Origin of the sequence: Serratia sp. CY76391, assembly GCF_052166695.1 — a bacterium.
Classification (GTDB): domain Bacteria; phylum Pseudomonadota; class Gammaproteobacteria; order Enterobacterales; family Enterobacteriaceae; genus Serratia; species Serratia nematodiphila.
Window position 1 is genome coordinate 219,625 of record NZ_JBJNOJ010000001.1, and the last position, 54,104, is coordinate 273,728.

Consider the following 54,104-nt stretch of genomic DNA (forward strand, 5'->3'; position numbering starts at 1 on the left):
TACTGGAACAGCTGGGGCTGGGGAAACGGCTCGATCACCTGCCGGCGCAGCTGTCCGGCGGCGAGCAGCAGCGCGTGGCGCTGGCGCGCGCCTTCAGCGGCCGGCCGCGGGTGCTGTTCGCCGATGAACCGACCGGCAACCTCGATCGTCAGACCGGCGATCGCATCGCCGACCTGCTGTTCTCTCTCAACCGCGATTTTGACACCACCCTGATCCTGGTGACCCATGACGAAACCCTGGCGGCGCGCTGCCAGCGGCGGCTGCGGCTGCGTGAAGGCAAGCTGTGGGAGGAAGCATGATCTGGCGCTGGTTCTGGCGCGAATGGCGCTCGCCGTCGCTGCTGATCGTGTGGCTGGCGCTGACGCTCTCCGTCGCCTGCGTGCTGGCGCTGGGCAGCATCAGCGATCGCATGGACAAAGGGCTCAGCCAGCAGAGCCGCGATTTTATCGCCGGCGATCGGGTGCTGCGCAGCGCGCATCCGGTGCCGGAAGGCTGGCTATTGGACGCGCAGCAGCAGGGGCTGACGGTGAGCCGTCAGCTGTCGTTCACCACCATGACCTATGCCGGCGATCGGCCGCAGCTGGCGGACGTGAAAGCCACCGATCTGGTCTATCCGCTGTACGGCAAGCTGGAAACGCGCCCGGCCAACATCAAGCCTGAACCGGGCAGCGTGCTGGTGGCGCCGCGCTTGCTGGCGCTGCTGAACGTGAAAGTCGGGGATTCGCTCGAGGTGGGCGACACCACGCTGCGCATCGCCGGTGAAATCATTCAGGAGCCGGACGCCGGCTTCAATCCGTTCCAGACCGCGCCGCGCATCATGATCAACCTGGCGGACGTCGATAAGACCGGCGCGGTGCAGCCGGGCAGTCGCCTGACCTATCGTTATATGTTCGCCGGTGCGGAGCCGGATATTCAGCGTTACGAGGAACGGCTGGCGCCGCAGTTGACGCCGGATCAGCGCTGGTTCGGGCTGCAGGAGTCCGGCAGCGCGCTCGGCAAGTCGCTGCAGCGATCCCAACAGTTCCTGCTGCTGTCGGCGCTGCTGACGCTGCTGTTGTCGATCGCCGCCGTGGCGGTGGCGATGAGCCACTATTGCCGCAGCCGTTACGATCTGATCGCGGTGCTGAAAACCCTCGGCGCCGGGCGTGGCGCGCTGCGTAAATTGATCGTCGGCCAGTGGCTGGCGGTGATGGCGCTGGCGGCGGCGTGCGGCGGGGCGATCGGGCTGGCGTTTGAAGCGCTGCTGATCCGCCTGCTGAAGCCGGTATTACCGGCTGCGTTGCCTGCCGCCGGCGCCTGGCCGTGGCTGTGGGCGCTCGGTGCGCTGGTGCTGATCTCGCTGCTGGTCGGGCTGCGGCCGTATCGCCAGCTGCTGGCCACCCAGCCGCTGCGGGTGCTGCGCCGCGACGTGACGGCCAACGTCTGGCCGCTGCGCTACTTCTTGCCGGTGACGGCGGCGATCGTGGTGGCGCTGTTGGTGGCGCTGATGGGGGCCAGCACGCTGCTGTGGGCGATCCTGGCTGGCATGGCGGTGCTGGCGCTGCTGCTGGGCGGCATTGGCTGGGGCAGCCTGCTGTTGCTGCGCCGCATCACGCTCAAGAGCCTGGCGCTGCGGCTGGCGGTCAACCGCCTGCTGCACCAGCCGTGGGTGACCATCAGCCAACTGGCGGCGTTTTCGCTATCGTTTATGCTGCTGGCGCTGCTGTTGGTGCTGCGCGGCGATCTGCTCGAACGCTGGCAGCAACAGCTGCCGCCGGACAGCCCGAACTATTTCCTGCTCAACATGACCGAGGCACAGCTGCCGCAGGTGAAAACCTTCCTGCAGCAGCACCAGATCAAGCCGGAAACCTATTATCCGATCGTCCGGGTGCGCCTGACCGAGATAAACCAGCAGCTGGCGACCGAGCGGGTGCATGAAGACGATCCGGGCGGCGAGGCGGTGAACCGCGAGCTGAACCTGACCTGGTTGGCCGATCTGCCGGATCACAATCCGCTGGTGGCGGGCAATTGGCCGCCGAAAACCGGTGAGGTTTCAATGGATGAAGGCATCGCCGGGCGGCTGAAGATCAAGCTGGGCGATACGCTGACCTTCAGCGGCGATACCCAGGCGTTCAGCGCCAAAGTCACCAGCCTGCGCCAGGTGGATTGGGAAAGCCTGAAGCCGAACTTTTACTTTATCTTCCCGCCGGGCGCATTGGACGGCCAGCCGCAGACCTGGCTCACCAGCTTCCGCTACGACGGTGACGGCCAGATGCTGACCCAGCTCAATCGTCAGTTCCCGACGCTCAGCCTGCTGGACATCGGCGCGATCCTGAAACAGGTCGGCGGCGTGCTGCAACAGGTCAGCCGCGCGCTGGAAGTCATGGTGGTGCTGGTAGTGCTGTGCGGCGGCCTGCTGCTGCTGGCGCAGGTGCAGGTCGGCATGCGTCAGCGGCGGCAGGAGTTGGTGGTGTACCGCACGCTGGGCGCCGGCAAGCGGCTGCTGCGCCGCACGCTGTGGTGCGAGTTTGCTCTGCTGGGGTTGGTGGCGGGCATCGCGGCGGCGGTGGGCGCCGAGGCGGCACTGTGGCTATTGCAGAGCCGGGTGTTTGACTTCCCGTGGACGCCGACGCCGGTGCTGTGGTGGGCGCTGCCGCTGGCCAGCGCGCTGCTGCTGTCGCTGTGCGGCGGCTGGCTGGGCGTGCGCCTGCTGCGCGGCAAGGCGCTGTTCCGCAGTTATGAGGGGTGATGTTGGCTTAGCTCGATGAAAAAGGGGTTAGCTTAAGGCTAACCCCTTTTGCTTTCGGCGGCGTGCGCTTTAGGCCAGCTTCTGCTGTGCCCAGGCCAGCCCGCTTTGGTACTCGCCCGGCAGCAGCGGCGCCAGCGCCTGCAGCGCCTGGCGCAGATCGGCGGCACTCGGGTCGTTCAGATTGAGGTGGCCGACCTTGCGGCCCGGGCGCACTTCTTTCTCATACCAGTGCAGATGCACCAGCGGCAGCGACAGCCACTGTTCGTTGACGGCGGTACCGATCAGGTTGACCATCACCGACGGTGTGCTCACCACCGGCTGCGGCAGCGGCAGGCCGAGGATGGCGCGCAGATGCAGTTCGAACTGACTGATGGACGCGCCGTTTTGCGTCCAGTGGCCGCTGTTGTGCACGCGCGGCGCCAGTTCGTTGATCAGCAGCCGATCGCCGACGATAAAGCACTCCATCGCCATCACGCCGACATAGTTCAGCTCGTTCAGGATCGCCGCCAGCATCTGCTCGGCCTGTTGCTGCAGCGCCGGGTTGGGCTGCGGCAGTGCCACGCTGGTGCGCAGGATGCCGTCTTCATGCAGGTTGTGGGTCAGCGGGTAGAATACCGAACGGCCGTCGTGGCCGCGCGCGCCCACCAGCGACACTTCACCGGAGAAATTGATGCCTTGCTCGACGATGCACTCGCCATAAGCGTCGGCCGGCAGCTCGTTTTCCTGCCCCGGGCGCAAGCGCCACTGGCCGCGGCCGTCATAACCGCCGACCCGGCGTTTGACGATCGCCAGCTCGCCCAGCGCAGCGAATACCTGCGGCCATTCGGCGGCGCTCGCCAGCAGCTGCCACGGCGCGGTCGCCAGGCCGAGCTGGTCGAGCAGCTGTTTTTGCGTCAGGCGATCCGCCAGACGCGGAAAGATGTCGCGGTTAACGAAGGCGCTGTGGGTCGCCAGCTCGCGCGTCAGCGCGGTTTCCGGCCAGCGTTCGATCTCGGCGGTAATGACGCTGTTCTGATACGGCACCGCCTCAGGTTCGGCATCGATGCCGACAGGGTAGACGGCGATGCCCAGCGGTTCGCCGGCCTGGCGCAGCATGCGCCCCAGCTGGCCGTTGCCCAGTACGCAAACCGGCTTCATGCGTCCTCCCGCGGATCGGGGTGGTTCAAAACGTCTTCAGTCTGCGCCTGACGCCAGTCCGCCAAACGCTGCGCCAGCGCGGCGTCGTGCAGCGCCAGGATCTGCATCGCCAGCAGCCCGGCGTTGGCGGCGCCGGCTTTGCCGATCGCCAGCGTGCCCACCGGAATGCCGCGCGGCATCTGCACGATGGAGTAGAGGCTGTCTACGCCGCTCAGCGCGGCGCTTTGCACCGGCACACCCAGCACCGGCACCAGCGTTTTCGCCGCCAGCATGCCCGGCAGATGCGCGGCACCGCCGGCACCGGCGATGATCACGTCAAAGCCGTTGGCGGCAGCCTGCTCGGCGAAGCTGAACAGCTTGTCCGGCGTGCGGTGAGCGGAAACGACTTCGACATGGAAGGGGACATCGAGCTGGGTCAGGACTTCGGCGGCGAACTGCATGGTGGCCCAGTCACTTTTCGATCCCATTACAATTGCGATTTTAGCCCCGGCATTGGCGGCTGAAGCGGCGTTGGCTCCCATGGGTGTAAGGCTCCTGTGATTTGTCTGGCGTCGGCTGAAGGCCGAATGAGGGCGTAGAGCATACCATGAGCGCACGGCGAGGAAAACGGTTGCGTCGCCGGTTTTCACCGGCGAAAGCGCGAATTTTCACTCGCGCGCCTGCGCGGAACTCAGAATGGGAATTGGATCAGCTCGACGGCGTCGGCGCTGACTTTGATCATCGATCCTTCGACGTGCCAGGCACCCAGCACCGCGCGATGGGCTTCGCCGTTGCTCAACGCCAGCCGATGCACCGCCGGGCGATGGGTATGGCCGTGGATCATCCAGTGCACGTCGTGGCGCAGCATCGTTTGCTCGACCGCCTGTGGGTTGACGTCCATGATGGCTTCCGACTTGTACTGGTTGGATTGCTGGCTGCGAGCGCGCATGTTGGCGGCGATCTTCAGTCGCCAGCGCAGCGGCAGCGCGAGGAACAATTTTTGAATCAGCGGGTTGTGCACTTTACGGCGGAATTGCTGATAGGCTTGATCGTCGGTGCACAGGGTGTCGCCGTGCAGGATCAGGATCCTGCGGCCGTACAGCTCTAGCACTTTTTCTTCCGGCAGCAGCTGCATACCGCTGGCGCGGGCGAAGCGCTTACCGAGCAGAAAATCGCGGTTGCCGTGGATGAAATAGCAGGGCACGCCGGCCTGTTGCAGCGCTTTCAGCGCCGCGGCGATCTCCGCGTGCAGCGGCTCGGGATCGTCGTCGCCGATCCAGGCTTCAAACAGGTCGCCGAGGATGTACAGCGCGTCGGCGTGCACCGCTTCGCGCCGTAAAAAACGCAGAAAACCGGCAGTGATTGCCGGTTCCTGTGCGCACAAGTGCAGATCTGCGATGAACAGCGTACTCATGCAGCCGCGATTACTCGCTGAAGGTCACGCTGTTGATGACGACGTCTTCTACCGGTACGTCCTGGTGCATGCCGCTGCGGCCGGTTTTCACGCCTTTGATCTTGTTGACCACGTCCATGCCTTCAACCACTTCAGCGAACACGCAGTAGCCCCAGCCCTGCACGTTTTCGCCGCGGAAGTTCAGGAAGTCGTTGTCGGCCACGTTGATGAAGAACTGTGCGGTGGCGGAGTGCGGATCGTTGGTGCGCGCCATTGCCAGGGTGCCGATGGTGTTTTTCAAACCGTTGTTGGCTTCGTTCTTGATGGTCGCGTTGGTCGCTTTCTGGTTCATGCCCGGCTCGAAACCGCCGCCCTGGATCATGAAGCCGTTGATCACACGGTGGAAGATGGTGTTGTCGTAGAAACCGGCGCGGCAGTAGTTCAGGAAGTTTTCAACGGTAACCGGCGCTTTGTCAGCAAAGGTCTTGATAACGATATCGCCGTGATTGGTGTGGAAAGTAACCATAGTTTTAATCCTAACAAGGTGAAGTGAGACGTCACGTAAAGCGAGTGAACATTCAGACCGCCCTTATAACATATCCGCCCCAGCGAGTCAGCAGCGGCTCAACCGCGCACTGTCTGTGGTAATTGCATTTGTGTTATATTATAACAATTGTGCCGGCCGGCGAATTTCGCCCATTTTATTCGCGTGAAGTCAGCAAAGCTTGGCCTTAACCTTGCAATAGATCAGGCTTCAGGTTTCAATACGCTACCGGGCGTAAAACCTGAAGCCCGGTTATCTTTTTTGTTATCACGCACACCACGGAATCTCCCGATGCTAAAGATTTTTAATACCCTGAGTCGTCAAAAAGAGGAATTCAAACCCATTCATGCCGGGAAAGTGGGCATGTACGTGTGCGGGGTAACCATCTATGACCTGTGTCACATCGGCCACGGTCGTACCTTTGTCGCTTTCGACGTGGTGGCGCGTTATCTGCGCTATCTCGGCTATTCGCTGAACTACGTGCGCAACGTCACCGACGTAGACGACAAAATCATTCGCCGCGCGGCGGAAAATCATGAGACCTGCGATCAACTGACCGAACGCATGCTGGCGGAAATGCATGCCGACTTCGACGCGTTGCTGATCGATCGCCCGGACAGCGAACCGCGCGCGACCCAGCACATCGCCGAGATCATCGAGATCACGCAGCGCCTTATCGATCGCGATCACGCCTATGTGGCCAGCAACGGCGACGTGATGTTCTCCATCGACAGCGATCCGCAGTACGGCCTGCTGTCGCGCCAGGATCTTGAGCAGCTGCAGGCCGGCGCGCGCGTGGAGATCGACGACGTGAAGCGCAACCCGATGGACTTCGTGCTGTGGAAAATGTCCAAGCCGGGCGAGCCGAGCTGGCAGTCTCCGTGGGGGCCGGGCCGTCCGGGCTGGCATATCGAATGCTCCGCCATGAACTGCAAACAGCTGGGCACCCACTTCGACATCCACGGCGGCGGTTCCGATCTGATGTTCCCGCACCACGAGAACGAGATCGCGCAGTCGAGCTGCGCCCACGACGGCCCGTACGTCAATTACTGGATGCACTCCGGCATGGTGATGATCGACAAAGAGAAGATGTCCAAATCGCTCGATAACTTCTTCACCATCCGCGACGTGCTCGGCCATTACGATGCGGAGACGGTGCGTTACTTCCTGATGTCCGGGCACTATCGCAGCCAGCTGAACTACAGCGAAGAGAACCTTAAGCAGGCGCGCACCGCGCTGGAGCGCCTCTATACCGCGCTGCGCGGCACCGACGCCGATGCCGCGCCGGCCGGCGGCGAAGCGTTCGAAGCCCGCTTCCGCGAAGCGATGGACGACGACTTCAACACTCCGGAGGCCTACTCGGCGCTGTTCGATCTGGCGCGCGAAGTTAACCGTCTGAAGAGTGAAGACATGGCGGCGGCCAACGGCATGGCGGCGGAGCTGCGCAAGCTGGCGAAAGTGCTCGGCCTGCTGCAGCAGGAGCCGGAGCAGTTCCTGCAAGGGGGCGCACAGGTTGACGACGGCGAAGTGGCGGAGATCGAAGCGCTGATCAAACAGCGTAACGAAGCACGTGCCGCCAAGGACTGGGCGCTGGCGGACGCCGCTCGCGATCGCTTGAACGAGATGAACATCGTGCTGGAAGACGGGCCGCAGGGCACCACCTGGCGCCGTAAGTAAGCCGGCCGAAGTGAAAACAAAAAAGGCGCTGAATTCAGCGCCTTTTTCTATGGCTGCAGGTTAGGGTTTAACCATGACCTTGCCGCCGTTGAACTCCACCACCTGATCGGCGACGATCTTGCAGCGCTTGCGGGTTTCGACCTTGCCGTCGACTTTCACCAGCCCTTCGGCGATGACTTCTTTGGCGGCGCCGCCGCTTTCACACCAGCCCTGGAACTTCAGCAGATCGCACAGTTCGACGTGGGGATGATTGTCCAGATTGAAAATTTCCATACTGCCTTACTTATTTAGGTTGAACGTCGTGATATTCCTCGCAGGCCTGCAAGGTATTTTGGATCAGTGTAGCCACGGTCATCGGGCCAACGCCACCCGGCACCGGGGTGATGTAGGCGGCGCGCTCGCTGGCGGCGTCGAAATCGACATCGCCCACCACTTTACCGCTTTCCAGACGGTTGATGCCGACGTCCACCACGATGGCGCCCGGTTTGATCCAGTCGCCCGGGATGAAGCCCGGTTTGCCGACCGCCACCACCAGCAAATCGGCGTTCTCGACGTGATGACGCAGATTCTTGGTGAAGCGGTGGGTGACGGTGGTGGTGCAGCCGGCCAGTAGCAGCTCCATGCTCATCGGGCGGCCGACGATGTTGGAGGCGCCGACCACCACGGCGTTCAGGCCGTAGGTATCGATGTTATAACGCTCCAGCAGGGTGACGATGCCGCGCGGCGTGCATGGGCGCAGCTTGGGTGCGCGCTGGCACAGGCGGCCGACGTTGTAGGGGTGGAAGCCGTCGACGTCTTTATCCGGATGGATGCGCTCCAGCACCTTGACGTTATCGATGCCGGCCGGCAACGGCAGCTGCACCAGAATGCCGTCGATTTCCTCATCGGCGTTCAGCTGGTCGATCAACGCCAGCAGTTCGGCCTCACTGGTGGCAGCGGGCAGATCGTAGGAGCGGGAAAGGAAGCCGACTTCATCGCAGGCGCGGCGCTTGCTGGCGACGTAAATTTGCGAAGCCGGGTTCTCGCCGACCAGCACAACCGCCAGCCCTGGGGCGCGTTTGCCGGCCGCCAGACGTTGTTTCACTTGCTCAGCCACTTCGTTTCTAACCTGCTGCGCAATCGTTTTACCATCAATAATCTTTGCTGACATCAGTGTGGAAATCCATCAATTAAGAAAAGCGGGGATGCCGCTATTCTGTCAGAAGCTGAGCGCGCTGTCAGGCGCAGAATCACCCTCGCCGCCGTTGGCGAGGCCGATTTACGCTTTTTTTATGCCGGCTTCAGGAACCTCTACGCCATTTTTACCGGCATTTGCATACGCTGGGGCCATACACAGGGCGAAAGAGGGCAGGAGCATGAGAGCGATAACCCGGCTTTATCCGTTGCATCACCAGCCTGGCGAGCAACCGGCGCAGCCTAAACATGTGGGGGAGACGGTGTTCGATTCTTCGCTGCATCCGGCGGACAGTGAGCAACTCACCGCGCTGCATCAGCTCGGCAAGCATGAGGCGGCGCCGTCGTGGCGGGCACGCCTGAATGCGCTGTGGCGGAAGTTATGCGTATGAAGGGCTGCGCCTGGGCAGGCTGCACGCTGTTGCTGGTTTGGGCATCGGGGAGCCAGGCTTCTTTAAACAGCACACGCCCTAACGTTGCATGGGTTGAAAACGTGGCGGCGACTTGCAACACACGGGTGATTGAGCATGCCGATTGGGGGGACATTGCCGCAGTGGTGATGTCTGCTCGCCTCTGCCAGCGGCGGGACAACGGGCGGCAAGGGCGTCAGCACGCGCCGATTTACGTAGGCGCCGGGCTGGCTCAGCGTAACGGCACCCGTTGACGAGAACCCTCGCCGTGCGGGCGCTGGCGGAAAAAACGCCATAAAGCACGGCCGCCGTCGTAACGTCATGAAAAGGCATTGACTCGCTAACCTCTGACCGTATAATCCCAACCCGCAGCCGCAGGTTGCCGCATCTCAATGCGCCCTTAGCTCAGTTGGATAGAGCAACGGCCTTCTAAGCCGTAGGTCATAGGTTCGAATCCTATAGGGCGTGCCATTAACACTTCTCCTGATGTCTACTACAGTCCATAAATTCCCCGTATTTCTGCAAGTTCTCGATTATTCCTATGTCTGCTCGCATTTATTGATAGCACTTCTTATTTTATTGTATTGGGATATTGTTATCAGGTATATGACGTACAGATGTCCTAAATAAGCGACGCGTAGAGAGGCCTAACTCTTATCTCAAGTATGACAAGAATAATGTCAGTATTTTACTTCGTGATTTTTCGACCTGACTCTACTTAGACACCCGATCATTTAGACGAGAGAAGGATTAACTCGGTACACGATATGAATGGGAAGAATTTTCCCATGATGATTAACTTGTTATATTATTTTTTGTCATTGTGCTTCATTTTTATTTTCCCGGGAGAGATGCCATAGCATTTTTTGAAGCTCCTAATAAAGGATTGTTGAGTCTTGAATCCTACAGCACAAGAAACAGCAAATACGGATAATTTTGTTGTAGAAAGCAAGTTATAAGATTTTTTTAATTTTCTTTCAAGAATATAGTCACCAAGGTTTTTTCCCGTATGTTTCTTGAATAACCTTTGAAAGTGCCAGTTTGAATAGCCTGATACCTTGGAAATGTCTGCAAGACTGATGCGATGTTCAAGGTTGTTTTCTATCCAACTCATGATCTCTGTGGTGATTTTTTTTTGAAAGCAAGTATTTTCTTTCATGATATGCCTGAGTCATATTTTCAATTGATTATGCGTTTTTTTAATTGATCTATTTTAAATCTAATTATTGCAATTGAGTTTGTTTTTTAAGGAAGTTGGATTAAAGGGCTTAGCATATGCTGCCCTTTGTGATGTTATCATGCTTAGCGCATTGTTTCTTTATGTGATAAAACAAGTGCGCAGGTTGAAAAAATAAATCCAACCGCCCAAAAAAGAGGCCCTAAGATCCCTGGCCAAATAGGCGTGTAACCAGGGGTTAGAATGTAAATAATAAAGCCAATATCAGTGGCGCTGACAACGGCTAAATTTATCCACCATCCTCTGATGTCATTGCGCCAATTCAATAAAATAGACGTCAAGGCAGCGCAAAGTGCAAAGCAAAATAAATTCCATGCATCTTGTTCTACTCGCCCACTTGCCATTCCTGGTGGCATGCTATCGCCTAATTTATAAACTCCCCAGGCAGCTTGAAAATGTAGAAGAGCCCAGATAAAATAAGCAACAGCCCCCCCTTTGGCGAACCAGGAAGATAAGTCTTTTTTCTGCATTGTCATGATACCTCAAGTTTGTTAATTATCGATCATCAACTGTTGGCGGCATTCCTATTTACCACTCACTGCTTTTTAAAACTCTGGCTGGGTAGTGTAATAAATATATTTTCTTTTGTTGCTAGTGTTTTAAATGTATTATATGAGTCTGGAAGTATGGCTAATTATTTCTGACAAAAATAATCCGATTGAAAAACGTCCTGTGTTCGCTGGTTGTTTTTGATGATGCAATGATGTGACTGAGGATATAGTTTTTAATCAGGTTATATCCTCAATCGTTATATCGCTCTCCCTGTATCAAATTTCCACAGTCGAACCACTGGGATCGGCTTTGATATGGTAGGTTCCACTCTCGCGAAAACTTCGTACTGTGGCGAAGGTATCTTCCATGAACTGTACGAAAGTTAACTTACCGCCCTTGGCGCGAGCCAAAATCGAGAGGGGGGAGGTGACAGTCTTACCCAAAACAGTAGAGCGATAAGTAAAATAACCGAAGACGGCAGCACCGTCGGCATTCTCAAAAGTGTCCTGTAATTCGAATGCCAGTGTAGACCAGTAGGCGTTCACATCCTTGAAGGTCTGGACCAAGCCTTCGGTTCCTGCTGTCGTCCCTGCCCAAGGCATGATGGCTTTTAGTTCCGGATGTTCATAATTGAGTGAAACATAGATGAAATTGTCCGCCGTAAATTGGCGGACATGCTCGAGATCCGCGGTTTTTTTCAGAAGGTCCAGCAGGAGAGCCAAAGGGCTGCTGAACGTGCCCGGTTTCGCGAGGCTAGCAGCCTGCGCTTCTTTTATGTTAGCGGTTTTCTTGTAGACGTTTGACATGGTCTCCCCTTATTCCGGGAACGGCACGCTGAAGTGTGCCGTTCCCTTCAATAATCAATCTTTTGCTAAGACAATTCTCTTGTCTTTTCCAATATGGTGCGCTGAATCGCCGAGTAGGGTTGGCAGGCCGGACAGTGTTGACACGACGGCCAGAGGATTCTTCAACCAGCAATTTGCCAACCGCATTTTAGCCTTTGAAATCTTTCTCTGGATTAAAGCCGTCCCAGTTCTCGAATACGTCCATGAAACCAGGAACGGTCTCTTGGCGAGCCCAGTCTCGCTGCAGCTCGCACCAGAGCTGTGTCTTGGAAATCAGTTTGCCACCCGCTTGTTCGACGCGGCGTAGAGCCAACTCATGAGCCGCTACTGAAGTTCCGCCGATGGCGTCGGCGACGACATAGACCTCGTACCCTTCCCTGAGTGCATCCAGAGCGGGGAAGGCCAGGCAGACTTCGGTCCAGAGTGCCGTCATGATCAACTTCCGCCGTCCAGTTGCCTGCACTGCCTGCTTGAATTCGACGTCTTCCCAGGCATTAACCGTCGTACGATCAATAACGGGGTCATTAGGGAGTAGCGCCATGATCTCTTTAATTGGCGGTTTGTTTAAGCCCGTCGCAATATTTACCGCCGAATGAATAATAGGTACGTTATAATTCTTCACAGCTTTAATGCTATGGGTGATGTTGAAAACCAATTCCTTTTGGTCCATCGAACGGATCGAACTCACCTGAATGGGTTGATAGTCGATCACGATGAACACGCAGTTCTCAGGGGTCAGGAGGTGGTCAGCCTTAGGATCACGGATAGATTCACTGGTCATTAGATAACTCTCTTTCACGTTACAGATTAGGTTAGACTCATCGCAATCGCGATAGGCCAAAGAAGGGATCTCAATATCGCCTTCAATGAAAGCAATCTTAATTGGGGTCATGTAATTGTGAGATATCATGCTAAGTCGATACAGCGGGCCCGACAATCCCAATTCCGGAGAACATATTGTTCTCATTTTTGGGCTGTGAGAGTAGAGCGTAACTTTAGTTGGGTGGGTTTAAGTCCTCGTCATTCACCTCGTCCTATCGCTGCACTTAAATAAGAGAACACAGTGTTCTTTTATTGAGGCTTTCTAATTTTTGTAGAGGAGGTAATGTTTGTCCTTTGTGGGGAGAAAGAACCGTCAGCACAAACGAACATTGTCATCTGCAGTAACGACAGTCATTCCATTGCAAAAAGCGAGTAGATCATGACCCATATCATTGGAATTTCAGGAAGTCTTCGCAGCGCTTCCTTTAACCATTCACTTCTTCAGGCTGCTGTGCAATTGGCACCCGAGAGCGTGACTCTGGATGTTCATCGAATCAATGGGATACCGCTTTATGATGCCGATGTTGAAGTTAAATCTGGCATTCCCGCTTCTGTTGTCGAATTGAAGGAGGCGATCGCGGTAGCCGATGGCGTGCTCCTTGCCACCCCTGAGTACAATAATGGTATTCCAGGGGTATTCAAAAACGCCATTGATTGGGTTTCGCGTCCAGACAGCGATATACGACGCGTTTTCGGCGGAAAACCTTTCGCCTTGATTGGAGCATCGCCGGGGGGATTTGGCACAATCCTATCTCAGGAAGCTTGGCTACCCGTGTTGCGAGCACTTGGAACCCGACCTTGGTTCGGCGGACGGCTTCTCGTTTCCCATGCCAACCAACAATTCGACGTCGATGGCAATCTGACCGACGAGTCGACGCGTCTTCGCTTGGAGGGATTCTTGAGTGGGTTCGTGGAGTTTATTCGTTCGAACGAGCCTTCCATCCGTTAGAGAGCATCGCGCTACCCTGGATCCAGCAGCGCCTGCGCATAATACATTTTTCGGCATCGTCTGACGTGGGGGGCGGAAAGCGTGCGTCTCGATGCCGTTCCTCAAGAGGAATAGCGGTCGCTAAGTGATGCCGTATCATTGTGATTGACATATTTGGAATTGAAAAGGTTGCGGAAGCATGGCCGATCGCTTTGAGGAACTGAAAACTTATATTGCTGTCGTTGAGGCGGGCGGTTTTGCGGCGGCTTCAAAGCGCCTGGCCTTGGCTAAATCTGCGATCAGTCGCCGCATACGAGATTTGGAAATTCGGCTTGGTGCCCCGCTGCTGAACCGGAGCACCCGACAGATCCATCTGACGGACACAGGGCTGAAGTTTTATGAGCAAGCCAAACGCATACTGACTGAGTTGAATGAGGCTGAAAATGCCGTTGGAGGGCGACATAACGATTTACAAGGGCGGTTGCGAATCGCCGCTCCCGTTTCGCTGACTGTACATTGCCTTAGCCGGGTGGTTGGTCAATTTATCGAGGCGAATCCGAATCTGGCACTGGAGTTTGATGCCGACGACAAGATGGTTGACATCATTCGTGATGGATTTGATCTTGCCATCAGGATTTCTAAATTGCGCGACTCTTCCTTGGTAGCCAGACGGATCACAACCATTCGCCATGTCTGTTGCGCGAGCCCGTCTTTGCTAGATCGGTACGGTCGTCCAAATAGAGTGGAAGACTTGGCGGCATTGCCGGGCATTCGCTATAGCAACGTTGAAGAAAGTTATTATTGGCGCTTTGCTGGCGGTCATACGCCAATGGTGAAATCGCGGCTCTGTTTTTCCAACGGTGATGCTGTTCGTGAGGCCGCCGTCGCGGGTTTGGGGATCGCTATGTTGCCCACTTTCATCGCGCATGAGGCGATCAGAAAAGGTGAGCTCGAAGTTGTATTACGTGAGCATATGCGTCCTCCCATTGGTATGTATGCGGTTTTTCCTTCATCACAAAACATGCCTGCGAAAATGCGCGCATTCATTGATTTTTTACTTGCTAATTTCAGTGATGAGCCTTTTTGGGATCGCGATATATTGACCAATGAGAGATGAATCGCTTTGAAAAGAAGGCGTTTACTTGAAAGTCGAATTACTCTAGCCGTTATGCTGCCGTCTCTCTGAATGAGCGCGAGGCTCTCGACCCGCCGCCAATTGAACCTTCGTTTAGTTTGTCGCGCTACAATAGGCGAAAATTTCCCCATGGAGCCTATCGTGCGCAAATCCAGATTCTTTCTCGTGACCTTGCTGTGCCTGTGCGCCGCCGCCGTGCTGTACGTGATGGCATATCGGGCGCTGGGGCATTACCTCAGTGACGGCGAGAAGGCCTACCCGGATATCAGCGTTGAAATTCGCTGAGGGCCGTGCGGCCTGAAGGGGACTGCGCCGACTTTTTCGCACTGATTTACCCGCCATTTACCCGCCGTCGGCAATGATGACGCAGCGTCTCCACACGGTGTGGTTCTCTTGGGCGGAATGCGGTTATGTCACTGCAGCAGGTTTCGAATGTCTCTTTAAGCAACAACGGCTTAAAGGGCATCGGTTACAAACATTATGCGTTGGCGATCGTGGCTTTTTCGGCGCTCGTACGGTCTATTTCCTTAACGGGCAGGTATTTTTGGTGCGATGAAGCCTCCAGCGTGCTGACCAGCCGTTACGATATGGGCGCGTTGCTCTATCACGCTTCCTTCGATGTTCACCCGCCGCTTTATTACCTGCTGCTGCATGGCTGGATGGCGCTGTTCGGCGACGGCATTCTGGCGGCCCGCTCGTTGAGCCTGGCGTTCGGCGTGGTGACGGTGGCACTGGCGATGCGCTTTATCCGTTGGCTGGCCAATGAACGGGCGGCGCTGATCGCGGGATGGCTGATGGCAATCATGCCGATGGCGGTGCGCTACAGCCAGGAGGCGCGCATGTATGCGCTGATGGGGCTGCTGGCGATCGCCGCCGCGATGGCGTTGGCGAAGTGGCTGAAAACGCCGGATAACCGCCGTTATCTGGCGTTGTATGCGCTGTTGATGACGCTGAGCTTTTATACCCATTACTTCACGATTTTCACGCTGATCGCGCATTGGCTGGTGGTGTTGGCGCTGTCGTGCCGCCGCGAAGGCGAGTGTTATATCAAGCAACCGGCATGGTGGCTGGCCAATGCGGCGATCGGGGTGGCCTACATTCCCTGGCTGCTGGTGTTGTTCAATCTGCTGGCGCATATCGCCGAGCTGAGGGTCGGCGGCGACGTCGGTTGGATCCCTCAGGTTTCCTGGAGCGATCTGCCGGCGATGTTCTGGCGTTTTCTCACCGGCCATGATGGCAGCAACTATCCCACGATCATTCTCTGGCTGTTGCCGGCGATGTTTGTCGCTTTATGTTCACTGCTGCTGTGGCGGCGCCAGATGCCGAGAAAATTCTCTCTGCTGCTGCTCTGCGGCATTCTGATCCCGGTAACGTTGGTATTCGCCATTTCCTGGCGCTCGCCGCTGTTTGTCGATCGCTATCTCTATTCCGCCGCGCTCGGCATTCCGCTGGTGTTGGGCGTGCTGATCGCCGGAACGAAAAACCGGGTGCGCGGGATCTCTTTGCTGCTGTTCTTCAGCCTGCTGTTCGGCTGCGGCGTACGTAACGACTACCCGGCCGAGAAAGATGAGTTCAAGGTGATGGTGCACTATATCAACAGCCACTATCAGCCTAACGATGCGGTGGTGGTCAGCAACATGTTCAACTACCTGAGCTATGTGTATTACAACAAGCAGGGCTACCGCGCCTTGCTGTATACCCCGGCCAGGCCCAATGGTATCTCGGGTAAGCCCAATGCCTATGGTTTCGGTACCTTTTTCCACGATCGGGCGGCGCAGACCTACGTCGATAAGCTCAGCGCCTTATCGAAGGGCCATCGCCGGGTCTGGCTGGTCAGCGGCGGCGATTTCAACCAGGACTTCGGCCGTTCGCCGCCAGGGTGGGTCAATACCGGCACCTTCAAGAGCGGCGGTTTTGAGTCGCGCCTGTTCGTGGTGCGTTGAGCAAAATGTCATATTTCCTATTCGGCGTTACATCTGGCTGAGCAAACTTACGCGGGGATGACAGTTCTATACATTGAGATTGATACTGTAGCTCTACCCGATGATGTTGTGTGTTATCCATTCCCTGTAGTGTATTACCCCATCCCTGTTAAGTTTATCCCGCCTTGTGCGGGATTTTTTTTATCTGTGCATGCCTGGCGGGGTAACGCGATTTTTTTGAATAACACCATCAGTTTTATTCGGTATTCAGTCGCTGTGCGCTTGATTAGATTGACCGTGAGAGGGGCGCCGTCGGCGCCTTTGTGCAATGAGTGGAGAATTTCTATGGCGAAGACAGTAGTGGTGTTTCATTCCGGCTACGGCCATACCGAGCGTTTGGCGAAAGTGGTGGCGGAAGGCGCCGGGGCGGAACTGATCGCTATCGATCAGAACGGCGATATCAGCGACGAAGCCTGGCAGACGCTGGATGAGGCGGACGCCATCATCTTTGGTTCGCCGACCTATATGGGCGGCCCATCCTGGCAGTTCAAGAAATTCGCCGACGCCAGCTCCAAAGCCTGGTTTGGCCGCAAGTGGCAGGATAAAGTGTTCGGCGGTTTTACCAACAGCGCCAGCCTGAACGGCGACAAGCAGGTGACGCTGATCGCGCTGCAGACGCTGGCTTCGCAACATGGCGGCCTGTGGGTCAGCCTGGGGCTGCTGCCGGCCAACACCAAATCGGCGCAGCGCACCGACGTCAATAACCTGGGCGGTTCGGTGGGGCTGCTGGTGCAGACCCCGGCGGATGCCGGCGTGGATGAGATGTTGTCGGGCGATCTGGCGACCGCCAAGCTCTATGGTCAACGCGTAGCGGGCTTTGCCGCCAAACTGGCGTAAGACCTATCGTGTAGATGGGACGGCGGTGCGGTTGAACGGATGCCGCGTTCATTTTCTCTGCACAATTGGCGTGTAACCTGCGAAATGTTATTAGCCTGCTTGGGCTAACACTGCATTTCGTACAAATATTCCCGGTTCCTAGGCCGGGTTTTTTGTTGCTAAGGTCTGCTTAAGCTTTCACCGCTATACTGCGCGTCAGCACGGTCATGCAATGCATGGCCGTGTCGTAACTGTCGATTTGCTGTTGTTCAAGCAAGCCCGCTTCATGCGGGCTTTTTTTGGGTTGTTATTGCACAGGCGGCCCAGTTGCAGGAAAATAATCGCACAGTGATTCAAACATCATTTAATGACCAATAACCACAAGTTTATTAATGTAATTAACGCTCTCGGCGGCCTATTACGCTATGCGCTATGCTGACAGCAGAGCGGGCATTATTTGCTGACGCTATGCGGGGAGTTATGCTGCGGCCGCATCAGGCTAAGAAAATTCTGTTAATTAAATGTTAATGTTTTTTATTATTGATTTGTCTGGCTTTTTTGGTTGAAATTCGGATTGACTATCCCTCACTGGCCGGGCGAGAGAGTATGCATATTATTATTCTGGTTATTAGCAAAATATGGGCGAGGCGATGAGCGCCAGAATAAATGCCAGGCATGGCCTGCCGCTAACGGTGCAGCTGATCAATCTTTTCATGCTGGCCTTTTTACTCTCCCTGGTGGGTATTCTTAGCCGGCCGATAGGTTCACTTTCTTTATTTTGGCCGGTCAACGCGATTCTGCTCGGGCTGCTGCTGCGTAAACCCGTTTACGCTACGCCGCTCGGCTGGCTCACCACTTATCTGGGCATGGTCGCCGCCGATCTCAGTACCGGCGAGGGCTGGTCCCTGGCGCTGTGGCTGAACGCCTGCAACATGTCGCTGATCGCCGTCGGTTACGGCATCATGCTGATGCTGCCGCAATCTCAACGGCGCATGGGCAAACCCCAGGCGATACTCTATATGTTCAGCGCCAGTCTGGCCGGATCGGCGGTGGCGTCGACGCTGTCGGTGCTGCGTAACGACAGCCTGTACAACAATACGGTGGTGGTCGCCTGGTTGGCCTGGTTCAGTGAGCAGTTCTCGACGACCTTGCTGTTGTTGCCGGTGCTGATGGCGGCGCCGCGGTTGAAACAGCTGTTTCGCATGCAGGTGCGTTGGCGCCTGAAAGGCTGCCTACCGCTATTGGCGCTACTGCTGTCGCTGGCGTTCAGCGTCTATATCGGCGGGCCGGGCGCCATCGCCTTCCCGATCCCGGCGCTGCTGTGGTGCGCAGTGCGCTACCAGTTGTTCCCCGTGACGCTGTTGACGTTGTTGACCGGCATGACCGAGATCAGCAACATTTCAGCCAACCTGGTGCTGTATGAAACGCCGAACAATCACAACGCCTTCCTCGACACCCTGATGTCTGCCCGCTTGGGCATCGCCATGCTGGTGATGGGGCCGCTGATCCTCGCCAGCTCTATCGCCGCCAATCGCAAGCTGATGCGGCGTCTGGAGCACAGCGCCAACCACGATTTCCTGACCGGGGTGCTGGCGCGCAACGCGATGACGCGCAAAGCGGGCGAGCTGCTGGAGCACAAGCACCGCTCGAAAGAGGCGGTGTCGCTACTGCTGATCGACATCGATCATTTCAAGCAGATCAACGATACACACGGCCACAGCGCCGGCGATCAGGTGTTGGCGTCGTTCGCGCACATCGTGCGGCGCGAGCTGCGGCACGATCAGCTGTTTGGCCGCCTGGGCGGGGAAGAGTTCGCCATCATGCTGCCGCGCGCGCTGGCGGCGCAGGGCGTGGCGCTGGGGGAGCATCTGCGCCGGTTGGTGGAGCAGGCGGAACTGCAGGCGGAAGGCAAACAGACGCTGAAAATCACCATCAGCGTCGGCGTCGCCAGCCTGGCGATGAACGAAGTGAAATCACTGGAGCAGCTGATGAATATGGCGGATATCGCGCTGTATCGCGCCAAATCGCAGGGGCGTAATCGGGTGGAGTCGTTCAACGTGGTGAACGGCAACAGCGTCGAGCATATTCTGTTCCGCTAACCGTTTTCAGCCTTGCCTGGGCTCGAAGCGGGTTTCGCAATTAGGGCAAATCAGTATCACGTCTTGCAGCATTGCCGCGCATTTTTGCCGGGTAACATAGCCGCATTTAGGGCAGACGATTTGGGTGGAGCGGTTGATAAAACCTTTGACGCTGCTGGAATCGGACATATCAATAGCCTGTGTCAGGTGAAAACTCACGCTAACACAGGCGACGACAAATTTCGTTGGTTATTTTCTGTACGCAGAGGCTTACAGGCTTTTCAACGCCTTGATGGTTTCATCCATGTCGATCTCGTGCTCGGAGAAGGTATGGGTGGTGTTCTGGAAGGTGGTGATGGTCAGCATGCGCAGCGTTTGCATGGCCTGCGCCTGGTCTTCGGACTGTGGGCGAATGCGGTTCATCAGCAGGCCGACCGACAGCACGGTGTTCTCTTTATCCACGTCGGCTTTGACCGGCACTTCCTTAGTGAAGGTATTGAAAGACTTGATGCTGGCGATCTTGATTCTTTCATTGGCGATGATGATGTATTTGCTGGGCGCCAACACTTTGACCGCATAAGCCGACGGGCCTTTGGTGTTGTTGGTCGGTTCGAAGGTCACCGCCGCGTTTTTCTTAATCAGCTCCGGATTCTGCACTTTAATCACGTGAAAATAACGATTTTCTCCGTTCTCGTCGGTAATAAAGCCGAAGCCTTTGTCTTCAAAAAAAGTCGTTATCTTGCCGTTCATCGCTATTCTCACAAAAGGGATCAATACAGCGCTTATGATAGCGCGGAATGCCTTGCAGCGACAGATTGCGCGGGCGGCATTTAGTCATGCGATAACGGCATTTAGCGGCTTTCCCCCCACATGCTATGTTCATGCTGATTTCATTCAATGCGAAAAAGGAATATCGATGGGTATCAAACGTCTCAATCACGCCGTGCTGTATGTCAGTGACGTGCGGCAGAGCGCCGACTTTTATCATCAGGTATTGGGCTTCAAGCTGAAGCCGTCCGACAGCCCCGACCGGGCGGTATTTACCCAGGCCGCCGATTCGGACAACGATCACGATTTGGCGCTGTTCAGCAAGAATCTGGGCCAGCAGCGCGCCGGGGTGTTTCGCGCCAACAACGAGCCGCCGGCAGAGCATGAGCCACCGGCCGGGCTGTACCATCTGGCCTGGGAAGTGGACAGCCTGGAAGAGCTGGAGCGCATTCGTCACCAGCTGGCCGAACGCGGCATTCTCGGGCTGGAAGAGGATCACGGCGTCCACAAAAGCATTTATGGCCACGATCCGGACGGGCTGCTGTTTGAGGTGACCTGGTTTATTCCGCCGGCGCTGCTGACCGAAGAGGATAAAAACCAGCCGGGGATCCGTCCGCTGGATTTCGCCGCCGAGAAGCGGCGTTTCGCCGGCCTGTAAGCGGATCGGGTGCGGGGCGCAGCGGCGCCCCGACGATTACAGCACTTTGTTGAGGAAGTTAACGGTGCGAGGGTGCTGCGGCTGAGCCAGCACCTGCCTGGCGTCGCCCTGTTCGACGATCTGCCCGTCGACCATAAACACCACCCGATCCGCCGCTTCGCGCGCAAAGCCGATTTCATGCGTGACGACCACCAGCGTGACGCCCAGATCCGCCAATCCCTTAATCACGTCCAGCACTTCACCGACCAGCTCGGGATCGAGCGCGGAGGTCGGCTCATCGAACAGGATCACCTTCGGGTTCAGCGCCAGCGCGCGCGCGATGGCGATGCGCTGCTGTTGGCCGCCGGAGAGGTGGCGCGGATAGGCATCCGCCTTGTGGCGCAGCCCGACGGTATCCAGCAGCTCATAGGCCACCGCTTTCGCCCGTTCGCGGGAGTGAATTTTGTGCACCACCGGCGCTTCGATGATGTTTTCCAGCACCGTCAGGTGCGGGAACAGGTTGAAGTTTTGGAACACGTAGCCGACGTTGATGCGCTGCCGGAGAATGGCCTTTTCCTTCAGCTCGTACAGTCGGTTGCCCTTGCGGCGGTAACCGACGTAGTCGCCGTCGATGCGGATAAAGCCCTCATCGACGCGTTCCAGGTGGTTGATCGCCCGCAGCAGCGTCGATTTGCCCGAGCCGGAAGGGCCGAGGATCACGGTCACGGTACCCGGCTGCAGCGTCAGGCTGACGTCGTCCAGCGCCTTGTGTTTACCGAAAAACTTGCTGACGTTGCTGATTTCGATCAGGCCGCGTGCCGGCACCGGGGTGAGGTTGCGTGCCGGCTGTTCGGGTAAGGCGTAATAATCAATGGCTTCAGACATGCGGATCTCCTAACGTTTTAGCCAGCCGGCCAGTTTCTGCCAGGGCGTCGGCGGCAGTTCGCGCACCGCGCCCCGGGCGAAATAGCGCTCGATGTAGTATTGGATCACCGACAGGGCGGTGGTGATGAACAGATACCAGACGGTGGCCACCATCAGCAGCGGTATCACCTGCTGGGTGCGGTTATAGATCACCTGGATGGTGTAAAACAGCTCCGGCAGCGCCAGCACGTACACGATTGAGGTGCCTTTCGCCAGGCTGATGATCTCGTTGAAACCGGTCGGAATAATGGATCGCAGTGCCTGCGGCAGAATGATGCGGAAGGTGCGGCGATAGCCCGGCAGGCCCAGCGCCGCCGCCGCCTCGTGCTGGCCGTAATCCACGCCCAGGATGCCGCCGCGGATGATCTCGGCGGTGTAGGCGGACTGCACCAGCGTCAGGCCCAGCACTGCCACGGCGAACTGGCCAAGGATATCGATGGTCGGGTAGCTGGCGAACACCACCGAGGTAAAGGGAATGCCCAGCGAGATGGCGTCGTACAGATAGGAAAAGTTATACAGGATGATCAGCACCAGGATCAGCGGCAGCGAGCGAAACAGCCAGATATAACCCCAGGCCAGCGACGCCAACAGGTAAGAGCGCGACAGCCGCGCCAGCGCCAGCAGGGTGCCGAACAGGATGCTGAACAACGTGCCGAGCAGCGTCAGCAGCAGGGTCTGCCCCAGACCCGACAGCACCGCCGGGGCGAAGAACCACTCGGCGAACACGCCCCATTCCCAGCGCGCGTTGCCCGCCACCGATTGCACGATGGCGGCCAGAATAAACAGCGAGAACAGGGCGCCGATCAGCCGCAGCGGATAGCGGGCGGGTACCACTTTCAAGACTTCTTGTTTGGACATGTCATGTCTCCTGACTACAGATAAAGGGGGTTTAGGCGATTTTCCTTTCCGACGCGCAACAACACGCGTCCTCTGCAATCAGGCTTTTGCGGAACGGCAGGCGGCCATCGTAGGGCGGGTGGCTGTAAACCTCGCTGTCAACGGTGGGATCGAACTGCGGCTGATAACCGTTGCTCAGGTACAGGCCCACCGCTTCGGGCTGGCGAAAGCCGGTGGTCAGATAGAGCCGGCGATACCCCTGCGCCAGCGCCAGCGTTTCCAACTGCTGCAATACCCGCTGCGCCAGGCCCTGGCGGCGCAGATCGCCCCGGGTCCAGATGCGCTTCAGCTCGGCGGTTTGCGCGTCATAGCGTTTGAAGGCGCCCATGGCGATCGGCGCACCGGCGCGCAGCAGCACGATGAAGGCCCCTTGCGGCGGTGCATACAGGTCCAGCGGTTCCGGTTCCTGGTCACCAAAATAGTCGCCGTAACGCTGGCGATATTCACCGAACAGCCCCTCGATCACCGGGGCGATCAGCGGGTCGGTCGGCAACGTCTGAATGAAGGTGTCTTGCGTCATTGCGCGCTCCTAATCGCCCAGGCCGGGCGGGTTGATTTCCGACTGCGCAAGGCGTTCGACGCTCTCGCCCCAGCGATTGAGCACCTGATCGTACTGTCCGCCGCGGATCGCGCCGTTCAGCGCTTCGTTCACCGCCTGCACCAGTCCGTTGCCTTTACGGGTGGTGACGGCGATGTGCGCCGCCTTGGGCCAACCGCCTTCCACCGTGCCAGCGAGCCGGGTGCGGCCGTTCAGCGCCGCTTTATAGGCGCCCAGCACGTTCGGCCCGAAATAGGCGTCGGCCCGGCCGGACTGGATCGCCAGCGTGGCGGCCGCATCGTCGGTCACGTAGATCGGCTGGAAGGGTTTGAGCCCCTGCTGCCGGTTCTGTTTGTCCCATGCCAGCAAGATGGCTTCCTGATTGGTGCCGGAGCCGACGATGATCTTTAATCCGGCGATATCGGCAGGCTGTTTGATCGTTGCGATCTTGCCGCCGGTTTTGACATAAAAGCCGAGCGAGTCGATGCGGTAGGTGGCGAAGTCGAAGCGGGTTTTGCGCTCTTTGGTCACGGTGACGTTGGTGATGGCCGCGTCATACTTGCCGGAAACCACCCCCAGCGGCCAGTCTTCCCACGACGTTTGCACTACGTTCAGCTCCAGGCCCAGGCTGTCGGCCACCAGCTGCGCGATATCCACTTCGCTGCCGATAAGCCGCCGGTTGTCGGCAGCGAACAGCGCCAGCGGCGGCGTGTTGAGCGCGGCGATTGCAACGGTGAATTGGCCCGGCTTCACGAAGTGGAAATCGGCCGGCAGTTTGGCGATCGCCTGCGGGTTTTTCGGCGCGTGGATCGGGGTTTCATTGGCCTGTAAATCGATGCCGGTGCCCGCCTGCGCGGCGCCGGTCAGGCTCAGCAAGGCCGCCACGAGAGCGGCGGTAACGGTTTTCTGCATAGCGGGTATCCCTGAAAACGATCTTATTATTGGGTGAATCTGTTCAACGGGTGCTTCAGGCCCAGGTGTTCGCGCAGCGTATCGCCGTGGTACGCCCGGCGGAACAGGCCACGTTGTTGCAGGATGGGCACCACCCGATCGACGAAGTGCCCGAAGGCGTTGGGCGTACCGCCGCTGATGATGAAGCCGTCGGCGGCTTCGCCGTCGAACCAGCGTTGCAGGCCGTCCGCCACCGCTTCCGGCGTGCCGCTGAACACCGGGCGTGGCGAGGCGGCTTCCAGCGCCACCTGGCGCAGCGTGAGGTTCCGCTCGCGGGCGTTGCGCTTGATGGCGTCGGTGGTGCTGCGGAAGCTGTTTTGCCCCAGATCGCCGATGTCCGGGAAGGGGGCGTCCAACGGATGGCGGGAAAAGTCGTAATGTTCGAAGTAGCGGCCAAGGTAGTTGAGGGCGTTCTCGATGCTGACCAGGCGAGCGGTCTCCTGGTACTGACGCTCGACGTCCGCATCGTTGTCGCCGACGATCACGCTGACGCCCTGGAAGATGCGCAGGTCGTCCGGTTCGCGCCCCTGTTCCACCAACTGCCGCTTCACGTCCTGGTAGAAATCCTGCGCCTGCTTCAGCGTGTCGTGATGGGTGAAGATCGCATCGGCGTGCTTGGCCGCCAGCCGTTTGCCGTCTTCGGAGGCGCCGGCCTGGAATAGGATCGGGCGGCCCTGCGGCGTACGGCCGATGTTCAACGGCCCCTGCACCGAGAAGAACTCCCCCTGGTGATTGAGGGTGTGCAGTTTCCCTGTGCGGAAAAATTCGCCGCTGGCCTTATTGCGCACGAAGGCATCGTCTTCCCAGGAGTCCCACAGTCCTTTGGCGACGTCGAGAAACTCGCCGGCGATGCGGTAACGCAGGCTGTGCTCCGGGTGTTCGGCGCGCGAGAAGTTTTTGGCCGAACCTTCCAGCGGCGACGTCACCACGTTCCAGCCCGCGCGGCCGTTGCTCAGGTGATCGAGGCTGGCGAACTGGCGGGCGACGGTGAACGGATCGCTGTAGGACGTGGAGAGCGTGCCCACCAGGCCGATTTTATCGGTGGCGGCGGACAGTGCGGCCAATAAGGTCAACGGCTCGAAACGGTTAAGAAAATGCGGAATGGACTTTTCGTTGATATATAAGCCATCGGCGACAAACACGAAATCGAATTTCCCCTGTTCGGCTTTTTTCGCCGAGGCGATATTAAATTCGAGGTTGATGCTGGCGTCGGCGGTGGCGTCCGGGTGGCGCCAGGCGGACATATTTCCCGATGCGCCATGCAGAATGGCGCCCAGCCGTAATTGCCGTTGATTATTCGCGTTGTCGCTCATCGTGATTATCCTGTCATGCGCCGCAAAGGCGCGCGGTGTCTGATGCGTCCACTATTGATGAGCGGCAACGGGATGTAAAACAACAAAACAGCATATTCAAATGTTGAAAACTGCAAATATCACGGCGAGCGAAAGTAATAATCCCCGACGCGGCATCTGCGGCGTCGGGGAAATAAGGCTTGCCGTTATTTAGGCGTTGCTGAGGGTTTTTTCCGGCGCAGGGGTTAATTGTTGCAGCGTGCGCTCCGCCAGCAGCGAAAAATAGTGGGCGGCAGGGAAGAGGGCGCGTTCATCGGGATTGAAACGCGGATGGTGCAGACCGAATTCGCTGGCAGAGCCGATGCTGACGAACGCGCCCGGCACGTGATGCAGATACAGCGCGAAATCTTCGCCGCCCATCTGCAGCTCCGCCTCTTCGACCCGGTAGCCGGCCTCGGCGGCGACGGTTTTGCTGAACGCCGCCCAATGGGCGTCGTTAATCACCGCCGGCGGTCCCGGCTGCCAGTGGAGTTCGGCCTGCGCGCCCAGCGCGGCGGCAACGCCGGCGATCACCTGGCGAATTTTGTCCGGCACCTGGCGACGCACCGCGTCGCTGTGGGTGCGCACCGTGCCTTCCAGCTCCACGGTTTGCGGCAGCACGTTCCAGGTATTGCCGCCTTTGATGCGCGTCACGCTCACCACCAGCGATTCCAGCGAGCTGAAGCTGCGGCTGGGCAGCGTCTGCAGCGCGCCGACGATCTGGCTGGCGGTGACGATGGTATCGACGCCCTGTTCCGGTTTGGCGGCGTGGGCGCCTTTGCCGGTGATGCGGATCTGGAAGCGATCGACGTTGGCGTAGAACGGCCCGGCGCGGGTGGCGAAGGTGCCGGTGGGCAGCTCCGGCGCGTTATGCAGGCCAAATACCGCAGCGACGTTATCCAGCGCGCCGGCGTCGATCAGGTGCCGGGCGCCGTTGAAGGTCTCTTCCGCCGGTTGGAAGAAGATGCGCACCGTGCCGGGCAGCTCGGCCTCACGCGCTTTGAGCAGGTGCGCGGCGCCGAGCATCACCGAAGTGTGAAAGTCGTGGCCGCAGGCGTGCATCACGCCGCTGTTTTGCGAGCTGAAGGGCACGTCGGCGATTTCGTCGATCGGCAGGGCGTCAATGTCGCCGCGCAGGGCGATGATCGGCCCCTTGCCGCTGCCGATCTCCGCCACGACGCCGGTTTTCAGCGCCAACGGCAGAATACGAATGCCCGCCTCTTGCAGCCAGCGGGTCAGGCGGGCGGTAGTGGCGAATTCGTGATTGGAAAGCTCCGGGTTTTGGTGCAGCTCACGCCGATAGGCGATGATCTTTTCTGCCAACTGGCTGGTCATAGGCTTGGCTCACAGTGGGAAATAAACCCTAACCCTAGTGCAGGGGCCGCCGAAGCAAAAAGACCATCTGGTTATATTTCATAGCGATTGCGTCTGCACGACGCGTCAACGATGGGGGGAAGGGGCAGGTTTAGGCGTTCGCGCGTTGTTCGCCGGCGCAGGGAGAGGATTGGCCTGGAACGGTAACGTATCGCAACCGGTGCAATGCATTTACATCGGGCAACACGGATTTTTTCACTCTTTATCGGATTTCTGTGATCGCGGTGGTGGACAAAATCCTGCCTGCTTGCTGTACTGTAATCGACACAGGTTTTGTGTCTTTCATTCACGTTAAAGGTAAGTTTGATGTCTAAGATTAAAGGTAGCGTTAAGTGGTTTAATGAATCCAAGGGCTTCGGTTTCATTACTCCGGAAGATGGTAGCAAGGACGTTTTCGTTCACTTCTCTGCCATCGTTAGCAACGGTTTCAAAACGCTTGCTGAAGGCCAGCGTGTAGAATTTGAAATCACGAACGGTGCCAAAGGCCCATCTGCCGCTAACGTTACTGCTATCTAAGCTGCGTAGCTGAATTTCTTAAAACCCGCTCATTGAGCGGGTTTTTTATTGGGCGCGTTATGCGTCGCTGCGGCGGGCCAACAGGCTGAACAGCAGGATGGCGATGGCGTAACAGCCGACGATGGTCAGCGCCATCGACAGGCCTGAGGTGCCGCCCAGCCCGGTGAGCGGCACGGCGCAGGCGCCGAGCGCGAACATGCACACGCCGATCAAGGCCGACGCGCTGCCGGCTTTGTCCCCCTGGCTTTGCATCGCCAGCGACGAGGCGGTCGGGCCGACGATGCCGATCACCGCCACCGAGAAGAACAGCGGCACCAGCAACACGACCAACGGCGCATGCAGCGCGGCGGCCAACAACAGCAACAGCGATGCGACGGCCGCCAGCGTTAACCCGCTTTTCAACACCCGGCGTTCCCCCCAACGTGAACTGAGACGGCTGGCCAGCTGCGCCGCAATGATCAGCCCGACGCCGTTAATGGCGAAGCACAGGCTGAACATCTGCGGGCTGAGGCCGTAGATCTGCTGCAAGACGAAAGGCGAAGCGCCGATATAGGCGAACATGCCGGCCATTACGAAGCCCTGCGTCAGGCACAGGCCCATGAAATAGCGCTGGGTCAGCAACCCGCCGAGCGACATCAGCATCGCCAGGATACCGCCCTGGCTGCGGCGCTCTACCGGCAGGGATTCGCGCAGCTTCAGCGCCGACAGGCTGAACAGCAGCACCGCGATGGCCGCAAGTACGCCGAAGATGCCGCGCCAGTTCATCACCTGCAGCATCACGCCGCCCAGCACCGGCGCGACGATCGGCGCCAGGCCGTTAACCAGCATCAGCAAGGCGAAGAAACGGGTCAGCTCATGGCCGGCGTACAGATCGCGGGCAATGGCGCGGGAAATCACCGCGCCACCGGCGCCGGCGATGCCCTGCAGCAGGCGGGCGATCAGCAACTGGTCGATGGTGGGCGCCAGCGCGCACCACAGCGAAGCGCCCAGCAGCAGGATCAGCGACAGCAGCAGCGGGCGCATACGGCCCAGCTTGTCGCTGTAAGGGCCGAAAATCAGCTGGCCGACGCCCAGGCCGAGCAGCCCGGCGGTCAGGCTGAGCTGCGCGGCGGCGGTGGAGGTATTCAGCTCGCCCGCCATTTCCGGCAGAGCGGGCAGATAGAGATCGGTGCACAGCGGCCCCAGCGCGGCCAGCAGGCCAAGCACGACGGCGTACACCAGACGTTGTCTGGCTAAGTGTTTGGTCATGGGAGATTAGAGTTTCCTGAACAGGTGAGAAATGGCCTGCTGATACAGATCGCGCAGCAGGGACGCATCGGCTTTTTGCGTGGTAAGGATCCGGTAACCGGTGCCTTCGCTCATGACGGCGATAAACTCCACCCGGGCGGCGATCTCTTCCGCGCTGAAATGGGGGTACAGCCGCTGCAGATTGTGGCACACGTGGCGAAACAGCCGCGCTTCCGCATCGCTGAGCATTTTGGCCACCACCGGGTTGCGCGTGGCCTCGGCGGTCACTTCCAGCATCAGCATGTGATCGGTTTCGCTCTCGCCCGGCTGCTGAAACAGCGTGCGCGCCGCCAGCACGCCGGCGATCAGGTTGATGTGATCGCCAAGGTTTTCCAGCCGCTGCATCTTGTTGGTGATGATGCGGTTGACGATCTCTTCGATGATCGCGTCTTTATTGGCGAAATAGCGATAGATTTGCCCGACGCTGAGCTGCGAGCCTTGGGCGATCTCCGCCATGCTGGCGGCGTGGAAGCCGTGGCGGCGAAAGCTGGTTTTCGCCGCTTCGACGATCTGATCGCGGCGAGCCTGCACCTTGGCCTGTTTACTGTCGTTGGGGGGGAGCATCTGCCCGATCCTTTGCTACGCGTGAGCCAGGTTCACATTTTTGGGTGTGAACGTTCATTCTCAATTGTAGTGTAACCGACCGGAAAGACGCAAGATGAACGCGTGCTGCGATAAAAGGCGTTTAAGCGAACAGGTAGGATTTGATAAAGGCGGCGACGATCAGCACGCACAGCGCAACGGCGATCGCTTCGGCGGCGGTTTTCGGCAGGCTAAACATAGCGATTTCTCATCCAGTCAGGAGTACTGGATGAGATTATGCGCATGCAAGATTAAGGAAACATTAAGGCCTTATCGCCCGTTGACCCACATCACCAGCATAAAGGCCAGCAGCGTCATCGCCAGCGAGCCGGCCAGGTTGAGCAGCATGTTGGCCAGCGCCCAGCCGAAGCGGCCATCCTGCATCAGGTATACCACCTCCAGCGAAAAGGTGGAGAAGGTGGTCAGGCCGCCGCAGAATCCGGTGGTGATCAGTAATTTCCAGGTGGGATCCAGATGCGTCATGCGGGTGAAAATCGCCATCGCCAGGCCGATGATAAAACCGCCGATCAGATTGACCATCAGCGTACCGAGCGGAATGTGGGCGTTCAGCGGATTCATTTTCATACTTACCGCCCAGCGCAAAACGCTGCCGACGCCGCCGCCGATAAATACGGCCAGTAAAGAGCTCAACATGGGGCAACTACCTTTCAATCAGAGAAATTCACGAGGCTCGGAAAGGGACAGGCGTAACGCTACGCGCCTCTCTCCGAGAGGTTACGTAGACATCATCAGCCTGTGAAGGCGGTTAGGGAGGAATGTCATCTCCAGCGTGCCGCACGGCCTTTTTCGCCGCACCCGGTGGATGTTACACCTAATGCCGCCTATTTTGTAGTATCGGCACTCTGCGAGGTAAAACGGATGGAAATCAGAACGGCGCGTCTGAGCGACCGGCACGCTATCGCTGAATTAATGACGGCGCTGGATTATCCCGGCACCGAGGCGTTTCTGACACAGCGGATGCAGCAACTTCTGGCGCACCCGGACGAGGCGTTGCTGGTGGCGGAGCAGGGCGAACAAGTGCTGGGCGTGTTGTCGTTGCATTTTCTGCCGCAGTTGGCGTTGGCCGGCGACATTGGCCGCATCAGCTATTTTTGCGTCGACGATCGGGCGCGCGGCGCGGGCGTAGGGCGGCTGTTGCTGGAGGCAGGTGAGGCGCTGGCGCGCCGTCGCGGCTGCGATCGGCTGGAAGTCCATTGCCACAGCCGCCGCGAGCGGGCGCATGCATTTTACCGGCGTGAAGGCTTTGTCGAAGCGCCGAAGTATTTTGCCAAGTTATTAAGTCAGTAAGTTACTCCCCTGGCGGCGCCGTTTCCAGCCGGTTGCGGCCATTCTGCTTCGCCCGATAGAGCGCGCTGTCGGCCGCTTTCAGCCAGTCCAGATAACCGCCCAACTCAGGGTGGTAGTTGGCGATGCCGGCGCTGATCTGCAGCCGCAGCTGCGGCGCCTCCTTGAAGCTAACCGCGTCCAGCCGCTGCTGGATGCGGCGCAGAACGATTTCCGCCTGTTCAGCACTGGTGTTCGGCAGCACTGCGCCAAACTCGTCGCCGCCGTAGCGCCCGACGATATCCACGTTGCGCATGCCGATCAGCAGCTCTTCCGCCAACGCCGCCAGGGCTTCATCTCCCAGCGGATGGCCGAAGGTGTCGTTGATGGTTTTGAAGCGATCGATATCCATCAGGATCAGCGTGGCGTTGTCCTGGTAGCGGCGGCAGCTGTCGAACTGGCGATGCAGCAGGTGCTCCCAGTGGCGGCGGTTATACAGGCCGGTCAGCCCATCGCGGGTGCTGATGCGCTGCAGCTCCTGTTTCTTTTCCGCCAACCGTTTGGCGGTGCGGTAGGTCACCAGCCCGAGCAGTGTCGGATAAAGGTAGATCATCGGCAGGCACAGATAGATTTGCAACGCCGTGCTGTGCGGGTGAAACGGGAAGCCGAGCAGCGCGGTGGTGAGCATCGCCGTGGCCAGTTGAATGGCCAATCCTTTCACAAACAGCGTTTTGCCGGCTGAAGCGATGTTATTCATGCTCATCATCGACAGGATGACGATGGCGGGCAGCGCGTTGAACGCCATCATCGCCGCCCAGAAACCGCCGAAGGCGGAGTCGATCAAGAGGTTGCGGATCTCGGCTTTGAACGGATCTTTGGCGCGGCAGGCCAGGCGATAGGCGAGATGCGGCCAAAGAAAGCCGTGAAAGGCCAGCAATAGCCAGACCGCCGTGGGCGGAGCCAAGGGGTAGAGCGCGGCGCAAACGCAGATAAAGCCGAGCCCCAGACCGGCGACGCGGGGCAGATAGGTGCGTTTGGCGAAGCTGAGGCCGGATTTTCGGGCATCGAAAATGGGTGGAGCAATATACATCCGGCATCTCCCTGATAGGCATCACGGCAGAGTAGCATGCGGGTGATAAACTAAGAATAGTCTGGGATTCACGCCGCAGGGGCGCGCGGCATTCCTGCGACCGATCTCACTCTGTTACATGTTGCGGTTGTGCGAGCTGAAGGAAAGTCGCTAAATATTCGCAGGCAAGGTCAGTTTTTCTCGCTGTTCACGCAGCGCTCTATGATAAGAAGGTGAGTATGGAAGGTATCAGCATTACCAAACTTCTGGTGATTGCGGTGTTGGTGATTTTACTGTTCGGCACCAGCAAACTGCGCACGCTCGGCGCCGATCTTGGCGCGGCGCTGAAAGGCTTTAAAAAAGCCGTAGGCGACGACAGTACGCCGCCGGCCGCCGGCAACAATGCCGCCGAAAGCCAGTCCGCGCAGCAGAGCGTCGAGAAGAAAGACGTTTAATCCCGTCTGATGGCGCACAATAAAAAACGGATGCCTTGCGGACATCCGTTTTTTGGCGTTTTCGCCGTCTTTAGCGTAACAAACTATTACGCGTTATTTCACTTCCATCCCTTTGGCCTGCAGATCGGCGTGGTAAGACGAACGCACGAACGGGCCACAGGCGGCATGGGTGAAGCCCATCGCCATCGCTTCTTCTTTCATCTCGTCAAACTCGGCTGGGCTGACGTAGCGCTGCACCGGCAGGTGGTGACGGCTCGGCTGCAGGTATTGGCCCAGCGTCAGCATGGTCACGCCGTGGCGACGCAGATCGCGCATCACTTCAATGATTTCCGCGTTGGTTTCGCCCAGGCCAACCATCAGGCCGGATTTGGTCGGGATATCCGGGTGCGCTTCTTTAAAGCGCTCCAGCAGCTTCAACGACCACTCGTAGTTGGCGCCCGGGCGCACCTGGCGGTAGACGCGCGGCACGTTTTCCAGGTTGTGGTTGAACACGTCCGGCGGCGTGGCGGTGAGGATCTCCAGCGCGCGATCCATACGGCCGCGGAAGTCCGGCACCAGCGTTTCAATTTTGATGTTCGGGCTCTTGGCGCGGATGGCCGCGATGCAGTCGGCAAAGTGCTGAGCGCCGCCGTCGCGCAGATCGTCGCGGTCAACCGAGGTGATCACTACATAACGCAGCGCCATGTCGGCGATGGTTTGCGCCAGCTTTTCCGGCTCGTTGGCGTCCGGCGCGATCGGGCGGCCGTGGGCCACGTCGCAGAACGGGCAGCGACGGGTGCAGATGGCGCCGAGGATCATAAAGGTGGCGGTACCGTGGTTGAAACACTCGGACAGGTTAGGGCACGAGGCTTCCTCACAGACGGAGTGCAGGCCGTTTTTACGCATGGCGGCTTTGATGCCCTGAATGCGCGTAGAGTCGGCAGGCAGTTTGATCTTCATCCACTCGGGTTTACGCAACAGCTCCTGCCGTTCGGTGACCACCGTTTTGACCGGGATCAGCGCCATTTTGTCAGCATCGCGGTATTTGACGCCGCGTTCCATCTGAATTGGTTTACTCATAATCGTGCAGGTTCCAGTTACGAAGCTCGACCGTCTGGTAGCCGAGTAAATGAACAAATTCCTGTACCAGGATTGGGTGTATGTCTTCAATGCCAACGCCGGGCGCCAGCGCGCTGACCTGCGTCATCTGCATGCCGGCGTAACCGCAAGGGTTGATGCGTTGGAAGGGGCTGAGATCCATCGCCACATTCAGGGCCAGGCCGTGGAATGAGCTGCCTTTGCGGATCCGCAAACCCAACGAACAGATTTTCTGCTCCCCCACGTACACGCCGGGCGCATCCGGACGGGCGCGCGATGCGAGGCGGAAGTGGGCGAGGGTGTTGATAACCGTATCTTCTATCGCCGTGACCAATTGGCGTACGCCGACCTTATTGCGCTTCAGATCGACCATCACGTACATCACCTGCTGGCCCGGCCCGTGGTAGGTCACCTGGCCGCCGCGATCGCTCTGGACAACCGGGATATCGCCGGGCATCAGCACGTGTTCGGCTTTGCCGGCCTGGCCCTGGGTGAATACCGGGTGATGCTGCACCAGCCACAGCTCGTCCGGCGTAGTCTCGGTACGACTGTCGGTGAAGTTATGCATGGCTTGGGATACAGGCGCGTAGGGCTGCAACCCCAGCTGACGCAAAATGATCTTGTCTGGTTGCAAAAGAGTCATCGTCAGGTTACAGAAGTGGTAAAGCCATTATACCGGGCGCTCCGGCTGGCGGCCAGCCTTTCGCTGACCAAAAATGCGCAACCCGGGAAGACGCTGCGCCATCCCGGGTTGATAAGCAGGGTTTTATGCTGGAATTACAGCACCATGCGAACAATTTCAATGTTGCCCAACTCCTCGTACAGGGTTTCGACCTGCTCGATGTGAGTGGCGTTGATGGTGATGGAGACCGAGTGGTAGTTGCCTTTGCTGCTTGGCTTAACCTGCGGGTTGTAATCGCCCGGCGCATGGCGCTGCACCACTTCAACTACCTGGTCAACCAGCTCAGGCTGCGCCAGGCCCATCACCTTGTAGGTAAACGAGCAAGGGAATTCGAGCAGTTCGTTCAGTTTAGTTTTTTGCATGTGCGTGCGCTCCAGAGTGCTAGCTAATCTATAAATTATAACTCCCGCCGGGGCGGGAGTTAATGTTATTCAGTATATGGGGGCAATTTCGCCCGTTTCAACCGTTAACCGAACCAGTGGTGGAACATCAGTTTGATATAGTCCACGATGCGGCTGAAGAAACCACCTTCTTTCACTTCGTTCATCACCACCAGCGGACGCTGGTCGATGGTTTTGCCGTCCAGCTGGAAGTTGATGCTGCCCACCACCTGGTTTTTCGCCAGCGGCGCGTGAATTTCCGGCGTGTTCAGCACATAGCTGGCCTTCAGATCTTTCATGCGGCCGCGCGGGATGGTCAGGTAGACGTCTTTATCCACGCCCAGCTCAACGCGATCGGCATCGCCGAACCAGACCGGCTCGGAGGCGAACTCTTTACCGACTTTCAGCGGCGCCACGGTTTCGAAGAAGCGGAAGCCCCAGGTCAGCAGTTTCTTGCTCTCGGCTTCGCGGCCTTTGTAGGTGCGGCCGCCCATCACGGCAGAGATCAGACGCATCTGGCCTTCGGTCGCCGAAGCCACCAGGTTGTAGCCCGCCGCGTCGGTGTGGCCGGTTTTGATGCCGTCGACGTTCAGGCTGTTATCCCACAGCAGACCGTTGCGGTTCATCTGGCGGATATTGTTGAAAGTGAACTCTTTTTCTTTGTAAATCGCGTACTCTTCCGGTACGTCGCGGATCAGCGCCTGGCCGATCAGCGCCATGTCGCGCGCCGAGCTGTACTGGCCCTGGGCATCCAGGCCGTGTACCGTCTGGAAGTGGGTGTTCTGCAGGCCCAGCTTGCTGACGTAGGTATTCATCAGGTTGACGAACGCGTCCTGGCTGCCGGCGACGTAGTCGGCCATCGCCACGCAGGCGTCATTACCGGACTGCAGGTTGATGCCGCGGGTCAGTTTGGAGACCGGCACGCGATCGCCTGGCTTCAGGAACATCAGCGAGGAGCCTTTGAACACCGGGTTGCCGGTTGCCCAGGCGTCCTGGCCGACGGTCACCAGATCGTCCTGGCCGATTTTGCCCGCTTTCAGCGCTTGGCCGATGACGTAGCTGGTCATCATTTTGGTCAGGCTGGCCGGATCGCGACGCGCATCGGCGTTCATCTCGGCCAGCACCTTGCCGGAGTTGTAATCAATCAGGATGTACGCTTCCGCATCGATCTGCGGGACACCTGGGATCATGGTTTTGATGTTAACGTCATCGGCGTGCGCAACGGAGGCTGCGCTCATTGCGATAACGGTGCCGAGGGCGATGCTTTTGATTAAGCGAAAAGAAGTTACTTGTTTCATGATCGGGACTACAACATCCGTGAAAGTAAAGTTAAAAAACGAGCCACACTATAGCAGATGCGATCCCGGCAGGCATTACCCATTCATCTGACTAATTGCGGTTAGTGCCCTTTTAGCTGCAAGAAAATGTTTCAGCTAAATAACCGCTTATCGGCCGTGAATGCCCGCCGGGCTTAACGCTCAGGGTGCAGCAGTAACGAAAGACTGTTGTTGCGCTTCGCTGGCCAGGCGTTGTTGCAGTTGGGCCGCCTGCTGACGGCTACTGAACGGGCCGAGCTGGACGCGGTAAACATTGCCGTTGGCCGCCACTTTACCCGGCACGCCAAACTGTTGGCTCAGGCTTTGCTGCCAGCTCTGGGCGCGCTCGGCGCTGCTCAGCGCACCGACCTGCACCACGTAGCCGCCGGAAGAGGCGGCGGCAGCCGTGCCGACAGCCGCAGCGCCGGCCGCGACCGGTGCGGCTACTGCGGCGGCTTCAGGCTCGGCACTTTCCAGCACGCCGGCCGGTAATGCGCTTGGCGCGCCGAGGAAACCACTGCGGCCGTTGGCGGCGTTGCCGGCGTTCGCAGGCGCGTCGTCATCGGTGCGCAGGGTGCTGTTATCAATAGGGCGCACCGCCGCGCCGCTGGCGACCGGCACGTCCTGTTGGATCGGGGTGCCCATGCCGCTGGAGCCAAGATCCGGGCGCGCCGGCAATGCGTAGCTCTGTTTCGCCACGATGGTGCCGATGGTGCCAGGGCCGCTCAGCGTGCCGTCCGGCGCCACGTTGATGAAATCGACTTTGACCTTGGTGTTGTTGGACAGGTTGAGACGATCGGCGGCGGCTTTCGACAGATCGATGATACGGCCCTTGGTGTAAGGCCCGCGATCGTTGACGCGCACCACCAACTGACGGCCGTTGGCCAGGTTGGTGACGCGCACGTAGCTTGGGATCGGCAGCGTTGGGTGGGCCGCAGTCAGGCCATTAGGATCGAACTGCTCGCCCAGCGCGGTGGTGTTGCCGTTGGCCTCTTCGCCATACCAGGCCGCCAGGCCGGTCTGCGAGAAGTTCTGCGGATCTTTTACGATGCGGTAAGTATCGCCATTAACCTTATAATCCTGCATGTTATTAGGGTTATAGGGTTCATATTGAGGCTCGACGCCGCCGATTTCCACCACCGGGCCGTTGTACGGCTGCGGAGGGGCTTGCTGTTCCGTGGTCGGGGCGGTACAGGCGGAGAGCAACACCGCCGCGACGCCGATCCAAAGCCATTCCTTACGCATTACTCACCTCTTATAAACTTTTAGACAGCATTTTCCGATGCGTGTGGATCGACATGATGATGCCGAAACCGGCCATCAACACTATCAGCGCCGAACCCCCGTAACTGACCAGAGGCAAAGGTACGCCAACTACCGGCAAAATGCCACTGACCATACCGATGTTAACAAAGACATAAACGAACAAAATCAGCATCAAGCCGCCGACCATCACGCGGCCGAAGGTGGTTTGCGCCTTGGCGGCGATCATCAGCCCGCGAATGATCACCAGCAGGTAGAGCGCCAGCAGCACCAACACCCCGATCAGCCCCAGCTCTTCGGCCAACACGGCGAAGATAAAGTCGGTATGGCGCTCCGGCAGAAACTCCAACTGCGACTGGGTGCCGTGCAGCCAGCCCTTGCCGGACAGCCCGCCGGAGCCGATGGCGATCTTGGATTGAATGATGTGATAACCGGCGCCGAGCGGGTCGCTCTCCGGATCGAGCAGCATCATCACGCGGTCGCGTTGATAACCGTGCATCAGGAAGAACCACAGCACCGGGATAAAGGCCGCCAGCGCGACGGCGGCGACGGCGATCAGTTTCCAGCTCATGCCCGACAGGAACAGCACGAACAGGCCGGAGGCGGCGATCAGGATCGAGGTGCCGAGATCCGGCTGCGCGGCCACCAGCAGCGTCGGCAGGAAGATCAGCACCAGCGCGATGGCGGTGTTTTTCAGCGAAGGCGGGCAGACATCGCGGTTCATAAAGCGCGCCACCATCAGCGGCACGGCGATCTTGGCGATTTCTGACGGCTGGAAGCGCACCACGCCGAGATCCAGCCAGCGCTGCGCGCCTTTACTGATCTGCCCGAAGGCGTCCACCAGGATCAGCAAAATCACGCAGAAAATATACAGATAGGGCGCCCAGCTTTCGTACACGCGCGGCGGGATCTGCGCCATGACGGCCATCACGATCAGCCCCATGACGATCTGCCCGATCTTGCGCTCCATCATGCCGATGTCCTGGCCGCTGGCGCTCCACATCACGAAGGCGCTGTAGACCAGCAGAGCCAGGATCAGCAGCAGGAACGTCGGATCGATGTGGATTTTGGTCCAGATCGAGCCTTTTTGTTGGCTTTCAGTCATGTTCTACCTTAGTCACCTTCTACGCCAGGCGGCAGCGGGGCCTCGCTTGGCAATTGCGTATTGTTGTCGCCCAGCAGAATATGGTCGAGGATCTGGCGGGTGATGGTGCCCACCGCCGGACCGGAGCCGCCGTTTTCCAGAATGATGGCGACCGACACCGTCGGGTTGTTGAACGGCGCAAAGGCGGTCATCAGCTTGTGATCGCGCAGGTGCTCCGCCAGTTTATGGGCGTTGTAGGTTTCGTAACCGAAGACCTGTGCGGTGCCCGATTTCGCCGCGGCTTTATAAGATGCGTCCGCAAAGTACTTGCGTGCCGTCCCGTTCGGACGGTTGGCCACACCGTACATGCCGTCTTTGGCGATTTCCCAGAAGCCGGAGTGAATATCGCCGATCTGCGTGCTCTCTTCCTGTTTGAACGGCACCAGCGCGCCGTTGACGCGGGTGCTCTGCAGCAGGTGCGGCGTTTTGACGGTACCGTCGTTGATCAGGGTGTTCAGCGCCTTGGCCATCTGGATCGGCGTGGCGGTCCAGTAACCCTGGCCGATGCCTACCGGAATGGTGTCGCCCTGATACCACGGTTTTTTATAGCGTTTCAGCTTCCATTCGCGCGTCGGCATCAGGCCGGAGCGCTCTTCGGCCAGATCGATGCCGGTGTACTGGCCGTAACCGAATTTGGTCAGCCAGCTCGACAGCCGATCGATCCCCATATCATAGGCGACCTGATAGAAGTAGGTATCCGCGGATTCTTCCAGCGCTTTGGTGACGTTCAGGCGGCCGTGCCCCCATTTTTTCCAGTCGCGAAAGCGTTTTTCCGAGCCGGGCAGTTGCCACCAGCCGGGATCGAACACTACGGTGTTCTTGGTGATCACCCCGGCGCTGAGTGCCGACACGGCGATATAAGGTTTCACCGTCGACGCGGGCGGATAAACCCCCTGCGTGGCGCGGTTGATCAGCGGGCGATTCGGATCGTTCAGCAGACCCTGATAGTCCTTGCTGGAAATGCCGTCCACGAACAGGTTCGGATCGTAGCTCGGATTGGACACCATCGCCAGGATGGCGCCGGTGCGCGGATCGCTCACCACTACCGCGGCGCGGCTGCCAACCAGCAGCTGTTCGATATAGCGCTGCAGATCAAGATCGAGCGTCAGGTAGACGTCCTGGCCGGCGGAAGGCGGCTGCTCGTGCAATTGGCGGATCACCCGGCCGCGGTTGTTGACTTCAACCTCTTCGTAACCGGTTTTACCGTGCAGCGTGTCTTCGTAATAGCGTTCGATGCCCAGCTTGCCGATATCGTGGGTGGCGGCGTAGTTGGCCAGCTTGCCGTCTTTGTCCAGACGTTCAACGTCGCGGTCGTTGATCTTCGACACATAGCCGGTGACGTGGGTGAGGGCGGATCCGTAAGGATAGTAGCGGCGCTGGTAGCCTTTCACTTCCACGCCGGGGAAGCGGAACTGATTGACCGCAAAGCGGGCGACCTGCACCTCGGTCAGCGCGGTTTTCACCGGAATGGAGACGAAACGGCGCGAGCGCTTGCGCTCTTTTTCGAAATTGGCGATGTCGTCGTCAGTCAGATCGACCACCGTGCGCAGCGCCTGCAGCGTGGCCTTGAGATCGTCGACCTTCTCCGGCATCAGCTCCAGCTGATAAATGGTGCGGTTGAGCGCCAGCGGGGTGCCGTTGCGATCGTAGATAATGCCGCGGCTGGGCGCGATGGGCACCAGTTTGATGCGGTTTTCGTTGGAGCGGGTGCGGTAATCCTCGACGCGGACCACTTGCAGATTATACAGGTTGGCGATCAGGATGCCGGACAGCACCAGGATGACCAGGAACGCCACCAGGGCGCGGCGTACAAACAGGGCGGATTCAGCCGTATAGTCGCGAAAAGGGTTACGTTCTATTTTCATCCCGCTGCTTTATTTCACTCTGTCACGGTCACCACCGGCTATTCCCGGTGGTAAGGATGATTTGTTGTAATACTCCAGGCGCGGTAGAGGCTTTCGGCCACCAGGACGCGCACCAAAGGATGCGGCAGCGTCAACGGAGAAAGTGACCAGCTCTGCTCGGCAGCGGCTTTGCAGGCGGGCGCCAGCCCTTCCGGGCCGCCGATCAGCAAGCTGACATTGCGGCCATCCTGCTTCCAGCGCTCAAGCTGCTGCGCCAGCTGCGGCGTTTCCCACGGCGTGCCTGGGATATCCAGCGTAACGATGCGGTTGCCTTTGCCCACCGCCGCCAGCATTTGTTCGCCTTCCTTGTCCAGAATGCGCTTGATGTCGGCGTTTTTGCCGCGTTTGCCGGCCGGGATCTCGGTCAACTCAAACGGCATGTCTTTGGGAAAGCGGTGCAGGTAATCCATAAAGCCGGTTTGCACCCAGTCTGGCATTTTGGTGCCGACCGCCACCAATTGCAGTTTCACCGCTTAGCTCCAGAGTTTTTCCAGCTCGTACAGGCGACGGCTTTCTTCCTGCATCACGTGCACGATCACTTCGCCCAGATCGACCACGATCCAGTCGGAGGCTTCCTGGCCTTTCATGCCGTACAGCTCCATGCCCGCGGCGCGGGATTCCTGCACCACGTGGCTGGCGATCGACATCACATGGCGCGTTGAGGTGCCGGTGCAGATGATCATGCAATCGGTGATGCTGGATTTGCCCTGGACGTCCAGAGCGACAATGTCTTGGCCTTTCAGATCATCGATTTTATCGATGACGAAATCTTGGAGCGCTTTACCTTGCAAAGGTTCCCCCTCGGGTGTGTTCTGTTCAGTCGGCTGCGGCGGGCAAAATGCGCGCGCCGCGGCGTAACCGGATAATGGTTTCGGCAGGCTGCCGCTGAAAGCCAGCTAACTGGTGACTGCCCGGCCAGCTAAGGTTTCCGGGGTTTTCAGCGGATACCTGAAAAATAGCGGCGCAGTATATCACGCACCTTTCACTAGCGATATAAACCCTGCAACTCGATATAGCGCTGCACCGGGCGCGGCAGCAGGTCGTCGCAGTTGAGGCCCTGATGGCGGCGCTGGCGGATCTCAGTGGCGGAAATTTCCAGCTCCGGCGTATCGGCCAAATAGATATGGCCGTGCGGGCGACGGCTGAGCAGCGCCGGGTCGGCGGTGCGATGGCGTTCCAGCCACTGCTGCAGTTCCGGCGTGTCCATGCGATCGTTATAGCCCGGGCGCGCCAGCACCAGCAGGTGGCAGACGTCCAACAGCGCCTGCCAGCGGTGCCACTTATGCAGCGTCAGCAGCGAGTCCTGGCCAATAATAAACGCCAGCGGCTGGGCGGCGCCACGCTCTTTACGAATCGTTTCCAACGTCTCGATGGTGTAGGAGGGCGTGGTGCGGTGCAGTTCGCGATCGTCGACCGCAAACAGCGGGTTGCCGGCGATCGCCAGCTCGACCATCTTCAGGCGCTGTTGCGCATTGGCCTCCGGCTGCGGGCGGTGCGGCGGCACATGGTTAGGCAGCAGCGTGACGCGATTCAGGCCCACTTCGGCGGCCAGCGCCTCCACCGGCCGCAGGTGGCCATAGTGGATCGGATCAAAGGTGCCGCCGAACAGCGCGTGCAAAACGGTGGGGTGTTCCGGGTTAGTGGGCATCGCTAAAACTCGTGGCCAGGGGTTTGCCGCACAGCAGCATCGACAGGGTTTCCAGTTCCGGCCAGACCGACTGGCCATAGTCCTGCTTGAGGGTCAGCTCGATTTGCGTCAGCAGCTGTACCGCCTGCTGTAGCTGGGGGCCGGACAGGCGTTGCAACGCCTGGGTCACCAACGGGCGGCGGTTCTGCCAGACCTTGTGCTGATCGAACAGCGAACGCAGCGGCGCGGAAGCCATGCGGCGCTGCAGCGTCAGCAACAGCAGCAGTTCGCGCTGCAGGGTGCGCAGCAGGATCACCGGCTCCACGTCCTCTTGCTGCAACTGCTGCAAAATATGCCAGGCGCGCTTGCTCTTGCCGGCCAGCAGGGCATCCAGCCAGTGGAACGGCGTGAAGTGGGCGGCGTCGTTCACCGCCTGCTCGACGCGCGGCAGGGTGAGCTTGCCGTCCGGGTGCAGCAGCGACAGCCGCTCCAGCGCCTGCGACAGCGCCAGCAGGTTGCCTTCGTAGCAGTAGCACAGCAGCTGATTGGCCGCGTCGTCCAACTCCAGTTTCATCGACTTGGCGCGCGCGGCGACCCAGCGCGGCAGCTGCGCCTGTTCAGGCGTCTGGCAACTGACGAGAGCGCCGTGCGGGCTGAGCGCCTTGAACCAGGCGCTGTTTTCCTGCGCTTTGGTGAGGCGCGGGCCGCGCAGGATCAGCAAAATATCCTCGTGCAGCAGCGTGGCGAGCTTGGTCAGCTGTTCGCCGATCGGCGCCGTCGGGCCGTTTTCCGGGAAGATCAGCAGCAGCGTCTGGCGGCTGGCGAACAGGCTCATCGCCTGGCAGATGCCGAAGATGGCGTCCCAGTCGGTATGGGCGTCGAGGGAAATGCTGTAGTGCTCGCTGAACTGCTGCTGTTGCGCGGCCTGCCGGAGCAAATCCTGGCTCTCCTGCAGCAGCAGCGGTTCATTGCCGCTCAATAAATAACAAGCGCGCAGCCCCTCACGGAGCTGCGCGGCAAGTTGTTCCGGATAAATACGGATCATTGTGCGGTTTGGCTTGCCGCTCGTTCGCCGGCGGAAGCGGCTTTCTGCCGGTTCTCTTCTTCCGCCGCATGCACGGTCAGCAGTTTACGCACCAGTTGCTGCGCTGCCTGCTCACGCATTTCCTGGCGAATGATCTCCTGCTCGGAGTCCTTGGCCAGCGCGGTCAGCGGGTTGTCGAAGAACGAACGGAACACTTTCACCGACAGCGGATACAGGTCGTGGCCCGGGAGCAGCACCTGCGCCTGCACGGTCAGCACCAGCTGATACTCGGCGGTTTTACCGTCCTGGAAGATCGAGGCAGTATCCTGGCTTTCCGTCGCACCGAGGATGCGCAGAGAAGGCACGTCTTTACGCTTCGGATCGCTGACGATGGTCACGTCGTTCAGACGCAACTGTTCACGCACCGCGCGCGTCAACGGACCATAAGGGTCGGCGCTGTCGAGGATCAGCGTTTTCATTTCATTAGGCACCTGCGTGGTGCCACGCAGGTGAAAACCGCAGCCGGCGGTGACCAGCACCGCCAACCCCAGCAACAGCGTCAGAATACGTTGTCGCACAACTCCTCCTTGTGTTAACCCACAACCAGGTTAAGCAGTTTGCCCGGAACGTAAATCACTTTGCGAATCGTGACGCCGTCCAGATATTTAGCCACCAGATGCTCTTCGGCAGCGCGCGCGCGCACTTGCTCTTCGGTCGCATCGGCAGATACGGTGATTTTAGCGCGAACCTTGCCGTTCACTTGTACCACCACCAGCTTGGAGTCCTCGACCATCGCCTGTTCGTCGGCAACCGGCCATGGCGCGGTGTCCACGTCGCCTTCGCCACCCAGCGCCTGCCACAGGGTGAAGCACACGTGAGGGGTGAACGGATACAGCATGCGCACCACGGCCAGCAGCGCTTCTTGCAGCAGCGCGCGATCCTGCTCGCTCTCCTGCGGCGCGCGGGCCAGCTTGTTCATCAGCTCCATCACGGCAGCGATTGCGGTGTTGAAGGTCTGACGGCGGCCGATATCGTCGGTCACCTTGGCGATGGTTTTGTGCAGATCGCGGCGCAGCGCTTTCTGATCTTCGTTCAGCGACGCCACGTTCAGCGGCTGTACCGCGCCTTTTTCCACGTGATCATAGGCCAGTTTCCACACGCGTTTCAGGAAGCGGTTAGCCCCTTCCACGCCGGATTCCTGCCACTCCAGCGTCATTTCTGCCGGTGAAGCGAACATCATGAACAGACGCACGGTGTCCGCGCCGTATTTTTCCACCATCTCCTGCGGGTCGATGCCGTTGTTTTTCGACTTCGACATTTTGCTCATGCCAGCATAGACCAGTTCACGGCCTTGCGGATCCGTAGCCTTGATGATGCGGCCCTTGTCGTCGCGCTCGACGGTGGCGTCAACCGGGGATACCCAGACGCGCTCGCCGCTGTTGCCGGTGTAGTAGAAGGCGTCGGCCAGCACCATGCCCTGACACAGCAGGCGCTTGGCCGGCTCATCGGAATCCACCAGGCCCGCATCGCGCATCAGCTTGTGGAAGAATCGGAAGTACATCAGGTGCATGATGGCGTGTTCGATGCCGCCGATATATTGATCGACCGGCAGCCAGTAGTTGGCGGCAGCCGGATCCAGCATGCCCTGGTCATACTGCGGGCAGGTGTAGCGCGCGTAGTACCAGGAGGACTCCATAAAGGTGTCGAAGGTGTCGGTTTCGCGCAGTGCCGGCTGGCCGTTGACGGTGGTTTTCGCCCACTCCGGGTCGGCCTTGATCGGGCTGGTGATGCCGTCCATGACCACGTCTTCCGGCAGGATCACCGGCAGCTGGTCTTCCGGCGTCGGCATTACGGTGCCGTCTTCCAGCGTCACCATCGGGATTGGCGCGCCCCAGTAACGCTGACGGGAGACACCCCAGTCGCGCAGACGGTAGTTAACCTTACGCTGGCCTACGCCCTTGGCGACCAGTTTGTCGGCGATGGCGTTGAAGCCCGCTTCATTGTCCAGACCGTCGAACTCGCCGGAGTTGAACAGCGCGCCTTTGTCGGTCATCGCTTCGGCGCTCACGTCAGGCTGGCTGCCGTCGAGGTTCAGGATCACCGGCTTGATCGGCAGATCGTATTTGGTGGCGAATTCCCAGTCGCGCTGGTCGTGCGCCGGTACCGCCATCACGGCGCCGGTGCCGTATTCCATCAGCACGAAGTTGGCGACCCACACCGGCAGCTTCTCGCCGCTCAGCGGGTGGACCACGAACAGGCCGGTCGGCATGCCTTTCTTCTCCATCGTCGCCATTTCGGCTTCGGCCACTTTGGTGTTGCGGCATTCGTCGATGAACTCGGTCAGCGCCGGATTGTTGCGCGCGCCCTGTTGCGCCAGCGGGTGGCCCGCGGCGACCGCCACGTAGGTGGCGCCCATGAAGGTGTCCGGGCGGGTGGTGTAAACCGTCAGCTTCTCTTCGCTGTCCGCCACGTCGAAGGTGATTTCCACGCCTTCGGAGCGGCCAATCCAGTTGCGCTGCATGGTTTTCACCTGCTCCGGCCAGCTTTCCAGCGTGTCCAGATCGTTCAGCAGCTGATCGGCGTAAGCGGTGATTTTGATGAACCACTGCGGGATCTCTTTACGTTCGACCTTGGTGTCGCAGCGCCAGCAGCAGCCGTCGATAACCTGTTCGTTGGCCAGCACGGTCAGATCGTGCGGACACCAGTTCACCGCCGAAGTCTTCTTGTAGACCAGGCCTTTTTCATACAGCTTGGTGAAGAACCACTGTTCCCAGCGATAGTATTCCGGCTGGCAGGTGGCGATTTCGCGATCCCAGTCGTAGCCGAAGCCCAGCAGTTTCAGCTGGTTCTTCATGTATTCGATGTTGTCGTAGGTCCACGGGGCCGGCGCGGTGTTGTTTTTCACCGCGGCGCCTTCCGCCGGCAGGCCGAACGCATCCCAGCCGATCGGCTGCAGTACGTTTTTGCCCAGCATGCGCTGATAGCGCGAGATCACGTCGCCGATAGTGTAGTTACGAACGTGGCCCATGTGCAGTCGGCCGGACGGGTAAGGCAGCATGGATAGGCAGTAGTACTTTTCCTTGCTGTCGTCTTCGGTAACTTTGAAAGTCTGCTTCTCTTGCCAGTGAAGCTGTACGTTCGATTCTATGTCTTCTGGACGGTATTGCTCTTGCATGGCGGCCGGTGGTCCTGTAGGTGTAAACCGTTGCCCCGGTCAGAGGCAACGCAATGAACATTTAGTATTCGTAGATCCGCATAGCATAGCTGATAAGACCTCCCGGCAACAACTCCAAGCGCCTGACTCGGCGCATTTAAAAAAAACGCCGTCATGACGCGGCTCACAACCTGCGGATCCCGCGTCTTGCCAAGTGACATCAGTCATTTACGGCTAAAATAAGAACAAGTAGCTTAGGGGGGATCCCTACAGCCAAGTCCGGCGCAGCGTTTATCGAGGAGAGTCTATGAACAAGGTTGCTCAGTATTACCGCGAATTGGTGGCATCGCTGACCGAACGCCTGAAAAACGGTGAACGAGATATCGACGCCCTGGTGGCCAGCGCGGAGCGGCGCTTGAACGAGGCCGAAGATTTGACCCGCGACGAAGTGCGGCAGGTGACGCAGGCGGTGCGGCGCGATCTGGAGGAGTTCGCTCGCAGCTATCAGGAGAGCCGGGACGAGTTTACCGACAGCGTGTTTATGCGGGTGATTAAGGAGAGCCTGTGGCAGGAGCTGGCGGATATCACTGACAAAACCCAGTTGGAGTGGCGCGAGGTGTTCAAGGATGTCAGCCACCACGGCGTGTATCACAGCGGTGAAGTGGTGGGGCTGGGCAATCTGGTCTGCGAGCAGTGTCACTATCACCTGGCGTTTTACACGCCGGAAGTGCTGCCGCTCTGCCCGAAATGCGGTCACGACCAGTTCCAGCGCCGGCCGTTTGAACCTTGATGACGTTCCCCGCCTGGGCGGGGAACGCTAAGGCCGGCGTTTAACGGAACAGTTTCTTTAGCAGGTTGCTCAGGAAACCGCCGCTGACGGTTGCCGGGGCAACGTCCGCCTGCGCCGGTGCGCTGGCCGGTACGGCGACGCCGGCCGGGATTTTTTGCACGACCGCGATGCGGCTGTCCTGGGCGGCTTTCTCCGCCGCTTCCGGGCCATAGGCGAAGCCTTCCGCCAGCACGAATTCAACGTCGGTGATGCCGATAAAGCCCAGGAACAACTTCACGTACGGCGTGATCAGATCCGTCGGCGTGTCGGCGTGGATGCCACCGCGGCTGGAGATGACGATCGCTTTCTTGCCCGTCACCAGCCCTTCGGCGCCGGCGGAGGTATAGCGGAACGTCTGGCCGGCGCGGGCGATAAGATCGAAGTAGATCTTCAGCTGCGTCGGGATATTGAAGTTGTACATCGGGGCGCTGATGATCAGCGTGTCGTGCGATTTCAGCTCGGCAATCAGCTCATCGGACAGCGCCAGGGTGCTTTGCTGATGCGGCGTCAGCGGTTTGTCGCCGGCGGTAAAGCCGGCCATCACTTCACCATCCAGCTCCGGCAGCGTTGGGTTGGCCAAATCGCGCACGGTGAACGTGTCTTCAGGGTGAGTTTCACGCCATTGTTCAACAAAAAAATCGACTAATTTTCCAGACTGGGAATATTCACCCAGAATGCTTGATTTCAGGACCAGTACGCGGCTCATTGGCTTATCTCCAGGCGAAGGCTAATCGGTAACGATGTCAGTCGGTGTAAATGCATGGTAGAGGCAAGCCATGAACAGTGATAGCGCAAAAATTCGCTGAGTTAAATCAAAAAAGTTGAATGAGGGGCGCGAGCGCGCCCCGATAGGATCAATAACGCGCTACGCGCTCGGCCAGCAGATCGATAAAGCCCTCGCGGTTGATGCCGGTCAGCACTTCCACGTTGGCCGCGTTGCCGGTTTGCTGGAAATAGTCCACCACCGTCATGCCTACGGTGTATTCCCCTTTGGTCTCCACGCCGACCCAGCGTTCTACGCCGGTGAACAGCTGTGGCGCCAGCAGCCAGGCGATGGTGCAGGGATCGTGCATCGCTGCGCCGGGCAGGCCGCGCGGATGGCTGAGGTACAGCGGCAGGTAAAAATCGAGCATCTCCGCGACCGCCTGCGCGACCGGATTGTCTATCTGACGAATGCGCTCGATATCCTGCGGCAACACCAGCGCCTGATGGGTGACGTTCAGCCCGGCCATGGTCAGCGGCACGCCGGATTTCAGCACCATTTCGGCGGCTTCGGGATCGACGAAGATGTTGAACTCCGCCACCGGCGTAGTATTACCGGCGTTTATGCCGCCGCCCATGAATACGATGCGCTCGATGCGGCTTTTCAACTCGGCATGCTGGGCCAGTAGCAGGGCGATATTGGTCATCGGGCCGGTCACCACCAGAGTGATCGGCTGCGGGCTGGCGCGCAGCAGGTCGGCGATCAGCTCGACGGCGCCGCGGGGATCGGGTTTGAGGGTCGGCGTCGGCAGGTGGGTGTTGCCCATGCCGGTTTTGCCGTGGACATAGTCGGCGATCACCAGCTCGCGCATCAGCGGGCCGCCCGCGCCGGCGGCAACCGGTATGTCCTCGCGCTGCATCAGGGTCAGCAGGCCCAGCGCATTATGCAGGGTTTTCTCCGGCGTCTGGTTGCCGGCGGAGGTGGTAATGGCTTTGACGTCCAGCTCCGGCGAACGCAGCGCCATGGCCAGCGCGATGGCGTCGTCGAGGCCGGGATCGCAATCGATGATAATAGGGCGGGGCATGTTCTTTCTCCTCTGTTTGTTATCCAGCGAGCATCGGATCAAAACCGGGGAGAAACAAGCGCTTTTAGTGCCGGGAGAAAAGATGCGCCCCTGGCGGGGCGCATCGAGAGCGTTTAGTGCAGGATCTTGGCCAGGAAGTCCTTGGCGCGATCGGACTCGGGGTTGTTGAAGAAATCGTCTTTGTTGCGGTCTTCGACGATTTTGCCTTCGTCCATAAAGATCACCCGATTCGCCACCTTGCGGGCGAAGCCCATTTCGTGGGTTACCACCATCATGGTCATGCCTTCGTTCGCCAGTTCGACCATCACGTCCAGCACTTCGTTGATCATTTCCGGATCGAGCGCCGAGGTCGGTTCATCGAACAGCATGGCGATAGGATCCATGCACAGCGCGCGGGCGATGGCGACGCGCTGCTGCTGGCCGCCGGACAGCTGGCCGGGGAACTTGTTGGCATGGGCGGAGAGGCCGACGCGTTCCAGCAGCTTCAGGCCCTTCTCGCGTGAGGCGGTCTTGTCGCGCTTGAGCACTTTCACCTGCGCCAGCGTCAGGTTGTCGATGATAGACAGGTGCGGGAACAGCTCAAAGTGTTGGAACACCATGCCGACTTTGGCCCGCAGCTGCGCCAGGTTGGTTTTCTTGTCGTTGACCGGGGTGCCGTTCACCAGGATGCTTCCCTGCTGGATCGGCTCCAGGCCGTTGACGGTTTTGATCAGGGTGGATTTGCCGGAACCTGAAGGACCGCAGACGACGACCACTTCGCCTTTTTTCACTTCGGTGGTGCAATCGGTCAACACTTGGAAGTGACCGTACCACTTGGAAACATTTTTCAGGGATATCATCAAACAGTCCTTTTCTTCAAATAGCTTACCAGCGCAGAGGCGGCGAGGCTGATAACAAAATAGACAAAACCGGCGAACAGGATCATTTCAACCTGGGTGCCGTCGCGTTCGCCGATGGTCGACGCGGTGCGGAAGAAGTCGGCCAGGCTCAGTACGTAAACCAGCGAGGTATCCTGGAACAGTACGATGCCCTGGGTCAGCAGCAGTGGCACCATGGCGCGGAACGCCTGCGGCAGGATCACCAGCCGCATGGACTGCCAGTGGGTCATGCCCAGCGCCAGCGCGGCGGAGGATTGGCCACGCGAGATGCTGATGATACCGGCGCGGATGATTTCCGAGTAATAGGCCGCTTCAAACAGGGAAAAGGCTACCATAGCCGAGATCAGGCGAATATCGGTTTTCGGCGACAGCCCTAGAACCTGTTGTAATAAGCTTGGAACCACCAGATAGAACCACAGCAGCACCATCACCAGCGGCACCGAACGGAACAGGTTGACGTACAGGGTGGCGAACCAGCTTATCGGCTTGAACGGCGACAGACGCATCACCGCCAGCACGGTGCCCCACAGGATGCCGACCACGATGGCGGTCACGGTGATCTTCAGCGTGATCACCATGCCTTGCAGCAGATAAGGGAAGCTTGGGACGATCGACGCCCAGTCAAATTCGTACATTATTTACTCCCCAGGTTGCCAGGCAACTGCACTTTCTTTTCGACCAGACGCATAAACAGCATGATAACGGCGTTGATGCCGATATAAGCCAGCGTGATGGCGGTAAAGGATTCATAGGCGTGTGCGGAGTAATCCAACAGCTTGCCGGCCTGTGCGGCCATGTCCACCAGCCCGATGGTGGAGGCGATGGCGGAGTTTTTGACCAGGTTGAGCATCTCCGAGGTCATCGGCGGCACGATCACCCGGTAGGCGTTCGGCAGCAGCACGTAGCGGTAGGTTTGCGGCAGCGTCAGGCCCATCGCCAGCCCGGCGGCTTTCTGGCCGCGCGGCAGGGACTGAATGGCGGCGCGCACCTGTTCGCAAACGCGGGCGGCGGTAAACAGCCCCAGGCAGAGCATGGAAGAGACGAAGAACTGCACGTTGGGATCCAGCTCGGTTTTGAACCAGGTGCCGATATTGGCCGGCAGCAGCTCGGGGATCACCAGATACCAGGTAAAGAATTGCACGATCAGCGGCACGTTGCGGAACAGTTCGACGTAACAGGTGCCGAGGGTGGAAAGAAAGCGGTTGGGCACGGTACGCAAGATACCGAACAGTGAACCGACGAAGAAAGCGATAATCCAGGCACAGACGGAGAGGGCCACCGTGACCTGAAAGCCGGACCAGATCCAGCCGAGGTAAGTGGTGTTCCCAAACGGGGCCTGCTGCAGGAAGATACCCCAGTTCCAATCTATTGACATAACAAACTCCGATAAACGGGCGCAGGGCGCCGAAGATTGATGACTTGATGAGCGCCGATCGCCGCGCGGCCAGTCTGGCTGGCTTGTTGTGTACGGGGGTCGGTGATGCGCCTTGGGGAAAATGAGGGAGGGGAACGGCCTCCCTCATTCCTGTCTGTCCCAGTCATCAACTGGGCCGGTTTGGCCTGGCGGCCGCGCCGGCTTTTGTTCTATTTAGTTCAACGCTTTGTCGTTTGGCTCTTTGAACAGTTGCTTCATGTCATCCGACAGTTCGAAGTTCATGTTGAGGTTTTTCGGTGGAATAGGCTGCTTGAACCATTTCTCAAACCACTTGGCCGCTTCACCGGAGGTTTGCGCCTGGGCGATGGTGTCATCGACCAGCTTTTTAAACTCAGGATCGTCTTTGCGCAGCATGCAGCCGTAGGCCTCTTTCGACTGCGGCGTGCCGATGATTTCCCACTGATCCGGTTTCTTGGCCTTGGCGCGTTCGCCCGCCAGCAGGGCATCATCCATCATGAAGGCCACGGCGCGGCCGCTTTCCAGCGTGCGGAAGGAATCGCCGTGGTCTTTGGCGCTGATGATGCGCATGTTCATCTTGTCGCTGTCGTTCAGCTTGTTCAGCAGCACTTCGGAGGTGGTGCCGGAGGTGACCACCACCGGTTTGCCGGCCAGGTCTTTAAAGTCTTTGATGTCGGAGCCCTTTTTCACCAGCAAGCGGGTGCCGACCACGAAAATGGTGTCGGAGAAGGCGGCCTGTTTCTGGCGCTCGAGGTTATTGGTGGTGGATCCGCACTCAAAATCATAGGTGCCGTTTTGCAGCAGCGGGATGCGGTTCTGCGAGGTAATCGGCAGCATTTTCACCTGCAGATTCGGCGCATTCAGCTTTTTCTTAACGGCTTCAACGATTTGGTTGGAGTAGTCCTGAGAGTAGCCCACAACTTTTTGTTGGTTGTCGTAGTAGGAGAACGGCACTGACGATTCGCGGTGGCCGACAACGATCACGCCATTGTCTTTGATTTTCTTCAGCGTACCGGTCAGGTCTTCCGCATGCGCCACGCTACCTGCCGCACCGAGCAGCAGTAACGATAACGCCAATTTACGCATTTGCATGGTCCAACTCCTTTGCTGTTGTTGTGGCTCTGACTAAAGAGCGTCAGGTTAAATCGACTGTTTATTGCTCAAGTTATAAAGATAGTCTTATGAACTGAACGCTGTTAAAAAATAACCGATTGTGAACACCTTGAAACTAAAATGTTTCATTTTTTGAGACGCCGCGCGCACCAAATCAATGCAACAAAACGTCGGCGCACCCGCGCGGTGCGCTTAATGCACCCAAAATGTGCGCAGGTGCGACAAAACGTCAGCAAAAGTAAACCGGCGCGCGATGTCACCATAGATAAAAGCAAGGAGTGTGCCAGCCGCGTTGATTTAACGACGTTTTCTGACTGAGGCGGGGATATTGACGGGAACGCGGGGCGCGGCGGGCGCGCCCCGGCAAAGAGGATTATTTGCGGCGCAAGCCCAACATTAGCGCCCAGCCGCCCAGCAGCAGGGTAATCACCCACAGCGGTGTGGCGCCGAAGCGCGCATAAGGCGTGACGCCGGTGGTCGGCGTGACCTTCACTTCGAGCACCTGGCGGGTAAACTGCGGGATCTCGGCGATCACCTCGCCGTTTGCATCCACCGCGGCGGTGACGCCATTATTGGTGCTGCGCAGCAGCGGCCGGCCGAGCTCCAGCGCCCGCATGCGCGCCATCTGGAAGTGCTGCCACGGGCCGATGGAGTGGCCGAACCAGGCGTCGTTGGAGATGGTCAGCAGGAAGTTGGTGTCCGGGCGGAAGTTATCGCGCACCTGCTGGCCCAGCACGATCTCGTAACAGATGGCCGCCGTCAGGTTGTAGCCGCGTACGCTGAGCTGCGGCTGCACGTAGTCGCCGCGGCTGAAACCGGACATCGGCAGATTAAAGAACGGCGCGATAGGGCGCAGCAGTTCACCCAGCGGCACAAACTCGCCGAACGGCACCAGGTGATGCTTGTTGTAGCGATCTTTGGCCGGGTAGCTGTACGGCGTCGGTTCACCGAGCACGATGGCGCTGTTGTATTCCTGCACGCCTTGTGGGGTGGCGCGCGCATCGACGATGCCGGTGATCAGGCTGCTGTTCTTCGCCCGCATCAGGTCATCCATCATGGTCAGGAAGCCGTTCTGACGCGGCTCGAAGTCAGGGATGGCGGACTCTGGCCAGATGATGATCGGCGCCTTGCCCATGTAGGGGCGGGTTTCGTCCAGATAGGTTTGCAGCGTGCTGAGCAGAATGCTCGGATCCCACTTCATTGACTGGGGAATGTTGCCTTGCACCATGGCGACGTTCACCGCTTTCTCCGGCTGCGGGGTAAACCACTGCAGCTGGCGCAGCGGCCACGGCAACAGCAGCAGCGCGGCGGCGATAACGGCTGCCGACAGGCGCCGTTGATTGACGGCGTACACCAGCAGGCCGGCGATGGCCATCAGCACAAAGGTGATGGCGTCAACACCCAGCAGCGGCGCGATGCCCTTCAGCGGGCCGTTGATCTGGCTGTAGCCGAACTGCAGCCACGGGAAGCCGGTCAGCACCCAGCCGCGCAGGAATTCAGTCACCTGCCACAGCGCCGGCGCGGCGATGGCCAGCCGCCACCAACTGGTGGCCGGCCACAGGCGCGTCAGCAGCCCGGCAAACAGCCCGGTGTACAGCGACAGGTAAGCGGCGAGCAGTACCACCAGGAAGACGTTGACGGCGAACGGCATGCCGCCGAAATCGGCGATGCTGACATACACCCAGTTGATGCCGCTGCCGAACAGCCCGAAGCCCCAGACAAAGCCGAGCAGGGCGGACTGTTTGGTAGTGCGATTGAGGGTAACGGCCAGCAGGCCGAACAGGGAGACGATGGCCGCGGGCCAGAAGTCGTAGGGTGAGAACGCCAGCGTCCCGCCGGCACCTGACAACAGCGCCAGCAGGGCGCGAACCCGCTGGCGTTCAAGTAATGAGGCTTTAGCCATGTTGGATTTAATCTTCCAGTTTCGGTGGTGGAGAATCGTCCGGAATTTTTACATGAACCTGGATGATACGTCGACTGTCGGCCATGGCAACTTTAAATAGGTAACCTTCGATTTCAATGGTTTCCCCGCGCGCCGGCAGGTGGCCGAAGGCCTGCATCACCAGACCGCCGATGGTATCGACCTCGTCATCGCTGAAGTGGGTGCCGAAGGCTTCGTTGAAGTCTTCGATCGGGGCCAGCGCACGCACGGTGTACATGTGGCGGCTGAGCTGGCGGATATCCAGATCGTCTTCGTCGTCATATTCGTCTTCGATCTCACCGACGATCAGTTCCAGGATATCTTCGATGGTGACCAGACCGGACACGCCGCCGAATTCGTCAATGACAATCGCCATGTGATAGCGCTGGGAGCGGAATTCTTTCAGCATCCGGTCGACGCGCTTGCTTTCCGGCACCACCACCGCGGTGCGCAGCACCTTGTCGATGCTGAACGGCTCGGAATCTGCGCGCATGAACGGCAGCAGATCCTTGGCCATCAGGATGCCTTCGATGTGATCTTTGTCTTCGCTGATCACCGGGAAACGCGAGTGGGCGGAGTCGATAATCACGTCCAGGCACTCTTCCAGCGTCTGGTTGCGCTTG

Annotated in this window: 58 protein-coding genes, 1 tRNA gene and 1 riboswitch (2 of these 60 only partly in view); of the genes, 16 read left to right on the forward strand and 43 right to left on the reverse strand. The window is 58.9% G+C overall.

Annotated elements, in window-relative coordinates; translation table 11 throughout:
- Together ybbA and ybbP are read left to right on the forward strand one after the other, a co-directional pair.
- Nucleotides 1-299, forward strand: partial view of a putative ABC transporter ATP-binding protein YbbA gene (gene ybbA, locus ACJ8PN_RS01205; protein ID WP_004940192.1) — the end only. It extends 388 nt beyond the left edge of the window; 299 of the gene's 687 nt are visible here — the last part of the coding sequence; the start codon falls outside the window, past its left edge; the stop codon is at nucleotides 297-299.
- Complete coding sequence (gene ybbP / locus ACJ8PN_RS01210; RefSeq protein ID WP_442534540.1) at nucleotides 296-2,728, forward strand: putative ABC transporter permease subunit YbbP; 2,433 nt, start codon at nucleotides 296-298, stop codon at nucleotides 2,726-2,728. The genes ybbA and ybbP overlap by 4 nt, the downstream gene beginning before the upstream one ends.
- Before the next feature lie 69 nt (nucleotides 2,729-2,797).
- Here the strand turns inward: ybbP and purK are convergent, their stop codons facing one another.
- The 4 genes from purK to ppiB form a co-directional block, all read right to left on the reverse strand.
- On the reverse strand, nucleotides 2,798-3,865 hold the full coding sequence (gene purK, locus ACJ8PN_RS01215; protein ID WP_171453456.1) for a 5-(carboxyamino)imidazole ribonucleotide synthase: 1,068 nt from the start codon (nucleotides 3,863-3,865) through the stop codon (nucleotides 2,798-2,800).
- Entirely contained in the window at nucleotides 3,862-4,386 is a 525-nt protein-coding gene (gene purE, locus ACJ8PN_RS01220; protein WP_004940188.1) for a 5-(carboxyamino)imidazole ribonucleotide mutase, read from the reverse strand. Before purE ends, purK begins: the two co-directional genes overlap by 4 nt.
- Before the next feature lie 149 nt (nucleotides 4,387-4,535).
- A complete protein-coding gene (locus ACJ8PN_RS01225) occupies nucleotides 4,536-5,258 on the reverse strand; it encodes a UDP-2,3-diacylglucosamine diphosphatase (RefSeq protein ID WP_015376912.1) in 723 nt (240 codons plus the stop codon).
- Between the two features lie 10 nt (nucleotides 5,259-5,268).
- Nucleotides 5,269-5,763, reverse strand: a complete 495-nt coding sequence (gene ppiB / locus ACJ8PN_RS01230) for a peptidylprolyl isomerase B (RefSeq protein WP_442534541.1) — start codon at nucleotides 5,761-5,763, stop codon at nucleotides 5,269-5,271.
- 309 nt (nucleotides 5,764-6,072) lie between these two features.
- Between ppiB and cysS the strand changes: the two genes are divergently transcribed.
- Entirely contained in the window at nucleotides 6,073-7,458 is a 1,386-nt protein-coding gene (gene cysS, locus ACJ8PN_RS01235) for a cysteine--tRNA ligase (protein ID WP_048322372.1), read from the forward strand.
- Between the two features lie 60 nt (nucleotides 7,459-7,518).
- Here cysS and ybcJ read toward each other — a convergent pair whose 3' ends face one another.
- Nucleotides 7,519-7,731 carry a ribosome-associated protein YbcJ gene (gene ybcJ, locus ACJ8PN_RS01240; RefSeq protein ID WP_015376914.1) on the reverse strand — a complete coding sequence of 71 codons (213 nt, stop codon included), beginning with the start codon at nucleotides 7,729-7,731 and terminating at the stop codon, nucleotides 7,519-7,521.
- Between the two features lie 10 nt (nucleotides 7,732-7,741).
- Nucleotides 7,742-8,608: a bifunctional methylenetetrahydrofolate dehydrogenase/methenyltetrahydrofolate cyclohydrolase FolD gene (folD, locus tag ACJ8PN_RS01245; protein WP_004940177.1), complete on the reverse strand. Its 867-nt coding sequence runs from the start codon at nucleotides 8,606-8,608 to the stop codon at nucleotides 7,742-7,744.
- A 205-nt stretch (nucleotides 8,609-8,813) separates the two neighbouring features.
- Between folD and ACJ8PN_RS01250 the strand changes: the two genes are divergently transcribed.
- Together ACJ8PN_RS01250 and ACJ8PN_RS01255 are read left to right on the forward strand one after the other, a co-directional pair.
- Nucleotides 8,814-9,023, forward strand: coding sequence for a hypothetical protein (locus ACJ8PN_RS01250; protein ID WP_171453459.1), 210 nt, complete (start codon nucleotides 8,814-8,816; stop codon nucleotides 9,021-9,023).
- 412 nt (nucleotides 9,024-9,435) lie between these two features.
- Nucleotides 9,436-9,512: transfer RNA gene (locus ACJ8PN_RS01255), tRNA-Arg, on the forward strand.
- A gap of 337 nt (nucleotides 9,513-9,849) precedes the next feature.
- On the opposite strand, the gene ACJ8PN_RS01260 is transcribed toward ACJ8PN_RS01255, so the two are convergent.
- The 4 genes from ACJ8PN_RS01260 to ACJ8PN_RS01275 form a co-directional block, all read right to left on the reverse strand.
- On the reverse strand, nucleotides 9,850-10,200 hold the full coding sequence (locus tag ACJ8PN_RS01260; protein ID WP_075201918.1) for a helix-turn-helix domain-containing protein: 351 nt from the start codon (nucleotides 10,198-10,200) through the stop codon (nucleotides 9,850-9,852).
- A 143-nt stretch (nucleotides 10,201-10,343) separates the two neighbouring features.
- Complete coding sequence (locus tag ACJ8PN_RS01265) at nucleotides 10,344-10,748, reverse strand: hypothetical protein (protein ID WP_442534542.1); 405 nt, start codon at nucleotides 10,746-10,748, stop codon at nucleotides 10,344-10,346.
- Nucleotides 10,749-11,045: 297 nt separating this feature from the next.
- Nucleotides 11,046-11,576, reverse strand: coding sequence for a nuclear transport factor 2 family protein (locus ACJ8PN_RS01270; RefSeq protein ID WP_442534543.1), 531 nt, complete (start codon nucleotides 11,574-11,576; stop codon nucleotides 11,046-11,048).
- A gap of 187 nt (nucleotides 11,577-11,763) precedes the next feature.
- Nucleotides 11,764-12,396 carry a hydrolase gene (locus tag ACJ8PN_RS01275; RefSeq protein WP_033634142.1) on the reverse strand — a complete coding sequence of 211 codons (633 nt, stop codon included), beginning with the start codon at nucleotides 12,394-12,396 and terminating at the stop codon, nucleotides 11,764-11,766.
- A 420-nt stretch (nucleotides 12,397-12,816) separates the two neighbouring features.
- Between ACJ8PN_RS01275 and ACJ8PN_RS01280 the strand changes: the two genes are divergently transcribed.
- The 6 genes from ACJ8PN_RS01280 to ACJ8PN_RS01305 all read left to right on the forward strand — a co-directional run bounded on the left by ACJ8PN_RS01280 (nucleotide 12,817) and on the right by ACJ8PN_RS01305 (nucleotide 19,397).
- On the forward strand, nucleotides 12,817-13,386 hold the full coding sequence (locus ACJ8PN_RS01280) for an NADPH-dependent FMN reductase (protein WP_171453461.1): 570 nt from the start codon (nucleotides 12,817-12,819) through the stop codon (nucleotides 13,384-13,386).
- Between the two features lie 178 nt (nucleotides 13,387-13,564).
- A complete protein-coding gene (locus ACJ8PN_RS01285) occupies nucleotides 13,565-14,482 on the forward strand; it encodes a LysR family transcriptional regulator (RefSeq protein WP_099982416.1) in 918 nt (305 codons plus the stop codon).
- Between the two features lie 159 nt (nucleotides 14,483-14,641).
- Nucleotides 14,642-14,785 (forward strand): hypothetical protein, encoded by a 144-nt coding sequence (locus ACJ8PN_RS01290; protein ID WP_015376917.1) that lies wholly within the window; start codon nucleotides 14,642-14,644, stop codon nucleotides 14,783-14,785.
- Nucleotides 14,786-14,910: 125 nt separating this feature from the next.
- Nucleotides 14,911-16,443, forward strand: a complete 1,533-nt coding sequence (locus ACJ8PN_RS01295) for a glycosyltransferase family 39 protein (protein WP_411261194.1) — start codon at nucleotides 14,911-14,913, stop codon at nucleotides 16,441-16,443.
- 324 nt (nucleotides 16,444-16,767) lie between these two features.
- The gene (locus ACJ8PN_RS01300) at nucleotides 16,768-17,319 is read left to right on the forward strand and encodes a flavodoxin family protein (protein ID WP_004940045.1); all 552 of its coding nucleotides are present in this window, start codon (nucleotides 16,768-16,770) and stop codon (nucleotides 17,317-17,319) included.
- A gap of 629 nt (nucleotides 17,320-17,948) precedes the next feature.
- A complete protein-coding gene (locus ACJ8PN_RS01305; RefSeq protein WP_253718514.1) occupies nucleotides 17,949-19,397 on the forward strand; it encodes a GGDEF domain-containing protein in 1,449 nt (482 codons plus the stop codon).
- 6 nt (nucleotides 19,398-19,403) lie between these two features.
- Here ACJ8PN_RS01305 and ACJ8PN_RS01310 read toward each other — a convergent pair whose 3' ends face one another.
- Nucleotides 19,404-19,565, reverse strand: a complete 162-nt coding sequence (locus tag ACJ8PN_RS01310; protein ID WP_015376921.1) for a YnfU family zinc-binding protein — start codon at nucleotides 19,563-19,565, stop codon at nucleotides 19,404-19,406.
- Nucleotides 19,566-19,646: 81 nt separating this feature from the next.
- Nucleotides 19,647-20,126, reverse strand: a complete 480-nt coding sequence (locus ACJ8PN_RS01315) for a cold-shock protein (RefSeq protein WP_015376922.1) — start codon at nucleotides 20,124-20,126, stop codon at nucleotides 19,647-19,649.
- Between the two features lie 166 nt (nucleotides 20,127-20,292).
- On the opposite strand from ACJ8PN_RS01315, the gene ACJ8PN_RS01320 reads away from it, so the two are divergent.
- On the forward strand, nucleotides 20,293-20,802 hold the full coding sequence (locus tag ACJ8PN_RS01320) for a VOC family protein (RefSeq protein ID WP_171453464.1): 510 nt from the start codon (nucleotides 20,293-20,295) through the stop codon (nucleotides 20,800-20,802).
- Nucleotides 20,803-20,838: 36 nt separating this feature from the next.
- Here ACJ8PN_RS01320 and ACJ8PN_RS01325 read toward each other — a convergent pair whose 3' ends face one another.
- The 6 genes from ACJ8PN_RS01325 to ACJ8PN_RS01350 form a co-directional block, all read right to left on the reverse strand.
- Entirely contained in the window at nucleotides 20,839-21,666 is an 828-nt protein-coding gene (locus ACJ8PN_RS01325) for an amino acid ABC transporter ATP-binding protein (RefSeq protein WP_015376924.1), read from the reverse strand.
- A 9-nt stretch (nucleotides 21,667-21,675) separates the two neighbouring features.
- The gene (locus tag ACJ8PN_RS01330) at nucleotides 21,676-22,563 is read right to left on the reverse strand and encodes an amino acid ABC transporter permease (protein WP_442534544.1); all 888 of its coding nucleotides are present in this window, start codon (nucleotides 22,561-22,563) and stop codon (nucleotides 21,676-21,678) included.
- Between the two features lie 31 nt (nucleotides 22,564-22,594).
- The gene (locus ACJ8PN_RS01335; protein WP_004940037.1) at nucleotides 22,595-23,122 is read right to left on the reverse strand and encodes a GNAT family N-acetyltransferase; all 528 of its coding nucleotides are present in this window, start codon (nucleotides 23,120-23,122) and stop codon (nucleotides 22,595-22,597) included.
- A 9-nt stretch (nucleotides 23,123-23,131) separates the two neighbouring features.
- Nucleotides 23,132-24,052, reverse strand: a complete 921-nt coding sequence (locus tag ACJ8PN_RS01340) for an ABC transporter substrate-binding protein (protein WP_004940036.1) — start codon at nucleotides 24,050-24,052, stop codon at nucleotides 23,132-23,134.
- 26 nt (nucleotides 24,053-24,078) lie between these two features.
- On the reverse strand, nucleotides 24,079-25,404 hold the full coding sequence (locus ACJ8PN_RS01345) for an LLM class flavin-dependent oxidoreductase (protein ID WP_442534545.1): 1,326 nt from the start codon (nucleotides 25,402-25,404) through the stop codon (nucleotides 24,079-24,081).
- A gap of 189 nt (nucleotides 25,405-25,593) precedes the next feature.
- Nucleotides 25,594-26,757: a M20 peptidase aminoacylase family protein gene (locus tag ACJ8PN_RS01350; protein WP_442534546.1), complete on the reverse strand. Its 1,164-nt coding sequence runs from the start codon at nucleotides 26,755-26,757 to the stop codon at nucleotides 25,594-25,596.
- A 345-nt stretch (nucleotides 26,758-27,102) separates the two neighbouring features.
- Here ACJ8PN_RS01350 and cspE point away from each other — a divergent pair, with 345 nt between their 5' ends.
- A complete protein-coding gene (cspE, locus tag ACJ8PN_RS01355) occupies nucleotides 27,103-27,312 on the forward strand; it encodes a transcription antiterminator/RNA stability regulator CspE (protein ID WP_004940030.1) in 210 nt (69 codons plus the stop codon).
- Nucleotides 27,313-27,369: 57 nt separating this feature from the next.
- Here the strand turns inward: cspE and ACJ8PN_RS01360 are convergent, their stop codons facing one another.
- From ACJ8PN_RS01360 to crcB, 3 genes are all read right to left on the reverse strand, one after another.
- Entirely contained in the window at nucleotides 27,370-28,560 is a 1,191-nt protein-coding gene (locus ACJ8PN_RS01360) for a multidrug effflux MFS transporter (protein WP_346593704.1), read from the reverse strand.
- 6 nt (nucleotides 28,561-28,566) lie between these two features.
- Nucleotides 28,567-29,163, reverse strand: a complete 597-nt coding sequence (locus ACJ8PN_RS01365) for a TetR/AcrR family transcriptional regulator (protein ID WP_131164587.1) — start codon at nucleotides 29,161-29,163, stop codon at nucleotides 28,567-28,569.
- Nucleotides 29,164-29,451: 288 nt separating this feature from the next.
- On the reverse strand, nucleotides 29,452-29,835 hold the full coding sequence (gene crcB / locus ACJ8PN_RS01370) for a fluoride efflux transporter CrcB (RefSeq protein WP_004940022.1): 384 nt from the start codon (nucleotides 29,833-29,835) through the stop codon (nucleotides 29,452-29,454).
- 79 nt (nucleotides 29,836-29,914) lie between these two features.
- Nucleotides 29,915-29,977: riboswitch (Fluoride riboswitch) on the reverse strand.
- Between the two features lie 83 nt (nucleotides 29,978-30,060).
- Here crcB and ACJ8PN_RS01375 point away from each other — a divergent pair.
- Complete coding sequence (locus ACJ8PN_RS01375; protein ID WP_171453468.1) at nucleotides 30,061-30,489, forward strand: GNAT family N-acetyltransferase; 429 nt, start codon at nucleotides 30,061-30,063, stop codon at nucleotides 30,487-30,489.
- 1 nt (nucleotide 30,490) lies between these two features.
- On the opposite strand, the gene ACJ8PN_RS01380 is transcribed toward ACJ8PN_RS01375, so the two are convergent.
- Complete coding sequence (locus tag ACJ8PN_RS01380) at nucleotides 30,491-31,555, reverse strand: diguanylate cyclase (RefSeq protein ID WP_442534547.1); 1,065 nt, start codon at nucleotides 31,553-31,555, stop codon at nucleotides 30,491-30,493.
- Between the two features lie 218 nt (nucleotides 31,556-31,773).
- Between ACJ8PN_RS01380 and tatA the strand changes: the two genes are divergently transcribed.
- Nucleotides 31,774-31,989, forward strand: a complete 216-nt coding sequence (gene tatA, locus ACJ8PN_RS01385; protein ID WP_004940019.1) for a Sec-independent protein translocase subunit TatA — start codon at nucleotides 31,774-31,776, stop codon at nucleotides 31,987-31,989.
- Nucleotides 31,990-32,082: 93 nt separating this feature from the next.
- On the opposite strand, the gene lipA is transcribed toward tatA, so the two are convergent.
- The 13 genes from lipA to leuS form a co-directional block, all read right to left on the reverse strand.
- The gene (gene lipA / locus ACJ8PN_RS01390) at nucleotides 32,083-33,048 is read right to left on the reverse strand and encodes a lipoyl synthase (RefSeq protein WP_171453470.1); all 966 of its coding nucleotides are present in this window, start codon (nucleotides 33,046-33,048) and stop codon (nucleotides 32,083-32,085) included.
- Nucleotides 33,041-33,709, reverse strand: a complete 669-nt coding sequence (lipB, locus tag ACJ8PN_RS01395) for a lipoyl(octanoyl) transferase LipB (RefSeq protein ID WP_015376934.1) — start codon at nucleotides 33,707-33,709, stop codon at nucleotides 33,041-33,043. Before lipB ends, lipA begins: the two co-directional genes overlap by 8 nt.
- A gap of 134 nt (nucleotides 33,710-33,843) precedes the next feature.
- Nucleotides 33,844-34,110 (reverse strand): DUF493 family protein YbeD, encoded by a 267-nt coding sequence (ybeD, locus tag ACJ8PN_RS01400; protein WP_004940012.1) that lies wholly within the window; start codon nucleotides 34,108-34,110, stop codon nucleotides 33,844-33,846.
- A 104-nt stretch (nucleotides 34,111-34,214) separates the two neighbouring features.
- Nucleotides 34,215-35,426 (reverse strand): D-alanyl-D-alanine carboxypeptidase DacA, encoded by a 1,212-nt coding sequence (dacA, locus tag ACJ8PN_RS01405; protein ID WP_004940010.1) that lies wholly within the window; start codon nucleotides 35,424-35,426, stop codon nucleotides 34,215-34,217.
- Between the two features lie 180 nt (nucleotides 35,427-35,606).
- A complete protein-coding gene (gene rlpA, locus ACJ8PN_RS01410) occupies nucleotides 35,607-36,689 on the reverse strand; it encodes an endolytic peptidoglycan transglycosylase RlpA (protein WP_171453471.1) in 1,083 nt (360 codons plus the stop codon).
- 10 nt (nucleotides 36,690-36,699) lie between these two features.
- A complete protein-coding gene (gene mrdB / locus ACJ8PN_RS01415; RefSeq protein WP_004940006.1) occupies nucleotides 36,700-37,812 on the reverse strand; it encodes a peptidoglycan glycosyltransferase MrdB in 1,113 nt (370 codons plus the stop codon).
- Between the two features lie 8 nt (nucleotides 37,813-37,820).
- On the reverse strand, nucleotides 37,821-39,716 hold the full coding sequence (gene mrdA / locus ACJ8PN_RS01420) for a peptidoglycan DD-transpeptidase MrdA (RefSeq protein ID WP_004940004.1): 1,896 nt from the start codon (nucleotides 39,714-39,716) through the stop codon (nucleotides 37,821-37,823).
- 38 nt (nucleotides 39,717-39,754) lie between these two features.
- Nucleotides 39,755-40,225, reverse strand: a complete 471-nt coding sequence (rlmH, locus tag ACJ8PN_RS01425; protein ID WP_004940002.1) for a 23S rRNA (pseudouridine(1915)-N(3))-methyltransferase RlmH — start codon at nucleotides 40,223-40,225, stop codon at nucleotides 39,755-39,757.
- Nucleotides 40,226-40,228: 3 nt separating this feature from the next.
- Nucleotides 40,229-40,546: a ribosome silencing factor gene (gene rsfS, locus ACJ8PN_RS01430; protein WP_015376937.1), complete on the reverse strand. Its 318-nt coding sequence runs from the start codon at nucleotides 40,544-40,546 to the stop codon at nucleotides 40,229-40,231.
- A 194-nt stretch (nucleotides 40,547-40,740) separates the two neighbouring features.
- A complete protein-coding gene (nadD, locus tag ACJ8PN_RS01435; RefSeq protein WP_015376938.1) occupies nucleotides 40,741-41,403 on the reverse strand; it encodes a nicotinate-nucleotide adenylyltransferase in 663 nt (220 codons plus the stop codon).
- The gene (gene holA, locus ACJ8PN_RS01440; protein WP_033633934.1) at nucleotides 41,393-42,427 is read right to left on the reverse strand and encodes a DNA polymerase III subunit delta; all 1,035 of its coding nucleotides are present in this window, start codon (nucleotides 42,425-42,427) and stop codon (nucleotides 41,393-41,395) included. The genes nadD and holA overlap by 11 nt, the downstream gene beginning before the upstream one ends.
- On the reverse strand, nucleotides 42,424-42,984 hold the full coding sequence (gene lptE / locus ACJ8PN_RS01445; RefSeq protein ID WP_171453472.1) for an LPS assembly lipoprotein LptE: 561 nt from the start codon (nucleotides 42,982-42,984) through the stop codon (nucleotides 42,424-42,426). The genes holA and lptE overlap by 4 nt, the downstream gene beginning before the upstream one ends.
- Nucleotides 42,985-42,998: 14 nt before the next feature.
- Nucleotides 42,999-45,581, reverse strand: a complete 2,583-nt coding sequence (leuS, locus tag ACJ8PN_RS01450; RefSeq protein ID WP_049188480.1) for a leucine--tRNA ligase — start codon at nucleotides 45,579-45,581, stop codon at nucleotides 42,999-43,001.
- Nucleotides 45,582-45,867: 286 nt separating this feature from the next.
- Here leuS and ACJ8PN_RS01455 point away from each other — a divergent pair, with 286 nt between their 5' ends.
- Nucleotides 45,868-46,350 (forward strand): zinc ribbon-containing protein, encoded by a 483-nt coding sequence (locus ACJ8PN_RS01455; protein ID WP_442534548.1) that lies wholly within the window; start codon nucleotides 45,868-45,870, stop codon nucleotides 46,348-46,350.
- 40 nt (nucleotides 46,351-46,390) lie between these two features.
- On the opposite strand, the gene ACJ8PN_RS01460 is transcribed toward ACJ8PN_RS01455, so the two are convergent.
- From ACJ8PN_RS01460 to corC, 8 genes are all read right to left on the reverse strand, one after another.
- Nucleotides 46,391-47,095, reverse strand: a complete 705-nt coding sequence (locus ACJ8PN_RS01460) for an FMN-dependent NADH-azoreductase (RefSeq protein WP_015376942.1) — start codon at nucleotides 47,093-47,095, stop codon at nucleotides 46,391-46,393.
- Between the two features lie 148 nt (nucleotides 47,096-47,243).
- Nucleotides 47,244-48,176 (reverse strand): pyrimidine-specific ribonucleoside hydrolase RihA, encoded by a 933-nt coding sequence (gene rihA / locus ACJ8PN_RS01465; RefSeq protein ID WP_442534549.1) that lies wholly within the window; start codon nucleotides 48,174-48,176, stop codon nucleotides 47,244-47,246.
- Between the two features lie 113 nt (nucleotides 48,177-48,289).
- Nucleotides 48,290-49,015 (reverse strand): amino acid ABC transporter ATP-binding protein, encoded by a 726-nt coding sequence (locus ACJ8PN_RS01470; protein WP_004939983.1) that lies wholly within the window; start codon nucleotides 49,013-49,015, stop codon nucleotides 48,290-48,292.
- Nucleotides 49,015-49,689, reverse strand: a complete 675-nt coding sequence (gene gltK, locus ACJ8PN_RS01475; RefSeq protein WP_004939982.1) for a glutamate/aspartate ABC transporter permease GltK — start codon at nucleotides 49,687-49,689, stop codon at nucleotides 49,015-49,017. The genes ACJ8PN_RS01470 and gltK overlap by 1 nt, the downstream gene beginning before the upstream one ends.
- Nucleotides 49,689-50,429, reverse strand: a complete 741-nt coding sequence (locus tag ACJ8PN_RS01480; protein WP_004939979.1) for an amino acid ABC transporter permease — start codon at nucleotides 50,427-50,429, stop codon at nucleotides 49,689-49,691. The genes gltK and ACJ8PN_RS01480 overlap by 1 nt, the downstream gene beginning before the upstream one ends.
- A 213-nt stretch (nucleotides 50,430-50,642) precedes the next feature.
- Nucleotides 50,643-51,539, reverse strand: a complete 897-nt coding sequence (locus tag ACJ8PN_RS01485; RefSeq protein ID WP_004939976.1) for an amino acid ABC transporter substrate-binding protein — start codon at nucleotides 51,537-51,539, stop codon at nucleotides 50,643-50,645.
- A 394-nt stretch (nucleotides 51,540-51,933) separates the two neighbouring features.
- Complete coding sequence (gene lnt / locus ACJ8PN_RS01490; RefSeq protein WP_015376946.1) at nucleotides 51,934-53,463, reverse strand: apolipoprotein N-acyltransferase; 1,530 nt, start codon at nucleotides 53,461-53,463, stop codon at nucleotides 51,934-51,936.
- 7 nt (nucleotides 53,464-53,470) lie between these two features.
- Nucleotides 53,471-54,104: the 3' portion of a CNNM family magnesium/cobalt transport protein CorC gene (corC, locus tag ACJ8PN_RS01495; protein WP_004939973.1), read on the reverse strand. 245 nt of this gene lie beyond the right edge of the window; only the last 634 of its 879 coding nucleotides appear in the window; its start codon lies beyond the right edge, outside the window; its stop codon occupies nucleotides 53,471-53,473.

What these genes read in the sequence shown, in the direction of transcription:
- holA (WP_033633934.1), bottom strand. Translation starts at nt 42,427, where the DNA reads ATGATCCGTATTTATCCGGAACAACTTGCCGCGCAGCTCCGTGAGGGG.
- tatA (WP_004940019.1), top strand. Translation starts at nt 31,774, where the DNA reads ATGGAAGGTATCAGCATTACCAAACTTCTGGTGATTGCGGTGTTGGTG.
- crcB (WP_004940022.1), bottom strand. Translation starts at nt 29,835, where the DNA reads ATGTTGAGCTCTTTACTGGCCGTATTTATCGGCGGCGGCGTCGGCAGC.
- ppiB (WP_442534541.1), bottom strand. Translation starts at nt 5,763, where the DNA reads ATGGTTACTTTCCACACCAATCACGGCGATATCGTTATCAAGACCTTT.
- leuS (WP_049188480.1), bottom strand. Translation starts at nt 45,581, where the DNA reads ATGCAAGAGCAATACCGTCCAGAAGACATAGAATCGAACGTACAGCTT.
- ACJ8PN_RS01375 (WP_171453468.1), top strand. Translation starts at nt 30,061, where the DNA reads ATGGAAATCAGAACGGCGCGTCTGAGCGACCGGCACGCTATCGCTGAA.
- cspE (WP_004940030.1), top strand. Translation starts at nt 27,103, where the DNA reads ATGTCTAAGATTAAAGGTAGCGTTAAGTGGTTTAATGAATCCAAGGGC.
- ybcJ (WP_015376914.1), bottom strand. Translation starts at nt 7,731, where the DNA reads ATGGAAATTTTCAATCTGGACAATCATCCCCACGTCGAACTGTGCGAT.
- ybbP (WP_442534540.1), top strand. Translation starts at nt 296, where the DNA reads ATGATCTGGCGCTGGTTCTGGCGCGAATGGCGCTCGCCGTCGCTGCTG.
- ACJ8PN_RS01275 (WP_033634142.1), bottom strand. Translation starts at nt 12,396, where the DNA reads ATGACCAGTGAATCTATCCGTGATCCTAAGGCTGACCACCTCCTGACC.
- ACJ8PN_RS01485 (WP_004939976.1), bottom strand. Translation starts at nt 51,539, where the DNA reads ATGCAAATGCGTAAATTGGCGTTATCGTTACTGCTGCTCGGTGCGGCA.
- ACJ8PN_RS01270 (WP_442534543.1), bottom strand. Translation starts at nt 11,576, where the DNA reads ATGTCAAACGTCTACAAGAAAACCGCTAACATAAAAGAAGCGCAGGCT.
- mrdB (WP_004940006.1), bottom strand. Translation starts at nt 37,812, where the DNA reads ATGACTGAAAGCCAACAAAAAGGCTCGATCTGGACCAAAATCCACATC.
- ACJ8PN_RS01300 (WP_004940045.1), top strand. Translation starts at nt 16,768, where the DNA reads ATGGCGAAGACAGTAGTGGTGTTTCATTCCGGCTACGGCCATACCGAG.
- lipA (WP_171453470.1), bottom strand. Translation starts at nt 33,048, where the DNA reads ATGAGTAAACCAATTCAGATGGAACGCGGCGTCAAATACCGCGATGCT.
- purE (WP_004940188.1), bottom strand. Translation starts at nt 4,386, where the DNA reads ATGGGAGCCAACGCCGCTTCAGCCGCCAATGCCGGGGCTAAAATCGCA.
- ACJ8PN_RS01460 (WP_015376942.1), bottom strand. Translation starts at nt 47,095, where the DNA reads ATGAGCCGCGTACTGGTCCTGAAATCAAGCATTCTGGGTGAATATTCC.
- ACJ8PN_RS01345 (WP_442534545.1), bottom strand. Translation starts at nt 25,404, where the DNA reads ATGAGCGACAACGCGAATAATCAACGGCAATTACGGCTGGGCGCCATT.
- ACJ8PN_RS01310 (WP_015376921.1), bottom strand. Translation starts at nt 19,565, where the DNA reads ATGTCCGATTCCAGCAGCGTCAAAGGTTTTATCAACCGCTCCACCCAA.
- ACJ8PN_RS01325 (WP_015376924.1), bottom strand. Translation starts at nt 21,666, where the DNA reads ATGTCTGAAGCCATTGATTATTACGCCTTACCCGAACAGCCGGCACGC.
- ACJ8PN_RS01350 (WP_442534546.1), bottom strand. Translation starts at nt 26,757, where the DNA reads ATGACCAGCCAGTTGGCAGAAAAGATCATCGCCTATCGGCGTGAGCTG.
- ACJ8PN_RS01335 (WP_004940037.1), bottom strand. Translation starts at nt 23,122, where the DNA reads ATGACGCAAGACACCTTCATTCAGACGTTGCCGACCGACCCGCTGATC.
- cysS (WP_048322372.1), top strand. Translation starts at nt 6,073, where the DNA reads ATGCTAAAGATTTTTAATACCCTGAGTCGTCAAAAAGAGGAATTCAAA.
- folD (WP_004940177.1), bottom strand. Translation starts at nt 8,608, where the DNA reads ATGTCAGCAAAGATTATTGATGGTAAAACGATTGCGCAGCAGGTTAGA.
- mrdA (WP_004940004.1), bottom strand. Translation starts at nt 39,716, where the DNA reads ATGAAAATAGAACGTAACCCTTTTCGCGACTATACGGCTGAATCCGCC.
- ACJ8PN_RS01480 (WP_004939979.1), bottom strand. Translation starts at nt 50,429, where the DNA reads ATGTCAATAGATTGGAACTGGGGTATCTTCCTGCAGCAGGCCCCGTTT.
- ACJ8PN_RS01360 (WP_346593704.1), bottom strand. Translation starts at nt 28,560, where the DNA reads ATGACCAAACACTTAGCCAGACAACGTCTGGTGTACGCCGTCGTGCTT.
- ACJ8PN_RS01225 (WP_015376912.1), bottom strand. Translation starts at nt 5,258, where the DNA reads ATGAGTACGCTGTTCATCGCAGATCTGCACTTGTGCGCACAGGAACCG.
- lipB (WP_015376934.1), bottom strand. Translation starts at nt 33,709, where the DNA reads ATGACTCTTTTGCAACCAGACAAGATCATTTTGCGTCAGCTGGGGTTG.
- gltK (WP_004939982.1), bottom strand. Translation starts at nt 49,689, where the DNA reads ATGTACGAATTTGACTGGGCGTCGATCGTCCCAAGCTTCCCTTATCTG.
- ACJ8PN_RS01365 (WP_131164587.1), bottom strand. Translation starts at nt 29,163, where the DNA reads ATGCTCCCCCCCAACGACAGTAAACAGGCCAAGGTGCAGGCTCGCCGC.
- ACJ8PN_RS01330 (WP_442534544.1), bottom strand. Translation starts at nt 22,563, where the DNA reads ATGTCCAAACAAGAAGTCTTGAAAGTGGTACCCGCCCGCTATCCGCTG.
- ACJ8PN_RS01250 (WP_171453459.1), top strand. Translation starts at nt 8,814, where the DNA reads ATGAGAGCGATAACCCGGCTTTATCCGTTGCATCACCAGCCTGGCGAG.
- purK (WP_171453456.1), bottom strand. Translation starts at nt 3,865, where the DNA reads ATGAAGCCGGTTTGCGTACTGGGCAACGGCCAGCTGGGGCGCATGCTG.
- rlpA (WP_171453471.1), bottom strand. Translation starts at nt 36,689, where the DNA reads ATGCGTAAGGAATGGCTTTGGATCGGCGTCGCGGCGGTGTTGCTCTCC.
- ACJ8PN_RS01380 (WP_442534547.1), bottom strand. Translation starts at nt 31,555, where the DNA reads ATGTATATTGCTCCACCCATTTTCGATGCCCGAAAATCCGGCCTCAGC.
- ACJ8PN_RS01285 (WP_099982416.1), top strand. Translation starts at nt 13,565, where the DNA reads ATGGCCGATCGCTTTGAGGAACTGAAAACTTATATTGCTGTCGTTGAG.
- ybeD (WP_004940012.1), bottom strand. Translation starts at nt 34,110, where the DNA reads ATGCAAAAAACTAAACTGAACGAACTGCTCGAATTCCCTTGCTCGTTT.
- ACJ8PN_RS01265 (WP_442534542.1), bottom strand. Translation starts at nt 10,748, where the DNA reads ATGCAGAAAAAAGACTTATCTTCCTGGTTCGCCAAAGGGGGGGCTGTT.
- ACJ8PN_RS01305 (WP_253718514.1), top strand. Translation starts at nt 17,949, where the DNA reads ATGAGCGCCAGAATAAATGCCAGGCATGGCCTGCCGCTAACGGTGCAG.
- ACJ8PN_RS01295 (WP_411261194.1), top strand. Translation starts at nt 14,911, where the DNA reads ATGTCACTGCAGCAGGTTTCGAATGTCTCTTTAAGCAACAACGGCTTA.
- ACJ8PN_RS01320 (WP_171453464.1), top strand. Translation starts at nt 20,293, where the DNA reads ATGGGTATCAAACGTCTCAATCACGCCGTGCTGTATGTCAGTGACGTG.
- ACJ8PN_RS01260 (WP_075201918.1), bottom strand. Translation starts at nt 10,200, where the DNA reads ATGAAAGAAAATACTTGCTTTCAAAAAAAAATCACCACAGAGATCATG.
- ACJ8PN_RS01455 (WP_442534548.1), top strand. Translation starts at nt 45,868, where the DNA reads ATGAACAAGGTTGCTCAGTATTACCGCGAATTGGTGGCATCGCTGACC.
- ACJ8PN_RS01280 (WP_171453461.1), top strand. Translation starts at nt 12,817, where the DNA reads ATGACCCATATCATTGGAATTTCAGGAAGTCTTCGCAGCGCTTCCTTT.
- lnt (WP_015376946.1), bottom strand. Translation starts at nt 53,463, where the DNA reads ATGGCTAAAGCCTCATTACTTGAACGCCAGCGGGTTCGCGCCCTGCTG.
- ACJ8PN_RS01315 (WP_015376922.1), bottom strand. Translation starts at nt 20,126, where the DNA reads ATGAACGGCAAGATAACGACTTTTTTTGAAGACAAAGGCTTCGGCTTT.
- dacA (WP_004940010.1), bottom strand. Translation starts at nt 35,426, where the DNA reads ATGAAACAAGTAACTTCTTTTCGCTTAATCAAAAGCATCGCCCTCGGC.
- rihA (WP_442534549.1), bottom strand. Translation starts at nt 48,176, where the DNA reads ATGCCCCGCCCTATTATCATCGATTGCGATCCCGGCCTCGACGACGCC.
- ACJ8PN_RS01340 (WP_004940036.1), bottom strand. Translation starts at nt 24,052, where the DNA reads ATGCAGAAAACCGTTACCGCCGCTCTCGTGGCGGCCTTGCTGAGCCTG.
- ACJ8PN_RS01470 (WP_004939983.1), bottom strand. Translation starts at nt 49,015, where the DNA reads ATGATATCCCTGAAAAATGTTTCCAAGTGGTACGGTCACTTCCAAGTG.
- nadD (WP_015376938.1), bottom strand. Translation starts at nt 41,403, where the DNA reads ATGCCCACTAACCCGGAACACCCCACCGTTTTGCACGCGCTGTTCGGC.